Below are 56,791 nucleotides of genomic sequence, written 5' to 3' on the forward strand. Positions count from 1 at the left end.
CCCACCCCCGGCCCGTCGGCCACCTCCGGCTCCGCCTCCAGCACCTCCACCACCCGGTCGATCTGCGGGCGCGCGCCGCAGAGGGTGGGGTAGACGGCCGTGAGCTCCGTCAACGACGACTGCAGACTGGTCAGGTAGGCGAGGAAGACCAGCAGCGAGCCGACCGACATGTGTCCCGCGAGGACCTGGCGGGCTCCGACGAGGAGCACGAGCCCTTGTCCGAGGACCGTGGCACTGCCGCTGAGGAGGTCGGTCACCTTGCTGACGAGGGTGGTGCGCCACTCGGCCGTGACCACGGCACCCGAGAGCTCGACGAAGCGGGCGTGCACCCGTTTCTCCTGGCCGAACGCCTGGACGACGGGGATCCCCGTCAGGCTCTGGTGCAGGTGCGATTGCAACAGGCCAAGTACACGGCGTCGGGCTTCTCCGGCCCTCTGCGTCGGACGCCCCCTGCGACGGGCGATCCACACCATCGCGGGCGTGACGACGACGGCCAGCCCGGTGAGCGCCGGGTCCAGTCCCGCCAGCAGTGCCACCATGCCCACGGTGAGCAGGGCCTGCTGGAGGGGGGAGAAGACGAGCGAGGTGACCACGGCGTGCAGTGACCACGGATCCCCGATCACCCGCTCCATGGTGTCCCCGACGTCGTGCCGCTCGTGGAAGAGGACCGACCGGCGCTGCACCTTCGCGAAGACCTGCCGCTGCAGGCGGAACACCATTCCTTGGCCAACGCGGACCCACAGGAAGGTGAGCAGCACCTCCAGGCCGCTCGTCAGCAGGAAGACGGTGAGAGTCGCGGCGACCACCCAGGCCAGGAGGCCACCGTCGGTTGCGCCGCCCGGAAGCCACGCCGTGAGCGGCGTCCGGTCCTCATCCCCGAGCACCTGGTCGACCAGGACCTTCATCGGCCAGGGAGTCAGCAGGGTGACGCCCGTTGCCAGGAGCGTGAGGATCAAGATGGCCGACAGCCCGGGTACGTCCTGTCGCGCGTAGCGCAGCAGGAAGCGGTAGGGCGAGACCCGTCTGTGCCGCCCGCGGGCCATCGTCTAACTCCCCGGCGTCAGTGCGCTGAGGGTCGTCCGCCGCAGCGCGCGGCGCGTCGTCGGCACGAGGAAGGCCGCGTCCGCAGCGAGGAGAAGCGCTCCCAGCCCGCCCGCCCAGCCGGTCCCGGCCAGGAGCCCGACGATTGCCATCGCGGCCGTGAGCGCGAGCAGCCGCGCCGGCCGGACCACGATGCGCGTCCGCGCCTGCGGCGTCCACCCCCACTGCACCGCGGTGGACAGCCGGGCGGCGAGCACGGGGCCGCGGGAGACCTGCAGGTCCCAGGGGTCGGTCGGCCCCGCGAAGCGGACAGAGCATCCGCTCTCGGCAAGGGCACGCTCCAGCGACATCAGCCAGGCCAGGCGGTCCCCGGTCCACCCAGGAGGTGGTGGCGGGGGCAACACCGGCAGACCGGGACCCCGAAGTCGACCCCACGCCCGGACGAGGGGCTGAAGGACGTGGAGGCAGGTGACCAGCGCACGCCACGCCCACGGGTGGGCTTCGTCCCGCGCCGGTCGGACCGCCACGGCCACGGCTGCGGTGTACCCGACGAGGTATCCGAGGCCCAGCGCGCAGAGGCCGAGCCATGCGGGATGGAGGAACGCGAGGCCGAGTCCCAGGACCAGCGGCGGGACCGTCAGGGGCAGAGTCGCTGCCGCCCAGCCGAACACCCACGCCGCCCTGGGAGCGACGACCGTCTGGTAGGGCGCTCCACCGACCGGTCCGTGGTAGACGACCGGGCGCAGCACCGACGACAGCATCCGCAGGCCGCCGTAGATGGATCCCGCCCAGCGGGCCTGCCCGAGCCGGTTGAACCGGTGCGCGTGGCGGGAGGCGACCATTCGCTCGGACCGGCCGTAGTTGCGCTGCTGTCGCAGGTAGCCGCGGACAGTGTTCCTCCGGTGGTGGCGCACCTGTGCCGCCGGCGCGAAGGCGATCTGACCTCCCTGGTCGAGCAGCTTCCAGCAGACGTCGACGTCGTCGCCCGCCGACGTGAACGCCGGGTCGAAGCCACCGACCGCGAGCAGCGATTCCCGCCGGAACGCCATGTTGCATCCCGGCACGTGCTCGGCGCGGTCGTCCCTGACGAGGACCTCCACCGGTCCTCCCGGTGAGGCGGCGACCGCGCGCTCCACGAGGTCGGCGCCCGGCACCGGAAGGTTGGGTCCGCCGGCCGCGACGACGCCCTCGTCCTGCATCGACAGCACGAGGTGGTAGGGCCACGCGGGATGGCAGTGGGCGTCGGCGTCGAGGTACGCGACGTACTCCCCGCGAGCGGCCCGCGCGCCCGCGTTGCGCGCGGCGCTGAGGCCGCCATGGGGCAGGGCGAGGGTGCGGAACGGATAGCGGCGGGCGATCTCGAGCGTCCCGTCGGTCGATCCGTCGTCGCACACGACCACCTCGAGGTCGGGATAGTCGAGGCATTCGAGGGACCGGAGGCACTCGTCCAGGAGGCGCGCCTCGTTGTAGGCGCAGACGACGACCGACAGGGGCGGCCAGCGCTCCCGCAGGTCGCGCACGCTGCGACCGGCCCATCGGCGGACGACGTCGACAGCCGCCTTCGGGGTGCGGTCGGCACGGGTGATGCCGAAGCCCCACCCCTCGACGGCCTCACCGGCGACCCCCCACTCGTCGGTCCAGGCGAACACGGTCGCGCCCGCGCACCCCGTCTCGTCGACGACGCGGAGCTGCTGCTCGATCGAGGCCGCCTGTGCGGCGTCACCGTGGAGGTCGCCGGCCAGCCCGAGTTCGGTGACGAGCAGAGGGATCTCCCCCGCCACGATCTGCAGGTGACGGAGATAGGCACGCAGGCGGGCGGGATCTTCGAGGAAGACGTTGAACGACGCCAGGTCCAGGCCGTCGATCGACAGGTACTCCGTCGTCGGGAAGTTGCTGTACGTCACCAGGGCCGCCGGGTCGGCGGCGTGCACGTGTGCCGCGAGCCGGGAGAGGACCCGTTCGACCGGCCGGATGCCGTGCAACCGGACGAGGTCGCCCGGCACCTCGTTCCCGATCGACAGGGCGAGCACCTGGGGCAGCCCGACGGTGCGCTCGATCGCGTCGTCCAGCGCCCTGCGACCGGCGTCCAGAACCCTGCGGTGCACGCGGTGATCGGCCCCGTGCTGACGCCAGTCGTCGTAGTGGACGCCGACGAGCACCCGCATGCCGACCTCGGCGGCCGCGTCGAGCAGCTCCGCCGGGGGAACGGTGTAGGTGCGGACCGTATTCAGGCCTACGGCCGCCATGGCCGAGAGATCTCGTCGGATCTGCGGCGCCTCGGGGAACAGGTCACCGTCGCGGCGGGGGCGGAAGCTGCCGTACGTGACTCCCCGCACCCGGTACGGCACCCCGTCCACCGACAGGTGCCGTCCGTCCGGCCGCACCCGCGCGCCGAAACCGGTCCCTCCGGCCGGCAGGTGCAGCGTCGCCCCGGTGGCTGCACCCTCGGGCACGGGGAGGACCGGGGCGGCCTGGACTTCCTGCGTCATCGCCGATCGCCCCTCAGCGAGGTGGCGGACTGGTCCCCCTGTCGTCTGGGGCTGGGAGGCTGGCGGGCGCACGACCCTGGGCCGGCTCGTGTCTCCGCCGCAGTGCCCACGTCGCTCCTCCCCCGGGGCCCGTCCGCGCCACGTGCGCGCGCGTGAGGTGGCCGGAGTGTGCAGCAGCCGACCGCCCCGCTGAAGCGTCTGCGTCGCGAGGGCAGACAATTTCTCCTGTGTTCCCCGAGCCGTGACGTCGCTGAAACGCATTGACCTTTCAGGCACCATTGAGTTCCGTTGCACACGCCGCACGAAACCCATTCGCGGCGCTCCCCGTACGGCGGGCAGCGCCACCTTCAGCCAGGCACTCCAGCGGCAAGATCCAGTGTTTGCCGGAGGCAACCCCCAGGCGGACCATCGGGCTGCAACACACCTTGCCGCAGGTCAAGAGCGTGTACCAGGCGCGCCACTGACAGTTACTCGAATGTCGAAATACTCGTCCCACTCTGCGTACAAGATCAGGCGTACCCCGCAGCGACACGACGAAGGAAAGGGAGGGGGAAAAAGGAGCATCGGCCGATTTTCGCCGGCTGGGCCAGCATGCTCCAGCATCGGCGCGCGGCCGTCCATCCACCGATCGCAGGGAGTCGTCATGCGTGTTGTCGTTCTCGGCGGCGCCGGTTTTCTCGGTTCCCACCTGTGCGGCACGCTGCTGGCGGCCGGTGACGAGGTGGTGTGCATCGACAACCTCAGCACTGGCCGGAGGACGAACACCACACCCTTCCTGGGGCGGCCGGGCTTCGAGTTCGTGCACGCCGACATCGCCGCCGGGCCGCTGTGCGTGCGGGGGGCGGTCGATGCCGTCGCGAACCTCGCCAGCCCGGCGTCGCCACCGGACTACCACCGGATGCCCCTGGAGACACTCGCAGCCGGCAGTCGGGGCACCGAGCACGCGCTGCAGCTGGCGGCGCAGCACGGTGCCCGGTTCCTGCTCGCTTCGACCAGCGAGGTGTACGGGGACCCCGACGTCCACCCCCAGCCGGAGGACTACTGGGGCAACGTGAACTCCGTGGGCCCACGCAGCGTCTACGACGAGGCCAAGCGGTACGCCGAAGCCGTCACGATGGCCTACCGGCGGCAGTTCGGGGACGACGTCGGGATCGTCCGCATCTTCAACACCTACGGCCCCGGGATGCGGCCGGAGGACGGCCGGGTGGTCACCAGCTTCATCACCCAGGCCCTCAACGGCGATCCCCTGACGATCTACGGCGACGGCTCGCAGACCCGCAGCTTCTGCTACGTCGACGATCTCGTCCGCGGCCTGGTCGCCATGCTGACGTCGACCGAGACCGGTCCGCTCAACCTCGGCAACCCGGTCGAGTGGACCGTCCTCGAGCTGGCCCGCATCGTGCTCGAGGTCACGGGCTCGACGTCGCCGCTCGAGTTCCACCCGCTCCCCCAGGACGACCCCACCCGCCGCAGACCGGACATCGGCCGAGCTCGCCGGCTGCTGGGCTGGCAGCCCGAGATCTCCGCCCACGAGGGGCTGCGGCGGACCGTCGAGTGGTTCCGCGCGCGCCCCGCCGAGGTCGCCGCCGCCGCTCCGTCCGTGGCCGGCCCCCAGGTCGAGCCGCGACCCGGTGCACGGATCCCGTCTCCTCGGCGGTCCGCGCCGGTCCTCTCGTGATCAGCGGGCGCGACCCCGGGTCCACCGTGCTCGTGACCGGTGGCGCCGGCTTCATCGGCAGTCACACGTGCGTGGAACTGCTCGAGAACGGCCACCGCGTCGTCGTGATCGACGACCACTCCAACAGCACGCCCGCGTCCCTGGAGCGAGTGGCGAAGCTGACCGGCCGAGCGGTGACGGCCTACACGGGGGACGTCAGGGACCGCGCGCTGCTCGACCGGGTGTTCGAGGCCCAGCGGATCGACCAGGTCATCCACTTCGCGGCCAGGAAAGCCGTCGGGGAGTCGGTGGAGTTCCCACTCGAGTACTGGGACGTCAACGTCGGTGCCACCGTCGCCCTCCTGCAGGCGATGCGGGACCACGGCGTGCGCGATCTCGTCTTCTCGTCGTCCTGCTCGGTGTACGGGGTCGCACGGCGCGTACCGCTGACCGAGGAGGACCCGGTCGCCCCCGTCAACCCCTACGCGCGGACCAAATCGGCGTGCGAGCAGATCCTCGCGGACGCCTGCCGGCGCCATCCTGAGTTCCGGATCCTGGCGCTGCGCTACTTCAACCCGGCCGGCGCCCATCCGAGCGGCCTGCTGGGCGAGGACCCCCGCGGTGTTCCGAACAACCTCATGCCCTACCTCACCCAGGTGGCCATCGGCCGGCTGGACCGCCTCCCCGTCCACGGCACCGACTACCCGACGCCTGACGGCAGTTGCATCCGCGACTACATCCACGTCGTCGACGTGGCCGACGGACATCGTGTCGCCCTGGACCACCTCGCCGACGAGACCGGTGTTCGGGTGCGGAACCTGGGCACCGGCGTCGGCACGTCGGTGCTGGAGGTGGTCTCCGCGTTCGAGTCCGCCACCGGACGGCCCATCCCGGTCACCACGGTCGGACGGCGGCCCGGCGACGTGCCCGTACTCGTCGCCGACCCGTCGCGCGTGGCGCGGGAATGGGGGTGGCGGACCACACGGGACGTGGCGGACATGTGCGCCGACGCGTGGCGCTTCCAGCAGCTCAATCCGTTCGGGCACGCCTGCTGACCCGGCTCGCGGCACGGAATCGCACGGCTGCGTCAGCGCAGGTGCGAGGTGTCGTTCACCAGGCGCACCGAGGCGCGGCCGTCCGAGGACCACGCCACCGAGCACAGCGACGCCGCCTCGAGGAACACCCGGTGCACCACCTCGTCACCGACCCCCAGCCCGGCGGCCACCATCAGCTTGATGGGCGTCACGTGGCTGACGACCAGCACGGTCCGGCCCGCATGCCCGGACAGGATGCGCCGCCGGGCCCGGGCCACCCGGCTGCTCACGTCGGCGACCGACTCCCCTCCCGGAGCGGGGACGGTGACGTCGTCGAGGAAGCGCCGGGAGGCCAGCGGGTGCTTGGCGCGCGCCTCGTCGAAGGTCAGCCCCTCGAGGTCGCCGAAGTCCAGTTCGACCAGGTCCTCGTCGAGGTCGACCGGCAGGCCCAGGGCGCCCGCGACGATCTCCGCCGTCTCCCGGGTCCGCCGCAGCGGCGAGGCGACGACCACCTCGATGCCCAGAGCCTTGGCGCGCACCGCGGCGGCCTCAGCCTCGGCCCGGCCCGCCCGGGACAGCGGCAGGTCGTTGCGGCCGCTGTACCGACGCTCGGGGGTGTGCTCGGTCTGCCCGTGCCGGAGCAGATGGGTGACGGTGGTGACGACGGCAGCCGGCTCGGCGGCGGGCTGGACGTCGTCCTCCAGGACGACGGGCTCGGCGGCCGGGTCGCGGTGCACCGGCCGGCCGTCCATCGCGCTGTTGGCCAGCGCGTCGGCGGCGCTGTTCTGCGCGCGCGGCACCCACGTGTACCGGACGTCGCCCAGCTGCCGGGCGATCTTCTGCGCCTGCACGGCCAGCTGCTGCATGTCGGGGTGCTTGATCTTCCAGCGGCCCGACATCTGCTCGACGACCAGCTTGGAGTCCATGCGGACCTCGACGCTGGCGGTCGGGTCGAGGTCGAGGGCGGCCTGCAGGCCGGCGACCAGACCCCCGTACTCGGCGACGTTGTTCGTGGCGCGCCCGACCGATGCGGCCCGCTCGGCCAGCACGCGCCCGGTGTCGGCGTCGCGGACCAGCGCGCCGTAGCCGGCCGGCCCCGGGTTGCCGCGCGACCCGCCGTCCGCCTCGACGATGAGCCGGCGGCTCACAGCCCGGCCCCGGCGGCCGACGTGGCCACCATGGCCATGATCGGCGTCACAGGCCGGACTCGGCGGTGCGCACGAGGATGCGGCCGCAGTTCTCGCACCGCACGACCTCGTGCGGATCGGCGTTGCGCACCGCGGCGAGCTCGTTGCCGTACAGCTCGAGCCGGCAGCCCTGGCAGGCCCGCGCCCGCAGCATCGCGGCGCCGGTGGTGCCCGTCTGCGCGCGGATCCGGTCGTAGAGGGACAGCAGTGGCGCCGAGATGCCGGCGGCGACCTCGGCGCGGGCCGCCTCGTGCCGCTTGATGCCGTCGGCGATGTCGGCGAGGGCGTCGTCGCGGAGCTGCTCGGCCCGCTCGCGGTCGGCGCGCGCCTGGTCCAGCCCCCGCTGCGCCGCGGCCAGCGCCGACTCGGCGTCCTCGAGGCGCTGCATGAGCTCGAGCTCCTGGTCCTCGAGGTCGGACTGCCGCCGCTTCAGCGAGTCGAGCTCGTGCTGGAGGTTGGTCAACTCCTTCGGCGAGACGCTCCCGGAGTCCAGCAGCCGCTGGTCCTTGGCTTCGCGTGCCCGCACCGTCTCGACGTCGGCCTCCAGCCGCTTCACCTCGCGGCCCAGGTCGCGCACCTCCGTCTCGGCGCGGACGACGTCGGCGGAGAGCGCCCGTTCGGCCTCGGCGGCCGCCTCGACGGCGGCCCGCTCGGGCAACGTGCGCTCACGGTGGGCGAGCTGGGTGAGCGCGACGTCTTCAGCGGCGAGATCGAGCAGCTTCTGCTGCTCGAAGTGGTCGGCCTTCACCCGTCCAACCTACCCGTGCACCCACCTGCCCCGGCCCCCGTGCAGGGTCCCGCCGCCGGCCCCGTCCAGAGGCTCGTCCCGGGCCTGCGAGGGATGAGGAGGACGGGCCCTTCCACGGCGGGGGCACGGGGCTCCTTCTGCTACCTGCGCGGCGCGGCGTCCCCGACCGGTCCGTCCTCCTGGCCGGCGCGGTAGGTCCAGGGGTCGGTCCGCCGCCGTGACACGGCCACCGCCACCTGCCCCGCCAGGTCGTCGGCGAGCAGTTCCGCGGCGACCGGCAACCAGGGCCACTCGGACGCGAAGTGCGCGACGTCGCAGAGCGCGGGACCGTCCACCTCCCCCGCCTCCGAGGCCGGGTGGTGCTTGAGGTCGCTGGTCAGCAGCACGTCCGCTCCCGCGGCGGCCGCCGCTGCGAGCAGCGAGCCGCCGCTGCCGCCGCACACCGCCACCCGGCGGACGACGCGCCCGGGCTCACCGGCGGCACGGACCCCGCCGACCGTCGCGGGCAGGACCGCGGCGGCCCGTTCGGCGAACGCCCGCAGGCTCAGCGGCTCCGGGAGCTGCCCCACCCGCCCGAGCCCGGTCCGCGGGTCGGCGGCCGAGGGCTCCAGGGGCACGGTCCCGCTCAGACCCAGGACGTCGGCCAGCGCGTCGTTGACGCCGCAGCCGGGCGCCCGGTCGGCGTTGGTGTGCACGACGAACAACCCCGCGCCGGCGCGGACGAGGCGGTGGACCAGCCGGCCCTTGGGGTCGTGGGCCGGCACGCCGTGCACCGGCGTCAGCAGCAGCGGGTGGTGCGTGACGACGAGGTCGGTCCCGGTCTCGATCGCCTCGTCCACGACGGCCGTGGTCGGGTCGACGGCGAACAGCACGCGGTCCACCGGCTCGTCCGGGTCACCGCACACGAGCCCGACGGCGTCCCAGCTCTCGGCCAGCGCGGGGTCGTAGCGGGCATCGAGCGCGGCGATCACCTCGCGCAGGGGGACGGGCACGGGCGGACTCTAGGTCAGACCGTCGGCGTCAGCGGGCGCACCATGGCGATCCGGCGGCCGTGGCGGTCGAGGCCCAGCTGCCGCTCCCTGTCCCGCAGCTCGCGGAGTCCCGGGGTCAGGTCCGTGGTCTCGCGCCAGCCGTGGCGGGCGTACCAGGGACCGTTCCACGGCACGTCGGCGTAGGTGAGCAGGGTGACCCGGTCGACGCCGTGCTCCCGAGCGGTGCGGACCGTGGCGTGGAGCAGGGCCGTTCCCAGTCCGCGCCTGCCATGCGCCGGATCGACCGAGAGCTGCTCCAGGTGCACGGCGCCGTCGACCAGCTCCAGGACGGCGAAGCCACGGACGGGCCGACCGGTCACGAGCACCCGCCACGCCTCCGCCCGCGCCCCGGCGGATGCCGCGGCCGGCAGGCCGGTGATGCCGAGGGCCCGGAACGACTCGTCGGCCCGGGTCTCCACCAGCGGCACCTGCGCCAGGTCCTCCGGGCCGGCGACCCGGACCTCCGTCCCGGGCTGGTCGGTCGACATGCGGCGATCCTGGCACCGGGTCGTCACGGCCGGCCGGGAGCGGCGATGACAAGCTTCGGGACGTGACGGAGGGCGGGCCACGGGAGCGTGGGCTCAGGGCGCCCGCCTGGCTCGAGGAACTGGTGCGCACGACCCCGCCTCCCGTGCCCTGGCGCGACGTCGTCCGGTTCGCCGTCACGATCCCCGCCCCGCTGGCCGTCGCCGCCGCCGTCGGAGGGGGCCTCGAGCAGGGGCCGGTCCTCGGGGCCGGCGTCTTCGGGACCATGGGGGCCCTGGCCGCGAGCCTGGCGCCGCAGTCTGGTCCGCTGCGCGACCGGCTGCGCCGGATCGCCGCCGCCATCGGCTTCGGCGCCGTGGGACTGCTCGTAGGCCAGTACGCCACCGGGGGCGGCTGGGCACCGGTGGTCGTGATCGCGGCCATCTCGGCCGCCGCGGCCCTGATCAGCTCGGTGAACGCGGCGCTCTCGCTCGGCTCCCTGCAACTGCTGATCTACACCGCGATCTCCTCCGGCCTGACGACCCCCCTGTCGCTGCCGGCGGAGGTCGGCTTCTTCTTCGGCGGCGCCGCCTGGGCGACCCTGACCACCGTGGTCCAGGCGCGCACCGAGAGCCTCGACCCCGACCGCACCTCGGTGGCCGGCGTCTTCACCGCCATCGCCGACCTGCTCGCGGCCAGCGGCACCGAGCGCGCCGAGGACAGCCGGCGCGCGCTCACGACCGCCCTCAACGCCGCCTACGACCGTGTGATCCGCAGCCGCAGTCACTCCGCCGGCCGCAGCCGGGAACTGTCCGAGCTCGCCGGAGTGCTGAACTCCGCGGCGCCCCTGGTGGAGGGCGCCGTGGCTGCGGCACGGGCCCGCGTGGCGGCCGACCCCGACGACGTCGAGGCCGTCCGGGCGCTGGCCGCGGCGCTGCGGGACTCCGGGGAGCTGACCGGGGAGCGGCCCCCGCCACTGGACGACGGACCGCCCGCCCGCCGCGCGGTCCGCCACGGGATCCGGCTGGTCTGGAACGTCGTCGGCGACCCCGAGGAGCGCGCCGTCGCGGCCGCGCAGCAGATGGAGGTCGACCTCCGCACCCGGCTGCGGGACCTCGCCGACCGGACGCTGGCCAGCCCCGACAGCCGGGCCTTCGCCGTCCGGCTGGCGCTGTGCATGACCGTCGCCGAGATCGCCCGGCAGTTCCTGCCGATCGAGCGGCCCTACTGGGTGCTGCTGACGGTGGCCATCGTGCTCAAGCCCGACTTCGGCTCGGTCTTCACCCGGGCCGTGCAGCGCGGCGCGGGCACGGTGCTCGGGGTGCTCCTGGGCTCGGCGCTGCTGGCGGTCCTGCCCCGGAACGCGTGGGTGCTCGTCGCCATGGCCGTGGCCGCCGCGCCGCTGCCGTGGGCACGCAACGCCAACTTCGGCTTGTTCTCGGTGTTCCAGACGCCGGTGATCATCCTGCTGCTGGACCTCGCCCTGGCCGGCGGTCCCGATCTCGTGGGCGCCCGGCTCACCGACACCCTCATCGGCTGCGCGATCGTCCTCGTCTTCGGCTACCTGCTCTGGCCCCAGACCTGGCGGGCACCGCTGGACGAGGCGCTGCGGGACGCCGCGCTGGCCCTCGACGCGTTCGTCGAGGCCGCCTTCACCGGCAGCCCCACCGAACGCCGCCGCGCCCGCCGGCGCAACTACCGGGCGCTGACCGAGCTGCAGACCCAGCTCCAGCGCCGGCTGGCCGAGCCACCGCCGATCAGCAGCCGCGCGGCGGCCTGGTGGCCGGTGATCGTGCAACTGGAGCGCACCTCCGACGCCGTGACCGAGGCCGTCATCGCCCAGCGCGAGGGCGAGCCCGCCCCCGACCTCGCGCAGGTGGCGGTGCTGCGGAAGGCGATCCGCCAGCTGGAGGAGGACGTCCGGGCCCATCGGATCCCCGACGACGCCGAGATCCTCGCCGACGGCGTGCTCGCCCCCGTGGCCCGCGAGGTGGACGCGGCCCGGCGGCTGGTGCGCGAGAACGCCCCGGGACGGCACTGATCCCCGGCCCGGTGCCCGGTTGCGGCAGGACGGGCGCGCACGTGGGATGAGCGGGGTGCCGATCGATCCGCCGCTCCTCTCGCTGCCGTCCCTGTCCGCCCCTCCCCCACCGGGCTCGCGGACCGTCACCACCGACGACGGCGTGCCGCTGCACGTCGAGGTCGACGGTGTGGCCGACGCCGACCTCACCGTCCTCTTCTCCCACGGGTTCACCGCCCGCCTGGCCGAGTGGGAGCTGCAGCGGGCCGCGCTGCGGAACCGGGCGCGGCTGGTCCTCTGGGACCAGCGGGGGCACGGCCGGTCGGGCTGGACGCCGCTGACGAAGGCGACCATCGACCGCACCGGCCGCGACCTGGGGCAGGTGCTCGACGCGACCACGCCGCACGGGCCGGTCGTGCTGGCCGGCCACTCGATGGGCGGCATGAGCATCATGGCCCTCGCCCGCCGGCGACCGGACCTCTTCGGGACGCGGGTGGTCGGTGTCTTCCTGCTCGCGACCTCCGCCGGGGGGCTGGTGGAGACCGGCGTCCTCGGGCTCGCGCTCAAGGTGGTGCGCCGACTGGGACTGTTGCCGCTGTACCTGCGCGTCCTGCAACTCCTCGCACCCGTGCTCGAGCGGTTCCGCCGCCGGGGCACGGCCATCGGCCGGCGGATCACCCGCCGGCTCCTCTTCGGCGCGGACGACGCGCACCCGCACGACGTGCGACTCGTGCAGGAACTGCTCGAGGAGACCTCGCTGCCGGTGACGATGGCCTTCTACGCGACCTTCCTCGACCACGACGAGACGGCCGCGCTCGAGGTGCTGCGGCAGGTGCCCGTGACCGTCGTCGCGGCGACCCACGACCGCCTGACCCCCGCTGCGCACGGTCGCCGGATCGCCGAGATCATCGGGCCGGGCGCGGAACTGGTCGTCGTCCCCGGCGCCGGGCACAGCGTCAACCTCACCCGTTCCCAGGTCGTCGACGACGCGTTGAACGCGCTGGTGGACCGGGTGCGGGCCGGGTGGCGAAAAGCCGGTTGACCCGGTCGCCCGCGGGGCACGGCAGTGTGACGACGGTCATGAGGATCGTCGTGCAGTGACCCGGGGACACGCCTGACTTCGGCGGCCGTCCCGACGACGTGGAAGGGCCCCCGTCCGAGCAGCGCGACGGGGTCGGCGAGGAGCAGAACGTGGACCGGATGAGCGCACTCGATGCGGGTTTCTTCTACGCCGAGAGCGAGAACACCCCGATGCACGTGGGGTCGGTCGCGGTGTTCGAGGGACCAGCCCCGACCTACGGCGACGTGGTTCGGCTGATCCTGAGCAAGCTGCCCAAGGTGCCCCGGTACCGCCAGCGAGTGCGCCCGGTGCCGATGCAGCTGGGCCGGCCCCTGTGGCTCGACGACCCGCACTTCCAGATCCTCTACCACGTGCGGCACACCGCGGTGCCCAAGCCGGGCAGCGACGAGCAGCTGCGCAACCTGGCCGGCCGCGTCCTCGGCCAGCGCCTGGACATGGCGAAGCCGCTGTGGGAGCTCTGGCTGGTCGAGGGCCTGGCCGACGACCGCTGGGCGCTCATCTCCAAGGTCCACCACTGCATGGTCGACGGCATCGCCGGCAGCGACCTGATGCAGCTCATGTTCGACCTCACCCCCGACGCCACGCACGAGGCGCCGCAGGACTGGACGCCGCGGCGCAGCCCCTCCGGCCTCGAGCTCGTGGCCGGCTCGGTCACCGAGGCCATGACCCATCCCCTCCAGCAGCTGGCCGCCATGCCCAACGTGGGCAGCGCCGTCCGAGCGGCCAAGGAGCTGGCCGACTCGAGCCGGACCCTGGCCAGGACGGTGCCGTCGCTGGCCAAGCAGGCCATCAGGCCCACCGCCCGCTCCCTGAACGGGCCCATCGGCCCGCACCGTCGCTGGGCGTGGACCGAGGGCAGGTTCGAGGAGTTCAAGGCCGTCCGGTCGGCGTTCGGCGGCACGGTCAACGACGTCGTACTGACCGCGATCACCGGTGGCTTCCGCGACCTGCTCGAGGGCCGGGGCGAGCTCTCGTCGGAGAAGCTCGTCGTCCGCTCGATGGTGCCCGTCTCGGTCCGGCGCGAGAGTCAGCGGGGAACGCTGGACAACCAGATCTCCGCGGTCTTCGTGGACCTGCCGGTCGGCCTCTCCGACCCGGTGGCCCGCCTGAACTCCATCCGCGGTCAGATGGACGAGTACAAGCGGGCCATGCGCGCGGTCGACGCCAAGTCGATCATCTCGATGGGCAACTTCGTGGCGCCCACGCTGCTGTCCATGGGCGTGCGGGCCGCGCTCCAGGCGGGGCAGATGTGGTGCCAGACGGTCACGACCAACGTGCCCGGACCGCGGGTGCCGCTCTACGTGCTGGGCAAGCGCATGACCAGCGCCACCGCCTACGTGCCGATCAACGGCGGCATGCGGTGCTCGATCGGCATCTTCTCCTACCTGAACACCATGACCTTCGGGATCAACGCCGACTTCGACGGCTACCCGGACGTCGACGTCCTCTCCGGGGGCATCCGCCGCGGCATCGAGGAGCTGCTGGCACTGGCGGTCGCGAAGGCCCCCGGGGCCGAGGCGGGACCGAAGGCCGACTCCACGGCCGAGTCCACAGCGGGCCCGTCGACCGGCTCCGCGGGCGGGTCCGCCGCCGACTCCTCCGCCGGCTCCACCGCCGAGGCCGCGGGGAAGTCCACGGCGAAGCGCCAGCCCCGGTCGCGGGCAGCGAAGAAGACCAGCGCGGGAGCCGCCCGGTGAGCCCCACCGAGCGGCGCGACGCCGGTGCCCTCGGCGACGGCCCGCGCGGTGCCGCCGAGCCGCCAGGCGCCCCGGACAGTGGCCTCACCGTGGCGGTCACCGGGCCCACCGGCACGTTCGGTTCGGGCCTGGTCCCCCTGCTGCAGGACGACGACCGGATCGCCCGGGTCATCGGCATCGCCCGGCGCCCGTTCGACCCCGCCGAGCGCGGGTGGACGAAGATGGAGTACCGGCAGGGCGACGTCCGCGATCCCGAGGCCCTGCGCGCGGCGTTCGAGGGCGTCGACGTGGTGGTGCACCTGGCCTTCCTGATCACCGGCAACGCCTCCCGGGGGACCACCCGGTCGATCAACGTCGGCGGCACCCTGAACGTCTTCCGGACGGCGGCCGCGGCGGGCGCCCGCCGGTTCGTGTACGCCTCGTCGGTGGCGGCGTACGGCTTCCATGCCGACAACCCCCCGCTGATCGACGAGGAGTGGCCGACCCGGCCGGCGGACCGGCTCTTCTACGCCCAGGAGAAGGCCGAGCTCGAGGAGCTGCTCGACCGCGAGGCCCGCAAGCACCCCGAGCTCGCACTGTTCCTGCTGCGCCCACCGGTGGTCCTGGGCCCGAACGTCGTCGGCCGGAAGGACCTGCTCCCCGGCCCGCTGGCACCCCTGGGCCGGGCGCTGTTCAGCCGGCCACGGCGGTTGCCGGTGCCGGTGCCCGTCCTCGTGCCCACGTTCCCCCTGCAGTTCGTCCACGAGGAGGACGTCGGTCGCGCGCTCGTGCAGTGCATCCTCGGCGCCGGCCCTCCGGGTGCCTACAACATCGCCGGCGACGGGGTGCTCACCGCCGCCGACGTCGCCCGCGAGTTCGGCGCGCTGCCGATCCCGCTCCCCGCGGCACCGGCGCAGGCCACGGCGCGGGCGTTCTCCCGGCTGCCGTTCCTGCCGCCCGTCGCCGAATGGGTGGAGGCGGCGAGCCGGCCGGCGATCATGGACACCACGAAGGCGCGCGAGAAGCTCGGCTGGCGACCGCGCTACACCGGGCTGGAGGCCCTGCGCGACACCCTGAGCCGCGGCGGACGGCCTGGCTAGACGGAGGCGCGGGCGCCCGCCGTCGCGTCGAGCCAGGCCAGGACCTCCGTCGCGAGCTCCTCGGGCACCTGCAGCTGCGGTACGTGCCCGACGCCGGGCAGTTCCAGGTAGCGCCACCGGGGGTGCCGCCGGGCGATGTCGCGCGCGGCGGCGACCGGGACCAGCCGATCCCGGTCGCCCTGCACCAGCAGCACGGGCACACGGATCGAGGCCATCGCCGTCCGGTAGCTGCGCGGGTCGACGAGCAGCTTGAGCAGGGACCGGACCGCCGCCAGGAACGCCTTGTCCATGGCCGGCACGTCCTGCCGCTGCTCGATCAGGCCCAGCGAGCGGTCGATCACCGACGAGGGCAGGGTGTCGGGGTCGACCCCGCACAGCCGCAGCATGTCGCGGACCTGACGCAGCGGCGTCGAGCGCTTGCGGCGCAGCGCGAGGAAGCGCTCGCCCAGCATCGGGATCGCGTAGAGGGCGAAGGTCGCGGCCACCAGCGGGTCCAGCGCGCGGCGCGGCCCGGGGACCGCCGCGTCGAGGAGGACCAGGCCGTTGACCGTGTCCGGTGCCGCGGCGGTCTGGAGGATGGAGATCATCCCGCCCATCGAGTTGCCCACGAGGACGACGGGCGTGCCGGCGACCTCGGCGAGGAACCGGTCGAGGACGTCCACGTTGTCGTGCACGGCGGTGCGACGTCCGCCGGGCTCGCTCCGGCCGAACCCGGGCAGGTCGAGAGCCAGCACGCGGGCCTGCGGACGCAGCAGGGGCGCGAACAGGTCCCAGTTCAGGTGCGAGCCGCCGAGCCCGTGCACCAGCACCACCGTCGGGGCGCCGTCCGGACCTCCGAAGTCGACATAGTGCACCGGACCGCCGAGGTCCACGGTGCGGCTCTGCCCGTACGTCCCGCCCAGTTCGGTCACCCGTAGGTCCTCCTCGTCCACGTTGCGGCGTCCGTACGGTGACACGTCCGTGCCGTGCCCGTCCCACGGGGGGCACGCACCACGCCGCCATACCAGTAGAACGTGAACGTTCGATATGACCCGGGACACATTTCGGCAACATGTGGCGGCGAGGGAAGTCGACCGGGTGTGAGCCGGGCCCCATCTTGGTACAGGTCGGCACCAAGGGCGGTCGGCAGCAGGAGGGTCACGTGGCGTCACGGCTGGACGACGGTCCCGCTCTCCCCCTGTACCTCACCGAGCCCGGCCGGGCAGTCGGCGACTACGGGCTCTACCTCGCCGCCCGCCCGCTGCTGTCCCGCCTCCCGCACGGCGACGGGCATCCCGTGCTGGTTCTCCCCGGCCTGCTCGCCGACGACATCTCCACGCGGGTGCTGCGCGCCGTCCTGCGCCGGCTGGGCTACGACGCCCAGGGCTGGGGTCTGGGCCGCAACATCGGCCCCACCGCCGCGTGCGTGAAGGGCACCCGCGACCTCCTCGACCACCTCAGCGACAAGCACCAACGGACGGTCTCGCTCGTCGGCTGGAGCCTGGGCGGCATCTTCGCCCGCGACCTGGGCCGCCGGTCCCCCGAGTCGGTGCGTCAGGTGATCACCCTGGGCAGCCCCTTCCGCCTGACGCGGCACAGCCAGAGCCGGGCGTCGAAGGTGTTCGACCGCTTCTCCCACCTGCACGTGGAGCACCGCACGCTGCCGCTGGAGTCGGAGAACACCCCGCTGGCCGTACCGACCACCTCGATCTACTCCCAGTTCGACGGGATCGTGCACTGGGAGACGTGCCTGAACATCCCCGGCGAGCGCTGCGAGAACATCGCCGTCATGGCCAGCCACCTGGGCCTCGGCCACCACCCCGCCTCGATCTGGGCCGTGGCCGACCGGCTGGCCCAGCCGGAGGGCACCTGGAAGCCGTTCAGGGCGCCGCGGTTCCTGCGCCCGGCCTTCCCCACGCCCGCCCGGCCCCGCGCCGACGACCCGGTCGCCGCCCACGGCACCGCCGCCTGACGCTGCGCCTCAGGCCCGAGGCTTCCTCTGCACGGGAGTGGCAAGCCGATGCCCGGAGCACGCCCTACGTCCGATCCGTGGCACTGGATTTCGCCCACTCGACGGGAAGAGCGGCATCGCGGCCTGCTCGCGCATCCACCGCCCCGACGCGCGAGCTCCCGGACGACCGCACCTCCGATGCCGATTGCTCTGCTAGTCGGCGGGTTGGCACTGGCCGGACTGGGCGCCTTCCTGGTCACATTGGGATGCCACGACTTCGTGCTGGCCACCCGTCGTGAGGAGCGCCTGATCGGCGGAGCGCTCGCCGCGTCAGGCGCCGCCGGCTTGATCGCCGCCTACCTGGTCCTCCACCGCCGCAGCGGCTGGGCCCTGCGAGGACTCGCGACAGTGAGCGCACTCGGTGGACTGGTCCTCGTCTCGATACAGGCCAGTTTTCAGAGCAGTCCGAGGCTCTGGCTGTGGGCGGCACTCGTGGCCCTTCCCTTTCTCGCCCTGTGGCTCGGTGAAAGAGCCCTCGCCAGGGCGGAGAGAGCCGTCGGCCCCCGTGGCGTGCCCGAGCAGAGCAGAAAACCGGAGATCGCTGCGACGGTCGTCGCGGCGTCGGCCACCGTCCTCGGGTCCTTGATAGGGCTCATGGGGGGTGCATTCACGCCCCTCGTGTCCCCGAGCACGCTCGACGTCGACGTGCGTCTGTCGACGGTCGGTCATCGCGTCGACCCGGAGGGGCGCGAGTTCGCACTCGTCGACACGGCCGTGACCATGGAGAACATCGGTCGCCAGAGGCTGGTCTTCTTCGGTTCTGCATACATCGTGCAGGGCTATCGATCCGAGATCCGGAGCTCGTCCGGACAAGCGGACTGGCCCCTCGACGACGAGGTCGCTCGCGACAACTGGAGTGGCCGATATGAACGACCGGTCGTCCTCGAGCCGATAGAGCTCGGTTACGACCTCGTGAACCCCGGCGACTATCTCGAGCCAGGGCAGACGTTGACCTCCAACTGGGTCACCCCGGTGCCGAGGGACGAGGTCAACACGGTCGAGGGCTGGGTCCTCGTGGCCACCGGCTACGAGCAGCGACTGCGACTGGGCAGGCAGCTCCTATCCGCCCAGGACGACGACCTCTCATCCGAGGAGGGAGCCGTTGCCAGCTGGGAGATCCTGCCGACGAGCTGGATCGCGCAGCTGACGCGCGGTCGCCAGTCCGTGAGCGTGCAGTACGAGGTGACCCGCGCGGAGGAGACGCAGACGACCGGCGGCGTAGGTCCTGTCCGCCCGATCGACGGGATATCGATCAGCTACCGCATCGGGCCTGGTGGACCCGCCGACGCGAGTTCTTCCCGCCGGTCGCCAGGTGAGTACTCGGAGCGGATCGCCAACTTCTACGGAGCCGGCGGCACCGTGGGGACGGCTGCTGTCGTGCTCGACCAGGAGTAGCCGGGGCAGCAGGTCGTGCGCGGGCGGAGGCGTCTGACGGCTGCACGCCAGACCGGTCGAGGCGGTCAGCCTCACCGGGGCCTCGACAACGGACCGACCTCGACCCCGGTCAGCGAACGAGACACGGGGCGCTCGTCGTCATCCCGACGGCTACCGTGGGCGGATGCCGCTGATCTCGCACTGGGGTGGCCCACGACACGGTGAGGTCGACGACGTGCCCGCGGAACGGCTCGCGTCCTCGGTCCTCGTCTACGACGGACCTCGGTGGTTCGGCGTCTACGAGCGGTTCCAGCCCGTGCAGACGCACGACACACCGCAGGGCCCGGCCGAGGTCTGGGTCGTCCGGGAGTAACCGCGCCGGCCCGGCACCGGGTGCCGGCCTGCCGTCGGCCCGGCCGCCCGGGGACGACGGGACGCCCGGCGTGCCGGTGCCCGACGACGGCACCGATGTGGGCGCGGCAGGGATCGAACCTGCGACCGCTCGCTTGTAAGGCGAGAGCTCTCCCGCTGAGCTACGCGCCCCGTCGGGTCAGCCTAGTGAGGCAACCCGACGGTCCCGTCCAGAGGCTCGTCCCGAGCTTGCGAGGGATGAGGAGGACGGGGTCCTCTTTCAGGCGGCGAGCGTGCCGACGGCGTCCTTCCAGCCGGACTGCTCCCGCGCGTCACCGGGCTGGTTGACCTCGGCGAAGGCGATGGTCCCCTCGGCGTCGACGAGGAAGGTGCCCCGCAGCGCCATGCCGGCCTTCTCGTTGAAGACCCCGTAGGCCTGCGCGGTGGCGCCGTGCGGCCAGAAGTCCGACAGCAGCGGGAAGTCGAAGCCCTCCTTGTCCCGGAACGCCTTGAGGCTGAAGACCGGGTCGGTGCTGATCGCGAGCACCTTCACGCCGGCACCGGTGTACTCGGCCAGCTCGTCGCGCAACTGGCAGAGCTCGCCGGTGCAGATCCCGGAGAAGGCGAACGGGTAGAAGACCAGCAGCACCGGGGTCCCCCGCAGATCGGCCAGGGAGACGACCTGCTTGTCCTGATCCGGGAGGCTGAACTCGGGCGCGCGGTCACCGACGGAGAGCGTCATGCCCCCGATCGTGCCTCAGCGCCGGGACCGGGCCGCCTTCGGGGTCACCAGGCGGATGCCCGACCAGTCCTTGCCGGCCGAGATGCTCGACGTCTGCTGCAGCCCCGCGGTGGGTGCGACCTCGGTGACGTCGCCCGGCTCCACGTGGCCCGGGCGCCCCGACTTGGGCACCAGCAGCCACACGACGCCGTCGTCGGCCAGGGAGGTGATGGCGTCGGTCAACGCGTCGAAGAGGTCGCCGTCGTCCTCCCGCCACCACAGGATGACCACGTCGGCCACCTCGTCGGTGTCCTCGTCGACCATCTCGCTGCCGGAGACCTCGATGATCGCGTCGCGCAGGTCCTCGTCGGCGTCCTCGTCCCATCCGAGCTCCTGCACGACCATGCCCGGCTTGATGCCCAGCCGGGCCGCCATGCCGGTGCTGTCGACGCTCATCCCTGCTGATCCTCCATGGAGTGGCCTGCTGCTGACCGGTCGTGGGGTGGATGGTGCCCTGTCGGGGCGCCGAACGCGCGCGGACGCGTCACGGTCACCGGTCCACGTCGTCCGGACGGCTGATCGCGCCGCGGAGCCCGCCTCGCCGGATGGGGTCGGCGGACAGCGGGCAGGCGACGGACACGACCGGCGGGAGCTCTCCCCGCAGCCTGGTCATGTCACCCCTCTCGCTCTCGCCGACGTCCGCTGCCCGGCGACCTCCGGCGGGCATGCGGTGCGGGGCCGGTCACACCGAGCCACGCTGGCGGAAGCGTAGGGCATGGAATGGCTCGCGCAAGCCGCGCGCCACGGGGACGAGGTGGAGGACGATCTACCGGACACGCGCCACTCGGTGCCGTACCGGCCGGTAGACGTGACGGCGGGAACCTCGACGGGAGACGATGGAGACATGAGCGCACCGCAGCAGACGGACGGCGACCCCGCCCGCGACCAGGCAGCCCCCCGCGCGGTCATCACCGACGGCCTGCCCAGCCAGCTCCCCGACATCGATCCCGACGAGACGCAGGAGTGGCTGGACTCCCTCGACGCCGTCGTCCAGCACGCCGGCCGCGACCGTGCGCGCTACCTGATGCTCCGGCTGCTCGAGCGCAGCCGGGAGAGCCAGGTCGGCGTGCCCGCCCTGCGCAGCACCGACTACATCAACACGATCCCGCCGTCCCGGGAGCCGTGGTTCCCCGGCGACGAGCACGTGGAGCGGCGGATCCGCGCCTACATCCGGTGGAACGCCGCGATCATGGTGCACCGCGCGCAGCGGCCGGGCATCGCCGTCGGCGGGCACATCTCCTCCTACGCGTCGTCGGCCTCGCTGTACGAGGTGGGCTTCAACCACTTCTTCCGCGGCAAGGACCACCCGGGCGGCGGCGACCAGATCTGGTTCCAGGGCCACGCCTCCCCGGGCATCTACGCCCGCGCCTTCCTCGAGGGCCGGCTCACCGAGCAGCAGCTCGACGGCTTCCGCCAGGAGGTCAGCCACCCCGGCGGCGGGCTGTCGTCCTACCCGCACCCGCGGCTGATGCCGGACTTCTGGGAGTTCCCGACCGTCTCGATGGGCCTGGGCCCGATCAACGCGATCTACCAGGCCCGGTTCAACCGCTACCTGCACCACCGCGGCATCAAGGACACGTCCGACCAGCACGTGTGGGCCTTCCTCGGTGACGGCGAGATGGACGAGCCGGAGTCGCTGGGCGCCATCGGCCTGGCCGCCCGCGAGGAGCTGGACAACCTCACCTTCGTCGTCAACTGCAACCTGCAGCGCCTCGACGGGCCGGTGCGCGGCAACGGCAAGGTGATCCAGGAGCTGGAGTCGTTCTTCCGCGGCGCCGGCTGGAACGTGATCAAGGTGATCTGGGGCCGGGAGTGGGACCCGCTGCTGGCCGCCGACCGCGACGGCGCGCTGGTCAACCTGATGAACCAGACGCCCGACGGCGACTACCAGACCTACAAGGCCGAGGACGGCGCCTTCGTCCGCGAGCACTTCTTCGGCCGTGACCCGCGCACCCGCAAGCTCGTGGAGAACATGAGCGACAAGGAGATCTGGAACCTCTCCCGCGGCGGGCACGACTACCGCAAGGTCTACGCGGCGTTCAAGGCGGCGGTCGAGCACAAGGGCCAGCCGACGGTCATCCTCGCCAAGACCATCAAGGGCTGGACCCTGGGCAGCCACTTCGAGGGCCGCAACTCCACCCACCAGATGAAGAAGCTGACCGCGGAGGACCTGGCGCAGTTCCGCGACCGCCTCTACCTGGACATCCCGGACGAGGCGCTGGACAAGACCCTGCCGCCCTACTACAAGCCCGACCCGAACTCCGACGAGATGCAGTACATGCTCGAGCGGCGCCGGCAGCTCGGCGGATCCGTGCCGCGCCGGCGGGCGGAGTTCAAGCCGCTCAAGGCGCCCGAGGACAAGGCCCTCGACGTCCTGCGCAAGGGCTCCGGCAAGCAGGAGGTGGCGACGACGATGGCGTTCGTCCGCCTGCTCAAGGAGCTGCTCAAGGACAAGGAGCTCGGCCCGCGGTTCGTACCGGTCATCCCGGACGAGGCCCGCACGTTCGGCATGGACGCGATGTTCCCCACGCAGAAGATCTACTCGCCGCACGGACAGCGCTACACGTCGGTCGACCGCGAGCTGATCCTCGCCTACAAGGAGTCCGAGCAGGGCCAGATCCTGCACGAGGGCATCAACGAGGCCGGGTCCGCCGCGTCGTTCACCGCCGTCGGCACGTCGTACTCGACCCATGGCGAGCCGATGATCCCGATCTACATCTTCTACTCGATGTTCGGGTTCCAGCGGACCGGCGACGCCTTCTGGGCCGCCGCCGACCAGATGACCCGCGGCTTCCTGCTCGGGGCGACCGCCGGGCGGACGACGCTCAACGGCGAGGGGCTGCAGCACGAGGACGGCCACTCGTTGATGCTGGCGTTCACCAACCCCGGGGTGGTGTCCTACGACCCGGCGTTCTCCTACGAGGTCGGGCACATCACGCGCGACGCGCTGCTGCGCATGTACGGAGAGGACCCGGGTGCACCCCTGGGTGGATCCCGCTCGCCCGACGTCATGTACTACCTGACCGTCTACAACGAGCCGTTCAACCAGCCGGCCGAGCCGGAGGGCCTCGACGTCCAGGGCCTGCTGGCGGGCATGTACCGGTACGCCGAGGGGCCGCAGACGGACGGCCCGAAGGCGCAGATCCTCGCCTCCGGCGTCGCCGTGCCGTGGGCGCTGCGGGCGCAGGAGCTGCTGGCGAACGACTGGGGCGTGTCGGCCGACGTCTGGTCGGTGACGTCCTGGACCGAGCTGCGCCGCCAGGCCGAGGCGGTCACCGAGCACAACCTGCTGCACCCGGAGGAGGACCCGAAGGTTCCCTACGTCACCTCCCGGCTGCAGGAGACCGTCGGCCCGGTCGTCGCGGTGTCGGACTGGATGCGCGCCGTTCCGGACCTGATCGCGCCCTACGTCCCCGGCGGCATGGCCAGCCTGGGCACGGACGGGTTCGGGCTCTCCGACACCCGCCCGGCGCTGCGGCGGCACTTCCACGTGGACGCCGAGTCGGTCGTCGTCCGGACGCTCGCGTCGCTGGCCGACGAGGGCCAGGTGGACCGGGCCCGGGTCCGCGAGGCGGTGGAGAAGTACCAGGTCCGCGACGTGCAGGCCGCGCCGGCGGACGAGCGGTCGGACCCCAGCCCGGCGACCTGAGGGAGGACCCCTCTGCCCCCACCCCTCGCGAGCTCGCGACGGACCCTGCAGAGGGGCCTGACCGGAACGGCCCGTCTTCCCTCCCGGGGAGGCGGGCCGTTCCGCGTTCAGGCGGCGAGCGCCTGCAGCGCCATCGCCGCGTACAGGGCGGCACCTGCCGGCAGCACGTCCTCGTCGAACACGACGAGGTTGGAGTGGTTCCCGGCGGCCGACGACAGGTCGGTCCCGGCCGGGCAGGCGCCGAGGAAGGCCATGGCGCCGGGTACCCGCTGCAGCACGTAGGCGAAGTCCTCGGCACCCATGAGCGGCTCGCGCGCGGCCACGCTCCGGTCGGCGCCGAACAGCTCCCGGGCCACCGCGCGCACGCGGTCGGCGGCACCCGGGTCGTTGACCGTCACTGGGTACCCCTCGCGGTGCTCGAACTCGACGGTCAGCTCGTGCGCCGCGGCCACGTGCTCGGCCACCCGGCGCACCGACGCCACCAGGTCGGCCCGCCGCTCCGCGGACAGCGTGCGGATCGTGCCCTCGAGGAACGCGGTGTCGGGGATGACGTTGTCGGTCGAGCCGGCCGTGAGGTGGGCGACCGTGAGCACGGCCGGGTCGAAGACCGGCGCCCGCCGGGTCACCAGCGACTGCAGCGCCAGCACGATCTCCGCCGCGACCGGGACCGGGTCGGCGGCCGCGTGCGGCATGGAGGCGTGCCCGCCCCGGCCCCGGACGGTGACCAGCCAGTGGTCGGCGGCGGCCATCATCGGGCCGGGCCGCACGCTGACCGTCCCGCTCGACTGGTTGGCGAAGACGTGCAGCGCGAACGCACCGGAGACCGGCGCCCCCGGGACGGCGTCGAGCAGCCCCTCCTCGAGCATGTACCGCGCCCCGTGGAAGCCCTCCTCCCCCGGCTGCAGCATGAGCACGACCTGACCGGCGAACTCGTCGCGACGCTCCGCCAGCAACCGCGCCGCGCCCAGCAGCATCGCCGTGTGCAGGTCGTGCCCGCAGGCGTGCATGGCGCCGGGGTTCCGCGAGGCGAACGGCAGCCCGGTGTCCTCCTGCACCGGCAGCCCGTCCATGTCCGCGCGCAGCAGGTGGGTCGGCCCGGGCCGGGCGCCGCGGAGGACCGCGACCACCGAGCTGGTCGACCCGCCGGTGGTGATGTCGACCGGGAGCTCGGCGAGGGCCTCCAGCACCAGCTCCTGCGTGCGGGGCAGGTGGAGGCCGATCTCCGGCTCCCGGTGCAGCCGACGGCGCAGGTCGATGGTGCGGTCGGCGTCGTCGTGGGCGGCGGAGAGGAGGTCCTCGGAACTCGTCGGCATGCGCCCCACTCTCCCGCACCACCCCTCTTCCGCGATCATGGCGCCCGGACCACCGTCGGGCGCCCGGACGTGGTCACCGCGCCATGGTCGTCGCGACGCGAGCCGCTCAGCCGCTCGCCCAGGCGGGTCGAGCGCTGTCCAGCTGCCACACCAGGACCGCACCCGGGCCCTCGACCGGGCGGCCGGCCTGCCGCTCGACCAGCACGCCGTCCACGCCGCGCAGCACCAGCAGGCCGGCGGGGACGTCGACGGACTCGCCGGGTGCCGGCCGCGCCACCCACAGCCGGGCGTCCTCCCGGCCCAGGTCCAGCCACCCCGAGGCGGCACGGTGCACCTCGTGCGACGGTGGCGCGGCCGGGTCGGTGCTGCGCAGGTAGCACTGCAGCACCCGCGCCCCGTCGTCCCCGGCCACCTCGTCGTGCTCCAGTCCCGCGCCGGCGCGCAGCACCGCGACGTCGCCGGCCGCGAGCTCCGCGCCGTTCCGCCACCGGTGCCGCAGCGCCCCGGAGAGGACGACGGCGACGACGTCGACCGCCCGGTGCCCGTGCCGGCCGTAGCCCGCGCCGGGATCGAGCCGGTCGTCGGCGATCCTCAGCAGCGGGCCCAGGGAGCCGTCCTCCGGCGCGAGCACCACCCGCTGGTCGAGCCCGCTCACCGCAGGGCCGCCCGTCCCCCGGACAGCGCACCGAACAGCAGCGCCGTGACCAGCGTCCAGGCCAGCCCGAGCGCCCACCCACCGATCACGTCGGACAGGTAGTGGACACCCAGCCACATGCGGGTCAGCCCGACGAGCACGACCAGCGCGATCCCGACCGCCAGGGCCCGATGCCGGGCACGGGGGCCCAGCAGCGGCCAGGCCAGGACCAGCGCGACGGTGACGAGGGTGGCGATGCCCGATGCGTGTCCGCTCGGATAGCTGAGCGACTCGTAACGCGCCCCGCCCTCCTCGAAGGCCGGCCGGATGCGGCCGAAGTACTCCTTCAGCGCGGTCGTCAGCGGGGTCACGAGGACGACCGCCGTCACCACCCAGCCCGCCGTCCACCACAGCTGGCGCACCAGCAGCGAGATCAGCACGGGCAGGAAGACCAGGAACCGCAGCCACGACGACCCAGGGGCGGTGAGCACCTCCAGCAGCGCGTCCAGGGCCGTCGCCCGGTCGTCGCCGGCGTAGAGCGCCTCGCTGACCGCGGCGTCCAGCCGGAGCTGCGGCCGGAATTCGCTCCGGACGCCGACCCCGAGGAGGGCCAGCACGACCAGGCAGACGACGCTCGAGACGACAGCGGCCCGGGCCGTGCGTGCGACACGCGTGCGCGCGACGGTCGCGCCGCCGTCCGGGGGAAGCTCCACCGCCCCACTCTCCCCGACGCCGTCGCGCGTGACACGCTGGCGGCGTGAGGACCCGGGTGAGCCACCGCCCGCCGACCGAGGAGACGATCCGGCGGCTGGAGCGCTCCTCGGGCGCGCTCGCCACCCGCGCCGTGGCCCGGATGGACGACCAGCTCCCCTGGTTCCGCGCCATGCCGGCCGACCGGCGCTCGTGGGTGACCCTCGTGGCGCAGGCCGGGATCGCCTCTCTCGTGGAGTGGTGCCGCAATCCCGACCGGCCGCCGCGGCTGACCGGCGAGGTGTTCGGCGCGGCACCGCGCGAACTGGTCCGCGTGGTGGCGCTGAAGCAGACCGTGGACCTGATCCAGGTCACCGTGGACGTGCTCGAGGACCACGTCCCGTCGGTCGCCGCGCCCGGCGACGAGGACGCCCTGCACCTGGCCGTGCTGCAGTTCAGTCGCGAGGTCGCCTTCGCCACCGCGCAGGTCTACGCCAGCTTCGCCGAGAACCGCGGCGCCTGGGACGCGCGGCTGGAGGCGCTGGTCGTCGACGCGCTGGTGCGGGGCGAGCGGTCGGAGGAGCTGTCGGGGCGCGCCGCAGCTCTGGGCTGGGCGACCAGCACGCCCGTCGTCGTCCTCGTGGGCGCCACCCCCGCCGGTGTGGACGACCCGCACGCCGCCGTCCGCCGTGCCGCCCGGTCCCTCGGCAGCGAGGTGCTCGTCGGGGTCCACGCCGAGCAGCTGGTCGTCGTGCTCGGGCGGGCGGAGGACCTGGACGAGGTCGTCGAGCGGGTGAGCGACGAGTTCGGGGACGGCCCCGTGGTGACCGGGCCGGTCGTCGACGGGCTCGGCCGCGCCGGCGAGTCCGCCGCGGCAGCGCTCGCAGGCCTCCGGGCCGCCCGCGCCTGGCCGGAGGCACCGCGCCCCGTGGCCGCCGACGCCCTGCTGGCCGAGCGCGCCCTCGACGGCGACCCGCTCGCCCGGGCCGCCCTGCTAGAGCGCGTCACCGGTCCGCTGCAGGCCGCCGGCGGCGAGGTGCTGGAGACGGTGCGGGCGGTGCTCAACAGCGGCGGGAACCTCGAGGCCAGCGCCCGGGCGATCTTCGTGCACCCGAACACCGTCCGGTACCGGCTCAAGCGGGCCGCAGAGCTGACCGGGATCTCGGTCACCGACCCCCGCGGCAGCTGGACCCTGCAGGTGGCGCTCGCCCTCGCCGCGCTCGACCGCGACCGCTCCCTCTGGCACTGATCGGGTGATCTCCACGACTGGAGAGGGAGAACGGGCCGTTACCGGCCGGAGGTTTTGGAGGTTCCCTACAAAGATCACCCGTGTGCTTTCGTGCCCGGCGGAGCCGCGCGCCGAGATGATCACTGGCACGGTGAGGGAGTGCTGGCCGTCCTCGCCCCCGGACAGGGTGCGCAGAAACCCGGAATGCTCACCGACTGGCTCGATCTCCCCGGCGCGGAATCGTTCTTCCGCTGGGCCGGCGCGATCGCCGACGCCGACCTGCTGACCCTCGGCACCACCGGCGACGCCGAGGCGATCAAGGACACCGCCGTCACCCAGCCCCTCGTCGTCGCGATGAGCCTGTTCGTCGCCCGGGAGCTCGGCGGCCTGCCCGGCCCGGTGACCCACACCCCCCACGCCGGCCGCGACGTCGTCATCACCGGGCACAGCGTCGGTGAGCTGACCGCGGCCGCGCTGGCCGGCGTCCTCTCCGTGGAGGCGGCCATCGCCCTCACCGCCGTCCGCGGGCGGGCCATGGCCGCGGCGTGCGCCCGGACGCCGACCGGCATGTCGGCGGTCCTCGGCGGCGACCCCGACGAGGTGCTGGCCGCGATCGACAAGCACGGCCTGACCCAGGCGAACATGAACGGTGCCGGGCAGGTCGTCGCCGCCGGCGCCCTCGACGGGCTGGCGGCTCTCAAGGACGACCCGCCGGCGAAGGCCAGGATCATGCCGCTGTCGGTCGCCGGCGCCTTCCACACCGACTACATGGCTCCCGCCCGCGCCGAGCTGGAGGGCCTCATCGGCGGGCTGCGCCCGGCCGAGCCCAGCCGCCTCCTGCTCTCCAACGCCGACGGCCACGCGGTCTCCAGCGGCGCGGAGGTGCTGGCGCGGCTGGTCAGCCAGGTCACCAGCCCGGTCCGCTTCGACGCGTGCCTGGCGACCATGCGCGAGCTCGGCGTCGCCGCCGTCATCGAGCTGCCGCCGGCCGGCGCGCTCGCCGGGCTGGCCAAGCGTGAGTGGAAGGGCCACCAGGTGGACGGCCAGGGCATCGAGATCCTCGCGTTGACCGGCCCGGCCGACCTCGACCGGGCCCGCGAGCTCATCGACGCCGAGCGCGGCCGCCCCGAGCCCGACCACCTGCCCGACTGGCGGGTCGTCGTCGCCCCCGCCCGCGGCACCGTCAGCCCGGCCGAGGTGGCCGAGGGCAGTCGGCTGCCCGCCGGCACGCCGCTCGGGGTGATCCGCGGCCGGCGCGAGGACGTCCATGTCTCCGCGGGCTACGACGGGGTACTGGCCGAGTGGCTGGTCCACGAGGGCGATCTCGTCGACGCCGGTGACCCGATCGCCCGTCTCTACCCGGAGGTGTCGGCATGACCACCATCCAGCTGCCTGCAGGGGCGAGGGGCGCTCGGATCCTCGGCCTGGGTGCCTACCGGCCGCGCCGCCGGGTGACCAACGACGAGCTCGCCCAGGTGATGGACACCAACGACGAGTGGATCCAGACCCGCGTGGGCATCGCCGAGCGCCGCTGGGCGTCGGAGGACGAGACGCTGGTCGACATGGCCGTGGCGGCCGGCGGCAAGGCCATCGCCGCCAGCGGCCTGGCCCCCGACGACATCGACCTGGTGATCGTGGCCAGTGCCAGCCTCCGGGTGCCCATTCCGGGCATCGGCCCCCAGGTCGCCCACCGACTCGGTGTGCTCCGCCCCGGCTCCTTCGATCTCAACGCCGGGTGCGCCGGCTTCTGCTACGCCCTGGGCGTGGCGAACGACGCGATCCGCGCCGGGTCGGCCACCAACGCCGTGGTCATCGGAGTGGAGCGGCTGACCGACGTCACCGACCTGACCGACCGGTCGACGGCGGTGATCTTCGCCGACGGCGCGGGCGCGATGGTGATCGGACCGTCCGACGAGCCCGGGATCGGGCCGGTCGCGTGGGGCAGCGACGGCGACCAGCACACGGCGATCGCCATCCCCGAGGGCCGGCCCACCATGACGATGGCCGGGCAGGCCGTCTACCGCTGGGCGACGACGAAGCTCACCCAGGCGCTCGAAGACGCGATGGAGAGGGCGGGCGTGACCGCCGCGGACATCGACGTGTTCGCTCCCCACCAGGCCAACCTGCGGATCGTCGAGTCGATGGCCAAGAAGCTGGGGCTGCCCGAGTCCACGGTCATCGCCCGTGACATCGTCCAGTCCGGGAACACCTCGGCGGCCTCCGTCCCGCTGGCGCTCACCGCGCTCATGGAGTCCGGCGAGGCGAAGTCCGGTGACCTGGCCCTGGTGCTGGGCTACGGCGCCGGGCTCACCTTCGCCGGCCAGGTGCTCGTCCTGCCGTGAGCCCCACCCCAGAGCCCCGGGACACCGTGTCCCGGACGTCGGCGGGCATCGCCCGCCCCATCCGAGAGAGAGGCCCCGCGTGAGCAGCACCCAGGAGATCCAGTCCGGTCTGGCCGAGATCCTGGAGGAGGTCGCCGGTGTGACCCCCGCCGACGCCACCCCCGAGAAGTCGTTCACCGACGACCTCGACGTCGACTCGCTGTCGATGGTCGAGATCGCCACCGCCGTCGAGGACAAGTTCGGCGTGGCCATCCCCGACGACGAGCTCGGCAACATCAGGACCGTCGGCGACGCGATCAGCTACATCGAGAAGAACCAGGGCTGACAAGGGACCCCCCTGCCCCCCTCCGCTCGCACGCTCGCGGCGGGACCCCGCAGGGGGGCCTCACCCCGGCCGCCCGGCCACCATTCCAGGAGGAATCGTCATGAGCACGCCCGTCACCGACATCGTCGTCACCGGACTGGGCGCAACCACGCCGCTCGGTGGCGACGTCGCCAGCACCTGGGACGCGCTGCTCGCCGGGCGGTCGGGGATCAGCCGGATCACCGACGACTGGATCAAGGACTACCCCGCCCAGCTCGTCGCCCGCCTCGCCATCGAGCCGGCCGAGCAGATCGACCGGGTCCGCGCCCGGCGCCTCGACCGCAGCCAGCAGGTCGCGGTGATCGCCGCCGAGGAGGCCTGGCGCGAGTCGGGTGCGGCCGACGCCGGGGTGGCCCCGGAGCGGATCGCCGTCGTGTTCGGCACGGGCATCGGCGGCGCCCTGACCCTGCTCGGCCAGGACGACGTCCTGGAGCAGAAGGGGCCCAAGCGGGTCTCCCCGTTCACGATCCCGATGCTCATGCCCAACGGCCCGGCCGCCGCGGTCGGTCTGGCCGTCGGCGCCAAGGGCGGGGTGCACGCGCCGGTCAGCGCTTGCGCCTCGGGCGCCGAGGCGATCCGGTGGGGCCTGGACCTGCTGCGGTTCGACCGGGCGGACGTCGTCCTGGTCGGTGGGGCCGAGGCCTGCGTGCACCCGCTGCCCATGGCCGGCTTCGCCGCGATGCGGGCGATGTCGACCCGCAACGACGAGCCCGAGCGCGCCTCCCGGCCGTTCGACAAGGCCCGGGACGGGTTCGTGCTCGCGGAGGGCGCGGCGGCGATCGTGCTGGAGCGGGCGGACGCCGCCCAGGCCCGTGGGGCCCGCGTCCACGCCCGCCTCGCCGGCGCCGGCGCGACGGCGGACGGCTACGACCTCGTGGCCCCGCACCCCGAGGGTGAGGGTGCCGCGCGCGCCATCGGTGCCGCCCTCCGCGACGCCGGGCTCTCCGCGACCGATGTCGGCCACGTCAACGCGCACGCCACCTCCACCCCGGTCGGCGACACCGCCGAGGCGGGCGCCATCCGCTCCGCCCTGGGCGACCACGTGCTGGTGAGCGCGACGAAGAGCCAGACCGGGCACCTGCTGGGCGCGGCCGGCGCGCTGGAGTCGGTGTTCACCATCCTCGCGCTGCGCGACCAGGTCGTGCCGGCGACGGCCAACCTGGAGGACCCGGACGACGACGCGGCCGTCCAGGCGCTCGACATCGTCCGCCACGAGCCCCGGCGCGCCTCGCTCCACGCCGCCGTCAACGACTCGTTCGGCTTCGGCGGCCACAACATCGCGCTGGTCTTCACGACGGCCTGAGCCATCCCCGCGAGCGAGGAGACCCCTTGACCACACTCCAGGCCGCCCCGACTCCGACCGCCCGCGACCCGCGCGATCCCGAGGACCGCCTGGAGCGCTTCTTCGACCCGGGATCGATGCATCCGCTGGCTGCCCGCGACGCCTCCGGGGTGCTCGCCGCCCGCGGCGCCGTGAACCGGTCGGCCGCCGTCGCGTACTGCACCGACGCCACCGTCATGGGCGGGGCGATGGGGGTCGACGGCTGCCGGCACATCGTCGACGCGATCGACACCGCCGTCCGCGAGCGGGTGCCGGTGGTCGGGATCTGGCACTCCGGCGGTGCGCGCCTCGCCGAGGGGGTCACCGCGCTGCACGCGGTGGGCGAGGTCTTCGCGGCGATGGTGCGGGCGTCCGGGCGGGTCCCCCAGATCTCGGTGGTGCTCGGTCCGGCCGCCGGGGGCGCCGCCTACGGCCCGGCGCTCACCGACCTGGTCATCATGGGCCCGGCCGGCCGCGTCTTCGTCACCGGGCCCGACGTCGTCCGCTCGGTCACCGGCGAGGACGTCGACCAGGAGAAGCTCGGCGGGCCCGACACGCACGGCCGGCGCAGCGGCGTCGTCCACGTGGTCACCGACTCCGAGCAGAACGCCCTGGAGACCGGGCGCTCGGCGGTCGACCTCCTGGCCGCGCAGGGCACGTTCGCGCCGGCCCAGGACGAGCCCGACGTCGACCTGCGGGCCCTGCTGCCGGAGCAGACCAACCGGGCGTACGACGTGAAGCCGCTGATCGCCAACGTGCTCGACGGGCCGGGGCTCGAGCTGCATCCGCGGTTCGCGCCCAACGTCGTCACGACCCTGGGCCGGTTGGCCGGGCGGACGGTAGGGGTGATCGCCAACAACCCCCTGCGGCTGGGCGGGTGCCTCGACTCGGCGTCGGCCGAGAAGGCGGCGCGGTTCGTGCGGATGTGCGACGCCTTCGGGGTGCCGCTGGTCGTGCTCGTCGACGTGCCGGGCTACCTCCCGGGCGTCGGCCAGGAGTGGGACGGCGTCGTGCGACGGGGGGCCAAGCTCCTGCACGCCTTCGCCGAGGCCGTCGTCCCCCGCGTGACGCTGGTGACCCGCAAGTCCTACGGCGGCGCCTACATCGCGATGAACGCCCGCTCGCTGGGCGCGACGTCGGTGTTCGCCTGGCCCGGGGCGGAGGTGGCCGTCATGGGGGCGAAGGCCGCAGTGGGCATCCTGCACCGCAAGAAGCTGGCCGCCGTCCCGCCCGGCGAGCGGGAGGCGCTGCACGCGCGACTCGCCGAGGAGCACGAGCGGATCGCCGGTGGCGTGAACCGGGCACTGCAGATCGGCGTCGTCGACGAGGTCGTGGAGCCCTCGCAGACCAGGCGCCGGCTGGTCGAGGCCCTCGCGGCCGCCCCGCCCGGACGTGGGGCTCACGGCAACATCCCGCTGTGACCTGACGGAGGCCCGGCACCTGGCTCAGGTGCCGGGCCTCGCTGCTGATGCCGGCCCGCGCTCGGTGCCGGCCGTCCTCACCGCGTGGTCGCCGTCCTCGCGCTGCACCGTGCGGACGGCGCGCGCACGGTGAGTCTCGCGATCTCGGGCCGCCGCCGACCCGAGGTGGCCACCGATGAGAAGGTCGCCCGGACGCCGCTTCCCCGACGGCGCCCGGACGACCGGTCTCAGGCTACGACGACCTCCCGGGTGGCCTCGGAGTGTCGTAGCGGATCCGTGACCTGACGGCCCGCTGCAGGCCCCACTGCTCGCGCGCTCGCGGCGGGATCCTGCGGAGGGGCCCTAGACCACCTGGTGCAGCCAGGTCACCGGGCTGCCGTCGCCGGCGTGCCGGTAGACCTCGAGGTCGGAGTCCCACGCGGCACCGAGCAGCTCGTCGACGCCGTGGCGGAAGGCCTCGGCCGATCCCGCGGTGGCGGCCAGGTGCCGCAGCTGCTGCTCGCTGATCATGATGTCGCCGTTGGCACTGGTGGGCGCACGGAAGACACCGTGGCCGGGCACGTAGGACATGCGCTCGCCGTCGTTGCCGTGGCTGGCCTCTTCGGTGACCTCGAAACGCAGCATCGGCCACGCCCGGAGGGCGGCCACCAGCCGGGCGCCGGTACCGGGCGATCCGGTCCAGGCGACCTCGGCACGGTAGGAACCGTGCGCCGCGGGCTGCTCAGCCCACGACAGGGAGACCGGCGCGCCGACGACGCGTTCCAGCGCCCACTCGACGTGCTGGCAGAGCGCCTTCGGGCACGCGTGCACGAAGACGACACCCTGGGTAGACCGTCGCTGCACGGGGCACCTCCATCGACTCGATTGGTCTCGTCTTCCCCTACGGACCTATCGCTTCGGTGACGGGCTGTATTCGACAGTGACGGAGCAGGGCTCCCGAGAACAGTTTGCACGATGGAGGGCACATCGCGCCAGCCCGGCCGGGACAGTTGAGGCGGATGTGACGGATGGTCACGCGTGACGCCTCTTACCGCTGGTCAAACGCCCATATCACGACCATCGGCACGGCGTCCAGCCTGCCTGGCGCGTCTCCCGGTGGCACGCGAGAGCGGCATCACCGCAGGTGGGGCGACCACCAGGGCCGCGTGAGCGACCCGGCCGCCGCGATGACTCAGCGTAATGGTCGACGTCACATCGGCGGTGGGCGACGCGCGGCGCGACCAGGCCGGATCAGGACGAGAGCGCTGTCACACGGTCGCCGCCGGAGCTCTTGGACCGGTACATGGCGGCGTCGGCGCGGTGCATCAGGTCCTCGACGACGTCGCCCGGCTCCACCTCGGCGACGCCCACGCTCGCCGTCACGCCGTGAGAGGCGCCCACGCGGGCGACGGCGGCGCGGAGCCGCTCGGCGACGGCCTCGCCACGGAATCCGGCCGACACGTCGGCCAGGACGGCGAACTCGTCGCCGCCCAGCCTGGCCACCGTGTCGGTCTCGCGGACGGCCGCACCGAGCGCGGCACCCACGGCCGTGAGCAGGGCGTCACCCGCGGCGTGACCGTCCGCGTCGTTGACGGCCTTGAACCCGTCGAGGTCGACCAGGCACACGACGCTCGGGTGGCCCCAGGCCGCGTCGGCCACCGCGGCGGTCAACCGCTCGGTGAACGCCCGCCGGTTCGGGATGCCGGTCAGCGGATCGGTCGCGGCGAGGATCTCCTGCGCGCGGATCAGCTCCACCTGGCGGTCGTAGGCGGCCCACGAGTTGGCCGACGCCATCGCGCAGATCATCGTGAGCGACGCCAGGATCGCGAGGAAGAAGAGGCCCGAGGTGCTGACGCCCGGGAGCTCCACGAGCAGCAGGTAGCTGCCGGTCATGACGGTCCCCATGGCCACCACGCCGCACGGCGAGTAGGCGACCGCCATGTAGGTCAGCGTGAGGAACAGCAAGCCGTCGAGCGGGCTGGTCGAACCGCCGTCCAGGCGGGTGCCGACGATGACCAGCACCGCCGTCGCGACGTTCCAGGCGTAGAACAGGGTCGGCCCACGGGAGTCGCGCATCATTGCCGCCAGCGGCAGCAGCAGGAGCGCCGGGACGGCCACGATGGCCAGACCGGCCAGGGCGAGGATCACCGTGTGGTGGCGCCCGGGGGTGTGGGTCACGACGGTGTAGCCGACGACCGTCCAGGCGGCGACCTCGGTGAGCACCACCCCGTAGCGCACGTGGCGTACCCAGTACGCCGCCCGCGCGTCGTCCTCCGCCAGCGGCCGGTACAGCCCGGCGCGGAGCGCGGTCGCCGACCGGCGCACCCACCCCGGCCGCACGGCGGCGCCCGCGGGCGCGCGCGGGGCGCGGCGGTCGCCGGCCAGGGGTTCGGTCACGGTCGTGCGATCGGCCGGCGGGATGACCCGCTTGATCCCGACGCCACCCATCGTGGGGAGTTCTGTTGCCGCGGGCGTGGCGCGTGCCACGCCGGGAGCGATGCCTGCCGCCGGGCCCGCGGGGTAGGGCGGCTCCGTGGGACGACACCAGGGCATGGCCGACGCCGGGCGCGACGAGGTCGCCGGCAGGGTGCTGCGCGCGTGGGACGTGTTCATCGAGCGCGCGGAGACGGTGGACCTGACCCGCCCGTCGCGGCTGAGCGGCTGGCGGGCGCAGGAGATCTGCGTCCACCTGGGGTGCTGGGAGGACCACGCCGCGATGGCCGACCTGATCGCCTCGGCCCGGGCGGGCGGCGTCGGCACTCCCCCGGACGTCGACGCCGTCAACGCGCGGGTGACCGCGGCCCACCGGGACGCGCCGCGGGAGGAAGTCCTCGCGGCCCTGCGGCGCAACCGCGAGGCGACGGCGCGCTACCTCGCCGAGGAGCCGGAGGACCTCGACACCGCGCTCACGGTGTCCGTCGTCGGCCGGATCCCCCTGCTCAGCGTCGTCCTCGGGCAGGCCTACGAGCTCGCCGTCCACGCGCTGGACCTGGTGTCCTGCGGGGCCGCTCCCCCGCCGGCCGACGTGCTGCAGTCGGGCCTGGCGGCCCTCGCCGACGTCACCGGCGCGCTGGCCGCGTCGATGGACATCTCCGGCCGGGTGACCCTGGCGACGCCCGACGGCGGCTGGGCCCTCGCCTCCGACGGCGGCGGATGGACCGTGCAGCGGGTGGCTCCCGGGCGGCTCGACGGCCCGGCGGTGGAGGCTCCGGCCGAGCTGCTGCTGGACGCGGCCTCCGGCCGGGTCAACCCCGTCCTGGCGGTCGCGCTGCGCCGGCTGAAGGTCCACGACGTCGCCGGGCTGCTCCAGCTGGCGCCGATCGTGCAGGCCGCGCCGGGCATCCCCGGCGGGCCGATCCTGCAGCTGGCCGCACGGACCGTCGGCGGCGCCGGGGGCGTGCTCGGCCGGCTCTTCCGGAAGGGCTAGGAGGTCGGTGCACAGGTGCGGTGACGGCGCGGGGCGTCAGAGGGGCATCTGCACGGCCTCAGCGCCCCTGCCCGGGGCCGGGCAGGGGCGCTGGTGCCTGCTCGCGGGTTCAGCGGCCCCGGGCGAGCACTCGGGTCATCCGGCGGGGAGGAACGCCACGTGCGGATGGTCCATGTGGTTGGCCGTCGGCGATCCGCGGTCTTCCATGGCTCGCCACGAGCCCGTGGAGACGAGGTAGATCCGCTGCTGCCAGATCACGTACTCGACGCGGAACCGGGCCGCGTTGTCGATCACGTACTGGGTGAGGGCGTCCCCCTTGGCCCGGTCCTCGTAGACCATGAAGTCAGCGGCGCGGCCCTGGGTGGGACGGTGATCGGCGCGGGTGTACACCGTCGAGACGTCGAACCGCTCCGTGACCTCCTTCACGACGGGTCGGACGTGCGGGTCCCACATGCTGTAGGGGCTGGAGGTCGGGGTCGGCCTCTCCGAGGGGGCCGGCGCTTCGACGGCCGGGGCTGAGCCTGTCTGGTTGGCCTGGGCGGGCACGGACGTGAGGGCTACCCCGGCGCCCGCGAGAAGTGCCACCACGGCACGCCGACCGCGAGGAAGGGACCGGCGGGGAGTGGGCATGCGACCAGCCGTCATGACGACGTGTCTCCTGTTCTCCGTGGCCGCCTACCGGGTTAGCTGACGGGTTCGGGCGGGGAACTCGCCCGGCACGCCCCGGACGCGTCCGGGCGTGCTTCACCCCACTGCTGCAGTGGGTCCCCGGCCCGGGCGCCGGCCTTCTGCCCGCGCCCGGCTGGGCGGCGTCCGACGGGTGTCACCGCGGTTCGGTGACGGATGTAGGCCCGTGCGGACCGCGACGACGCTAGGTCCGTGGCCGGAACGGGACAAAGGGACGCAGTGGGCCGGAAAGACGCCGATCGCCGGCGAGCGGCCCCCGTACTCGCAGGGTGTCGGCCCCATGGCTCGCCGTGGTGCTCGTGGCGTCGCTGCACCGATGCGCAGAGTAGTTGGAGCCGTGTCGGCCGACGGCAGCGCGGCAGCACACAGCGAGACGGCCGGATGACGTTCAGCACGCGGCTCCGGCACGGCGCCCGTGCGGGTCGGAGGGCGGGACGGGGGCTCGTGTCACCGCACGGAGGCGGCCGCCCGCGGGCACCGTCCTCTTGATCTAGGCGACAGGCACCGGCCCGGAGCCGGCGATCCGGCGCCGGCGCCGCCATGCGAGGGCCACCAGCCCGACCGCCACGAGCGCGACCACGGCGACCGGGACGACGGTGACCGTGGTCGCCCAGGCCGCGAGGAGCCCCGCCGAGGCCCCGACGCCCACCTGCACGACGGTGCTGGGCACCAGCCCGATCGCGGTCGACAGCGCGTACGGGCCGAGCCGGACGGCGGTGAGGCCCGCGCCGTAGCTCAGCACCACGAACGGGACGACGGGCATGAGCCGTCCGACCAGCAGGGGCCAGAACCCCCGGTCGACCATCAGCCGGTCGACGCGCGCGAGCCGCCGGCCGGCCAGCCGGGTGACGGCCGGCCGGCCCAGCGCCCGGCTCAGCCCGAAGGCGGCCAGCCCGCCCAGCAGCCCGCCGGCGAGGGCCACGGCGAGCCCGGGGCCGAACCCGGCGACGACCCCGAGCAGGACCGACAGTGCCGAGCGCGGGACCGGCGCAAGGAGGACCAGCGCCAGGCCGAGGACCATGGCGGCCCAGGCCCACGGCCCCGCGCCGTCGACCCACGCGCGGACGGCGCCGACGGCGGGCAGGTCGACGATGAGCGCGAGGACTCCGCCGACCGCCACCACGAGCCCGAGGACGGCGGCACGCAGCCAGGTGCTGTCCACCGCCGTCCTCACGCGCCCATCCTGCCCCGCGAGGTGAGCAGTGCTCAGCAGCCCCCGCCGAGGGAGATGCCGCGAGCGGTCAGCCACGGCACCGGGTTGACCCGGTCCGCGTACAGGCCGCCGGTGTGCACCTCGAAGTGCAGGTGCGGCCCGGTGGACTGACCGCGGTTGCCGACCTCGGCGATCCGCTGGCCCGCCGTGACCACCTCGCCCGCGGACACGAACATCTGGTTGACGTGCCCGTACAGGGTGATCGTCCCGTCGCCGTGCTCGACGGCGACGGCGAGGCCGAAGCCGCTGGCCGGGCCGGCCTCCAGGACGACGCCGTCCTCCGGCGTGTGGACCGGGGTGCCGATGGGTGCGGCGATGTCGATGCCGGCGTGCAGGGTGCCCCAGCGGGAGCCGTAGCAGGAGGTGACGCGCCCGATGGTCGGGGGCACGGCGCCGCCGGCCGCGGTCAGCGTGCTGGCGGTGGCCGACGCCTGCCGCGCGGCCCAGGCCGCCTCCGCGTCGGCGGCGCCCTGGAGGGTGAGCAGCCGGATCTCGGCCTCGCGCAGCTGCGCGTCGAGCGCCGCCTTCTCGGCGGCCACGGCGTCGTAGGTGCCCTGCGCGGCGGCCAGCTGCCGGTTGGCGGCGGCCTCGGCGTCCGCAGCGGTGCGGGCGAGCTGGTCGCGCTCGGCCACGGCCGTGCGCGCCGCACGGTCCGCGCGGGCCTCCTGGACCTCGGCCCGCTCCATCTCCTCGAGGACCTTCGTCCGCTCCTCGCCGAGGACCTCCAGGGTGGCGGCCTGCTGCAGGACCTCGGTGGGGCTGTCGGCGTCGAGGAGGATCGCGACGTCGCCGAAGGCGTCGTCGCTGCCCATGTAGGCCTCCCGGCCGATTGCCGACACGTCGTCCTCGGTCGACTCGACGGCGGCTCGGGCATCAGCCAGCTGCGCGGCCGTGGCCGTGGCCTCCGCCTGGGCGGCGGCGAGCGCCGCCCGCGCGGCGAGGGCCTCGCCGCTGGCGGCCTCGGCCTCCACGGTCATCCGCTGCAGGGTCTGCTCGGCCTCGGTGACACGGGCCGCGATCGCAGCCACCTCTGCGGCCGCCGCCTCGTGGGCCGTGCGCGCGTCGGACACCGGACCGCTGCCGCCGGGCGCGGCGTGGGCCACCGACGTGCCCAGCAGAGCGGCGGCGAGGACGCCGGCGACCAGGCCGGCGCGCCGGGCGCGCTGTCGGGGACGGCGAGAGGGAACGGGGTGGGATTCGGTGCTGGGGGAAACGGTGTGGTGCAGGGTCGCCAAGGCGACGCTTCTCCTGTTCTTCGCGACCGCCTACCGAGTTAGCTGACGGATTCGGGCCGGAAGACGCCCTACCTCCCCGCGTCCCCGAACGCGGGCAGGATTCACCCCAGTACTGCGGTGGTTCCCCGGTCCGCGCGGCCGTCGGGCCGGCGCGGTTCGGCGGGGCCCGTCCGATGCCCTCGGTGCGAGGGACGGTGCTCGTCCGGGCCGCGGACGACGGTACGTGTGGCAGGAGTGAATGTCACGGGAAGATAACGAGACGCAGGTGAGGCGCGCCTCGCACGACGCCGGCCGGCCGGTCAGCCCCGGCGGCCGCGTCTGGCAGGCTGTCTCCCGTCGGGGCGGTAGCTCAGCCGGTCAGAGCAAGGGACTCATAATCCCTGGGTCGTGGGTTCGAGCCCCACCCGCCCCACCGATATAGGTGCAGGTCAGAGGGTCGGTGCTTGATCGTCGATCTTGACGACGGGGCCCCGTGCCCACACGGTGCCCACACTACGCACCGTGACTTCTCGTGACTGACGCCTGGTGGGCCGCGTCCATGCGATCGGCAAGCGCGCCGAGGTCGTCGTCGAAGACGGAGTAGACGGAGTAGACGTCGAGGGTCATCGCCGCCGAGGCGTGACCAAGCATCCGCTGGACCGTCTTGACGTTCGCGCCGCTGGCTACCGGCAGGCTCGCCGCCGTGTGCCGGAGGTCGTGGGGGCTGAGATCCTCCAGTTCCGCTGCAGCAACGGCCGCATCGAAGACCGGGCGCCGGAAGTTGCCAGACCGCAGGACGCCACCCTCGGGCGAGGTCATCACCAGGTCGTCGGCGCGCTAGGAGTCAACCGACCGCGGGCAGCCCCCGGGGTGAGCGGTTCGTTTGCTCGTGGCAACTAGGAGGGCGGTTCGACCTCTGCGGCCGAATCGGCATCCTGCATGACCGAAGCCCCTTTAAGGTATGCGCGTCCCGCTACGAGATAGGCATGGATCTGTGCCGCCGACGTGGTGATACTCCCCTCGCCACGTCGACGCACGACGCTGATGAAGCTTCCCTCAACTTTGTCCCCCGCTATTGCACCCTGGACGAGATACGGCTGCATCTCCTTGGGTTGCCGCGGAATGCTGATCAGCAACAGGCCCTCTTCGTTAGCCACGCACACCCGCTCAATTCCAAGACCATCGATTGGAGGCACCAACCTCGCGTCAATAACGGCGCGATACTGATCCACGTCTATTTCAGAGAGTGGGACCGGAGTCACCGAACCCACGACCGACATCGAAGCCCTTCTTGCTTCCTTAAGGCCGATAACGATCACGGCATCGGAATCACCGTTGGCGAAGCGCGCCACATCCTGCGCCAGTTCGATTTTCTGTCGCTCACCGGGCGCGCCAGCGAGCCTGAGTGCGTACGCGCGGCTCTTGATCTCCAGCCACTCGTTCTCAGGAAGCCCGATCAGCAACGACGCGCGGCCTCCCCGTAGCAAATTTCGCGCGGAAGCTACCGTAATCGAACCCCCTTGATAGGCGTCGAGCAGGGCGGCCACATCGCGTCCAGCCGCAATAAGTTGCTTGCAAGTCATGGGGCCGTTCGGTTGTACGCGCACATGGATTTCGTGTGGATCGTCGAGAGCTGTTCGTCGCAGTGCCTCCGCCTCTGCCGGAGGGAGGACGTACCCCCAGTTGGTCGGGTCGCCACCACGGCTTTCGTAGTACACCTCAGAGACGAAGCAGTCGTGGCCCCTTGCTGCGGGAGCGAGCAATCGGCCCAGCTCTAACTCGCTCCACGGCGGCACGCGACGGGTGCGCGTCTCAGTCACTGCAAAGACGCGATCTGCTTCGACCCACAGTTGAACGGAGTCTGTGTCGGCCGAGTGGGCGTGGAAATCCGCACCCGTCTCAAGGGCAATGTTGACGTATTCGGTTGAACCCGGCAGCTGTTGGCAGCATCGGTGGTTGTCCAGCATTCCCAGTCGCAGGCTGTCGACGTCCGCGGCCGAGATAACGTCTTCCGGGACGATGAAGGCTCCATGCTTCGGTTGGACGATCCATCCGTGTCCGAGGACGTGAAGCTGGTGGCCGCCAAAGCCGCCGACACTCTCGACGTACCCCTCATCTTCTTCATCGAAGATGACAGCTGCTCCGCCCGATTTGGTCTGGATCTCGCTACCGCCGTCCATGAGCCCCACCTTGCCAGTTACCTTGCCGGCGTTGAACTGGCTGACCGCCCGCTCGGTCTGTGCTGCAGCTTCGCGTTCAGCGCCATAGCGCCAGAGCCCTGGCAGTGGACCCGCACCCCGCTCACAACGTTGCCTAGCTCAACGCGCGGTCGGTGAGCGCGGCCCGCTCCCACGGAGCGACCGGCAGGCGGCGTATTGCTCGACGATGAACGCCTCGACCCGAGCCTGCACCGCCAGTGTCCGGCCTGGGGTGCGCAGTGTGAACTCAGGCAGCGGTACAGCTGAGGGCGGGTGGGGCAGGGCACTGGCGCACGGCAGCGCGCTTTCGCTGATCGCCTTCTCGCGAGTGAGCGTTGCTCTACCCGACGGTACGAAAGCACCTTCGACCCGGCTCAAGGGAGCACGGCTCAGCGCAGCCAGCCTCCGAGGCTGTGGAAGTACCGCCCCGTCAGGCGCTCCAAGAGGTGCGCGGCCTCTCGGTCCGTGAGCATGGCTATGTAATCAATCAACGCTCTAGCTTTGACGAGTTTCGCGGAGTAGGCCCGCTGCTCAGATTCACTCGCCTCGAACATCTCCTGCAACAAGGGCGGATAGTTCGATACCGTATGCTTGCTCGACCACTCCTGCAGGGCTGCGTAGAGTTCGATGAGCGTCCGTCGCTGACCCTCTTGGTTGAGCGTGAGCTGGGGCCGTTGGATTACCTGGGTAATCGTCACGGCCTTCAACAAAGCAACCGCGGACGCGACCTCGGCTGACACATCAAGTTGGCCGTCCCCGCTTACCGCGACAGCTTCCATGAACGTACTGGTGAGCCGGCTCAGCAATTGATGTAGTGCTTGCCGCTCGGTTGGACGGCCCTCATATCTGCCAGGAAAACCGTAGAAAAACGTCTCCAGAAAGCTCTCTAGCCAGCCCTCCTCTGGCACTTTATCCAGCTTCTTCGAAGCCGCTTCCAATAATTCCAATAGCGCTCGCCTATTCCCGCCGGATAACGCCGACGCATCCAGCATGCCCGCTCGGTAGAAGTCAAAGAAGTCATGACTGGAGTATGCAATATCGTCGGCCCAGTCCATTATCTGAGCCTCCACAGATGGGAGGTCGTCTTCATAACCAAGCCGTGCAAACTCGAAGTAGGCGCTCTCTGACTGATAGGAGCTCCACTTTCTCGCAGCCAAGCCGTCCGCCCGCCTGAACCATGGGTACTTCAAAACCGCGTTGAGCGTCGCCCTCGTCAAGTTCAGTCCATGCGAGCCCTGGGTGTTAGTTGCAAGCTTCGTCACTATTCGAAAGGTCTGGGCATTTCCCTCGTACCCGTCCAGGTTTTCTTCCAGGGCTAGCTGATCAAGAGCTTGCTCGCCGATGTGACCGAAAGGAGGATGTCCTAAGTCGTGAGCGAGCCCAGCGGCTTCTACGACGTCGGCGTTTGGGGGCGCCAGATTCTCGTGCGGCCAGTTGCGGACCAGTCCCTCCGTGATCATCCGGCCAATCTGGCCAACCCGCAGACTGTGGGTCAGTCGGTTATAGAGGAGTTGACTCTCGCCCAAATCGGTGGTGACCTGCGTTACTCCCCCTAATCTCCGAAAGACGTCCGACGCAAGTATCCGCTGCCTATCTCGACTGAACGCCGGGATCGGATCATTAGGAGTGGCCGCTTCGAGTCGCGCCTTACGCTCAGCGTCCGTCAGCATCTGATCTCCTGCAACTGGGAGGTGTCCATGGCTAAGCGTGAAGCGGCGGAGAACCCAAGACAGTCGCCTTAGCCCGTGGGTCTGAGAAGCCTCTCCTACTTCCTGTGTGGTCGCTACACGGTCGTTAGCGGACGCCTGGTCACCGGTGGCGACGCCTTCGCCGCGAGCGCGGGGCCCCTGGGGAGGAGACGTCCATGCCCCATCGCGGAGCGCGCTGGGTGTAGCACCGCTTCTCTCCCCCGACCCCACGCGGCGCGCGTTCGCCTTCGCGGCCCAGGGCTTACGTGCCTGTCAGTGTGTGCCCCATGACGGTGCGAAGGGAGTGCACAGTCGCCGGCTGCTCAAGCCCAACGCGGGCTCGGGGCATGTGCAGCCGGCACTACCAGCGCACCGTCAAACACGGGACGCCGAACCCCAAGGATGTGCAGGAGCGCGTTCACCGGAACGGGTCATGCCAGGTGGAGCACTGCGCGCTGAAGATCAAGGCTCACGGTTACTGCCAGAAGCACTACCAGCGGTGGCAGAAGTACGGCGACCCTGGTGCGGAGCGCGACCCGAGCCAGCCTCGCCTCTGCGTGGTGTGCAGCGTTGACATCTCGCACCGAAAGTCAAACGCCCTCACCTGCTCACTGCCGTGCAAGGCGACGGCGGCCGACCGTCGTCGTAACGGGCGCCCGAGCGCAACCCTGCGCAAGGAGAACAGACGGGCCCGGATGCTTGGGAATCCGGGTTACGTCGAGGTCACCGACTGGGAGTGGCTCCGGGTCAAGAACCGGTACCGAGGGTGTTGCGCCTACTGCGGCAAGCGGACCCCGCGTCCCCACATGGATCACGTTGTCCCGCTGGCCCGAGGTGGACGGCACGCCCCAGCGAACGTCGTGCCGGCGTGCGCGGCTTGCAACGTCAGCAAGTTCAAGTTCTTCCTCGTCGAGTGGAGGTTGCGGCAGCGGAGAACGACGGTTGAGGTGGCGGAGCTCGGCGTGTAGGGCAGGCTCGAGAACGCAATACCTATGCCGGAGTACGCGCATGACGACTACACGACGCCGGCCTGGGGCGGACCGTCAGCGGCGTTTCCCAGGGAAAGGCCTTCTTCCAGCTCAACTGCTTCGCCGTACGCCGCAGGTGGTCGTTGACGCACACGACGTCGCACTTCTCGATCTCGCGCACGATCGCCGCCCATCCATGCGAGTGGATCATCTGGCTGACGTTCATCTCCTTGGACTCGCGGTCACGGTGGTCGAACTGCAGGACGACGATGTCGGGCTCGCCGCAGTCCACGCAGGGGTGCGCGCGGAGGTACTGCCACAAGTTCTCGCGGTTCCGTGCCACGAACGCGTTGTGCAGCCCAGTACGGTAGGCGCGCCAGGCCTCACTACCGATGGTCTCCCTCTTGCGGGCGTCGCGGGCGTACTGCCTCTTGTTGTCGGCGGCCCGCTCCGCCGGCGTCATCTGCGCTCGGCGGAGCCTCCGACGCTCGGCCTTCCCGGCGTTCTCGCAAGGCCTGCACCACGCCCGCCACCGTTGCCGTGCCTTGTCCCAGGCGAAGTTGTCCACGGTCTTCCACTCCAGGCAGCGCAGGCACTGCTTCGTCTCCATGGTCGCGTCCTCGTCCGGCGGTTTCAGCCTGCCTCAGCCTGCCTCCCCTGAGGTTGCGCCTTTCTCCACCCCATCTGTGTCGCGGTACGGCGGGCGTGGCAGTTGCCGCAGACGACGTCGCACTTCTCGATCTCCTTCAGGACGACCGGCCAACGGCGGCCTGAGGCGATCATCCGGCTGACGATCATCTCTTTGGACTCGCGATCACGGTGGTCGAACTGCAGGACGACGATGTCGGGCTCGCCGCAGTCGACGCACGGGTGCGCGCGGAGGTACTGCCACAGGTTCTGACGGGCCTCCGCGACGTAGGCGTCGAACAGAGCGAGGCGGTAGGCGCGCCAGGCCTCGTCACCCATCTCTCGCCTGCGCTCGGCATCGCGGTCGTACTGCTTGTGGTTCTCGGCCGCGCGCTCGTCCAGCGTCAGCTGCGCCCTGCGCTCCCTGCGGAGTTCGTTCGCCCGCTCCCGGTGGCAGGGCTTGCATTTGCCCACCCACCGCTGATGCGTCTTGCTCCAGTAGAACTGGTCGACGGGCTTCCACTCCCGGCACATCGAGCACTGCTTGGTCTGCACGACGACTGTGGTACCAGGCACGTACGACGGAACCGATGGGCCTCCACCGACCGAGGTCAACCGCCATCCGCTCGGGCCAGGTCAGCACCACGCCCGCCGCAGCGCAAGACGTTGGACCCAGTGCGGGTCACGAGGAGCTTCCTCGGTGAGCAGCACCGCCGTCACCGGGGTCGGCGGCTGGGCGTCGGAAAAGGTCCACCGGTAATCCAGCACCTGCCCCAGTCCCAGCCAGATCTGGTCGACCCCAATCCCGGCCGCGAGGCTCTGACCTCGACGATGTAGGTGCTCCGGGCCCAGCCCCTCTGCAGGCAGGTCGATAGAGCCGACCGGTGCGCTGTTGGTGACCTGCGGCCTCTAATGCGAGGACATGTACCGATCTTGGCGCACGGGGGCGGGACAGTCACGGCTAGCGGCTAGACGGACCCGCGGGGAGACGGTGGACTAGTAGGCGCTGGTCGATGCCGGGGTCGGCACTCCGGGCGTGCCGTGAAGGCACCCTCCATCGCCGATCTTGACGACGGGAGCCCGTGCCCACACTACGCACCGTGACGTCTTGTTACGGACGCCTCGTGGGCGAGATCCATGCGGTCAGCGAGGGCGCCGAGGTCGTCATCGAAGAGCCCGGAGTAGACGTCGAGGGTCATCGCTGCGGAGGCGTGACCGAGCATCCGTTGGACCGCCTTGACGTTCGCGCCGCTGGCCACCAGCAGGCTGGCGGCGGTGTGCCGGAGGTCGTGCGGGCTGAGGTCCTCGAGCCCGGCGGCTATGGCCGCCGGGTCAAAGAACCGCCGCCGGAAGTTGCCCGAGCGCAGCACCGCGCCGCCCGGCGAAGTCAGGACGAGGTCGTCCGGGCCCTTGCCCTGACAGCGGCGCGACAGGGGCTCGACGAGGATGCTCGGGATCGGCACGGTGCGCTGCTGGTGCGTCTTGGGCGCTCCGTACTCGACGGTGCCGCCGACCTCCGTGGCGCTCTCGGCGACGGTGAGCCGCTTGCGGAGGAAATCGATCCGGCGGACCCGTAGGGCGGCCATCTCGCCGAACCGGAGGCCGGTGTACGCCAGCAGACGGACGACGTCGCCGTACTCCCCCGCTGCGTCCGCCAGCCGCTCCAGCTCCGTGCGGGTGAGGAACCGGGGATCGGCGCGCCGGGCCCTGGGCAGCGGCACGCCGGATGCCGGGTTGCGCGGGATGCGCCCGTCGCGGACGGCGAGGGCCAGGATGAGTGCGAGGACGCGGTGCGCCTGCCGCACCGTCGCCGGCGCGAGGCCGCCGTCGACGAGTTGGGCCACCCACGCGGCGACCTCGGCATGGGTGACGTCGGCCAGCCGGTGCCGACCCCAGCGCGGCAGGATCTGGACGCGCAGCAGCGACCGGTAGCGGTAGAGCGTGCTGGGCTTCAGCCCGGTCTGCGCGGCGAGCCACTGCTCCGCCCAGACATCCACGGTGACCCGGCCACGCTCCGGCGCCGTCCAGGTCTGCGTGACGATCGCCGACGTCTGCTCGTCAAGCCATCGTTGGGCGTCGACCTTGCGCGTGAACCGCTTCTCGTGCTGCCGCCCGCGAGCATCGCGGTACCGCGACCGGTACCGTTTGCTGCCGTCGCTGAGCACGTCCACCGTGATGCTGCCGGCCATCAGTCGACCGTGCCCACGACGGCTCCCCGGGTCAACGCCGTCTCGAGTCTCTGGGGAGGCCCGTACGCCTGTGGACGACGCCCGCTCATCGACGGTCGAGGGCCTGGGCGTGCTGTTGCGCGATCCAGGCGTGGAGGTCGTCGGTGCGGTACAGGACGCGGCGGCCGAGGCGGAAGCTGCGCGGGCCGGTGCCCAGGTGGCGCCAGTAGCGCAAGGTGGCGACCGGCGCGCGGAGGAGGTCGGCCGCCTCGGTGATGGTGAGCAGTTCGGGGTCGTTGCCGGCGGTGTGGTCCGTCATGGTCGGCTCCGGTCCTGGTCGGATGGGCTGGGCCCCATCGCCTGTAGAAGGCGCCAAACGGGGCCCGTTGGTGACAGCCGACCGCAAGATCCTGCCGGGATTCTCCAGTTGTTCTGCAGTCGCCGGTGCGGCTCATCGCCCGATGCCGGGTGCCGCGCTGCCCCGGCTGAGGGAGGGCCAGCGGCGCTCGGACTCCGGCCGCGGTACGCCGGGGTCGACGGCGGTCGGTCGCAGGGCTGCCGGGAACCGGGATCGATCGGCGTCTTGGGCGCGCCACGCGTTGCGTTCTGCGATGAGCCGATCGGCGGGCTGGTCGAGCAGGGTCGGGTCGGCCAACAGTGCGGCGATGCGTTCCCGCGCGCCGGCCAGCTCCTGTCCAGCGGCCGCGATGCCCCGGTCGACTTCGCTCAGCCGCTCGGCAGGGCCAGGAGTGCGGCCGAGCACACCGACCTGCGTGAGCTTCTGGGCGGCCTGAAGGGCGACGACAGCGCGCAGCGTGTCGTGCTGCGGCTGACGGCTTTCCAGCCGATCCAGGCAGCGCTGCTCAACCGTCCACGCCTCGCGCAGCTCGGCGAGCACCTGGTCGAGTGGGCGGGGCTGGGCGTAGCGGGCGGCTTCGGTGGCGACGAGCTGCGCGGCGTGGCCGGGGCCCAGGTCGGCGCGGTCGCGGCCGAACACCGCTATCCACTGCTGCCGCGCCTCGGCCAGGTCGGCGGCCACCAGGTGCGCGGTATTCGCGGTGCGGCCTCGGGTAATGCCGACGTAGGCCGACGCGGCGCCGGTGTGCTCGCCGATAACCACATGCGCCGAGGTGACGGTGTCGCCCTGCACCCCGTGCGCGGTGCTGGCGTAGGCAAGCTCGACGTGGGCGGTGACGTAGCCGGCGGGCAGCACCCGCTCCCCCGCTCCGGCCGGGGTGACACCCGGAGTGACACCGGCCGAGACGGCGCCGGTCGGGGTGACATCGTCCGGTACGACGGCCAGCGCCCCCGAAGGACCGACGGCGGTGACGGTCCAGATATCCCGGTTGGCCACACCCAGGCAGCGGTCGTTGCGGCGGGTAGCGATCCGGTCCCCGGCGCCGATCCGCTGCCCCGCCCCGGTGACCGCGACCCGGACGTCATCGACGAGCCCGTCGGCGACTCGCCTCTCCCGGACCGCTGCGCCCAGTTCGGCGGCCTGCTCGCGGGTGTCCACCACGATCGCTGTCTGCTCGCCCCGGCGGTGAAGCTCTGCGGCCAGGGCGGCCAGCGCCTCCCGCAGCGCAGCGGCGTCGGCGTGCAGACGGACCTGGCCGCGGCCGGCCAGCGCGTCGAACACCCGGCCGACATCCGCGCCGTCGCGCATGGCCAGGGTCAGGTCGGCGTACTCCGTGTCGGGCACCGTCTGCCCGGCATCGTCGATGCGGGTGAAGCGGTGCACCCGGTCGAGGGTCACGTGAGCGGCCGGGTCGACCCGGCGCACGGCAAGGTCCAGTACCCCGCCGCGGCCCACCGCGGCCAACTGGTGCCGGTCGCCGAGGAGCGCCACCCGGACGTCGTGCTCGTCGGCGACGACCAGCAGGGCTCGGGCGGTGTCCTGGTCGAGCATCCCGGCCTCGTCGACGACCAGGATGTCCCCCGGCCGCAACCGCGCGTTCTCCCCGGGTCCGGCATAGAGCCGGCCGGTGGCCGGGTCGGCCTCACCGGGGGTCAACCGGGTCCAGGCGCCGTCGTCGGTCCAGCGCCAGCCGTGCTGGAAGGCCAGCCAGGCCGCCGAGCCGGCGGTGGCGCCGACCTCGGCGGAGGCGACCCCGGCCGCCTTCAGGGTGGGGGTGACCACCACCAGCCGCCGCCCCTGTTCCCCCAGCAGTCGACCAGCTGCGGCCAGGGTGGTGGTCTTGCCCGCGCCGGCCGCGCCCTCCACCACCACCAGCGGCCGGTTCCCGGCGAGCGCGGCCGCGGTAGCGGCCTGACCGGGGTCCAACAGTTCCAGGCCGGCCACCCGGACCGGTCGGAGGTCGGCATCCGCACCGTGGTGGGTGCCGCGGGCGGCGAGGCGGGCGGCCAGGTCGGCCTCGACCTCGAGCACCGCCGGGGAGGTCCAGGTCCGGATGTGCTCGGGCACTCCGTCGCGGTTTAGCAGCGGAAGGCAGCGGGCCAGGGCGCGGGCGGTGAGGTCCTCGGCCAGTTCGCCGCGCACCGCTGCCTCGGTGACGACGCCCGCAGCCGAGAGCAGCCGTTCGGCCTCGCCGCGCAGGTCGGCGGCGTTCCAGGCGGAGCGGCCGGCGGCCAGCCGGGTGAGCATCTGGTCGGCAGCGCGGTCGCGGTCCAGCGCGCCGATCGGGCTGGATCGCAGCTGGACCGGTCGGTCGGGGTCGTGGTAGCCGAGGGCGGCCAGCTCGGTCCGCCACCGCGCGGTGAGGTCGGCGCCCGAGCGGGGAGTGACCTTGTCCGGGCGGCCGTCGGCCCATGCGCGGGCGTCCCACGCCCGCCGCAGCGCCGGCCCCGGGCATTCGCCGGGGTGCGCGGCGGTCCAGTCGCGTTCGTAGCGATCCAGGTTGCGCCCGATCTGCGCCGCCCGCGCGCTGAACGGACCGATGTACTCGGCGAGCTCCAGTATTTCTCCAGTCGCATCGAGGGTGTAGCCGTGGGCGGCCAGCGCGGTGCGGAACTGCGGGTCGCAGGCGACCGCGGCGTGCCCGATTCCGTTGATGGCGGCGAGGAAGTCGCGCACGCCGACGGTGTGCAGCCCGCGCCACTTTCCGGCGGCGAACACCCGGGCGTTGAGTTGCAGGTGCAGATGCCGGTGCGGATCTCCGGCGCGGGAGGTGTAGTGCCGCACCGTCACGGCCTCCAGCACCTCGAGCGGCACCTGCAACTGCCCGCCGCGCGGGCCGACCCGGGTGGTCGCGTGTCCGGCGAGCCAGCCGATGATCTCGACCGCGGCGCGGTCCTGGGCGGCGTCGTAGGCGGCGGCGATGTCCGGGTGCACCGCGGCGGCCAACGACCAGGACTTCGGGCCGTTGACCACCACCTCGACGAACCGCACCGCACGCTCGTCGATACGCAGCCGCCCCCGCGGCTGCCCGGTATCTGGGTCCCGGCCGGCCACCCAGCTTTCGTAGGTCTCCCCCGTCAACGGCGCACGCTCCTCCACCCGCCCGGCGGTGGCCGTGAAGCGGCGGGCCAGGCCGGTGCCCTCGGCCAGGTAGTAGTCATCAGCGCGGCCGCGGTCGGCCTCCAGATACGCCCGGGCAGCCGCTGGCGGACCGGCGTAGACCTTCATTCCGCCGTGCAATTTCCACGCCACCCAACAATGACCAACATGTCACCCCAAGAGACGACGATGGGCCCCGCGAAGCGGGGCCCGAGCTACCTCTATTGGTAGCATGCGTGCCGTTCTGCAGTAAGGGCTTGACGCGTCACGAAAGCGAATGCCCGTTACAGATCGTTTGCGCCAAAGGGATCGGAATCTAGAGCGCTGTTGATGATGTATGGCTATTCTCGGCTGGCAGTCGGGCCTATGTAGTCCGCCTCCTTCGAAGGACGGTGACCTTCAGCGCAGCGAACCTCGCCGGCCCGTGCGGCTAGGTCGTCTCGTCCACATCGCCGCGCGGCGGGCGACCAGCCGCCCTGGCCGCGATCACCGCGCATCAGCGAGGAGCCGGTCCGCGGGGGCGGCGCCTCAGGCTGAGAAAGGGGCCCCGCCAGACGGGCAACGAGCTTTCCGACCGACGGCTGGCCGGGCTCCGGCTCGTATCACCGTCTACAGCTTCGGTGGTAACCCGGCGCTCAGGCGGTCGTAGATGCCGACGCGTGCAGGGAACGAAGCAGGCGCTCCAGTGCGCCGGTGAGCTGCTCAACCGTCGCATCCGCCAGACCGAGAGTCTCGAGGTCCTCCCAGGGCGTGTGGTCGGGAAGGTAGCGCTGGCGGTCGGACCAGACGCGAACGTGCAGCTCTCGCGCTGCCCAGCCGGTCGCTCCGATGGGCAGCGGCCATGCCCATCCCTGCTCAACGGCGATCTTGAACTCCTCGAGTACCCCAGCCGCGACCTCGGGATTGCCCTGCCCGTCGTCCCGACATCCGGCGATGAAGATTGCGATCCCCGCGTTGCGCGCCATGTCCTCGCGCCAACGGGTCCACAGCTCGGCTCGCTCCGCTGGCGTCGCCGCCGCAGGTCGTGGGAACGGCCGCAGCACGAGGCGACGCGCGGGATCGGCGTGACCGCGGTACACCTGCTCGGCGGCGCCAGCCAGGACCGCGGCGCCGGCGCCCAGGCCAACGCCGGAGACCAGGTTGTGGCCGGTGGTGATAATCGCTCGCCCGGCCATCTCGGCGATGGTCTCGATGCGCTGGCGCTCGCTGCCGGGCAGCAAGGTGGCGTCGCCGGAGGAGGCAGAGACCAGGACATTTCGCCGGGCCAGGCGGTCGGCGAGCTCCTCGAGCAACACGGGGACGTCGCTATAGTCGTCCACCAGCACCGTCTCGATGCCATAGCGCTTCAAGCTGCGGATGCGCAACCCTTGACGCACCGCCTCGCGCCCAGCGGCCTCGCGCTTGAAGACCGCCCAGTGTTGCCGCTGGTTAGCACCGAAGGCGGCACGCTGCTGCGCGAGAACGTGATCGATGTTGGGGTCGGTCAGGCTGAAGCCGACGATCAAGAAGGTCTTCTGGGTCAGGTGCGCCTGCAACACCCGCGGCACATGCGGGTATTTGGCCTCGTAGGTGTCGTAGTCCTCCCGAGATAGGACGACCGAGCCAACGTCATCGGTGTCCCCATGCATCTTGTAGACGGTTGCGTCGCTGCCCGGCCGGTCCGAGGTCCACGACGCCTGAGCGCTGAGCCGTTTGACATCGACGACGCGATCGGCTGCCTCGTAGGTCCGCTCAAGGGTGTCCTCGTAGTTCGTGGTCCACACGTCCCGGACCGGGAGGCGGGCCAAGGCTTCATGGGCCCTGGTACTCACCGGCTGCGCATGCTGGAAGTGCTCCCGCAGCATCCGGTTCAGACGACTGCGGTCCTGGTTGTTGGCATCCAGGTGGTACTGGGCCACGCCCGGCAGGTCGTACTCCTCGTCGATGTCCAGGCCGAGGTCCGACGCAAGGTCGCGCAGCAAACCCCGCCAGTCGACGAACCCGGCCGCGCGGGACAGCCCGGCCCCGACCAGCAGGGCCGCCCGCCCCTGTTCGACGTCGTCGGCGTACTCGCGCAGGAACCGCGCCCTGGTAGCCGGGAACTCGCCCGGCACGTCAGCCGCAGACTGCGCAGTAGAGCAGCCGGTGCTTCAGGCACTTCTTGCCGGCAGCGACGGCCGCCTTCTCAACCCAGGCGCCGAACCGATTGCGGTCGTAGGTGTAAACCTTGTGCCCGATCAGCCCGGTCGGGACCGCGCCTTGGACGTCGGTAAGCCCCTTGGCGTTCTCCAGCCGGTGGATGTGCACGCCTAGCAGGCCGTTGCCCCGCTCGATGCTCTTCTTGATCTCGTACTTCACCCACCGTCGCTGTGCGGTCTTCGCGCCGATGAGGACCGCGGTGACGCTGGTGCCCACCAGCGCGTCATCGATCATTTTCTGGATCACGGCATCGCCCTTCTTCTGTGCCTCCTCCCATAGCGAACTGTCCGTCCAGCCGGCGGCGGCCCGGGCGTCGACCTGGCCGGCTTTGCGCACGATGCTCGCGCGCCACACGTCCCGCTCGTAGTGGAAGCTGAAGAAGGTGCTGCGGCCGGCCATCGAGCGGGGATCCTCCCGGGTGGAGCTGCGTCTCCTACATCGCCTGGCCGATGCTACGTGCGAGCACCGACACCCCATCCTCCGCCGGACGCCGGACACGTCGCACGGAAGCGCGAGCCCGCCGCACCGGGGGCGGGACCGGAGACCGAAGTACCTGGACGGGTTGCGGCTTGAGGCAGCAGAGGCGCTCCCGGCTCTCACGTGTCCATGCGTCTGGCCATCAGCCCCGTCTTGGAGCTTCATCGGTCTGCCGCTGAGAAGCACTCCACCGGACGGCCGATGGCCTGCCCGGCTTCGCCGCAGTCGTTGAGGTCCTACTCCTCCAGACGACACTTGCGCAGAAGCCGGCGGTCGCCCTTCCGAACAACCAGTGCCTGACCATCTGGCCTCAGCCCTACGAGCACCGGATGCAGAGCGAGAGTGTCAGACCGTCCTCGTAACCTGCGTCCATGCGCTCGCCCGAACCGCACCGGTCCCGCGATGAGGAGGTCGACGTCAGTGCGGAAGGTGAGTCCGACACTAGGTCTTCCATCCCCGTGGACCCGCGCGATCAACTCGTGCTCGACGAGGCTCGCCGGAGCATCGACCAGCAAAAGAAGGACCTAGAGGGTCTGCGGACCAGAGCCACGGCCACCATCGGCTTTAGCACGATCGCCGCGTCCGTCATCGGCGGTTTGTCCCTCCGGGGCGCCAGCAATCTGACCGCGTGGACGTGGGGTGCATTCGCTTGTCTCGTAATGGTCGCGCTCTTGTCCGTCTACATACTTCTGCCGCGGACCCTAACTCTGGTTATGGACGGCAAGGTCATGGACAGCTGGATTGACAAGGGGGACGACATCAGCCACATGATGCGAAGCACCTCGCTCGGATACGACGCGGAGTACACCAAGAACGACGTTCTCCTGCGCCGAATGCACAGCACCTACGCAGCAAGCATCCTCGTCGTACTCGTCGAGGTGACCCTTCTCTTTATCGATCTAGCCCGAAGGTGACCTGTGCCCAAGTCCCAGAAACCCCCGCAACCCCGGCCTGCTCCTAACCCGAGCCCCGGAAGGCCCGGCAAGCATAATCAGCAGCCGCCAAGTCCACGCCCCGCCGGACCGAAACCCGAGAAGCGCTAAGAACAACGCCACTCTGTCGGCTCATGGCTGGTTGAAGGGAAGCAGCATGTCTCGATCGTCATTCGTCAGTTTCCACTATCAGAACGACCACTGGCGAGTTCAGCAGATCCTGCGCATGGGCGCTATCGATGGGCAGGAGATCATGCCTGCTCAGAAGTGGGAGACTGTCAAGGCCCGCGGCGACAACGCGGTACAGCATTGGATCGACACAGAGATGGCCTACAAGGGGGCCGTGGTGGTCCTTATCGGTTCTCAGACCGCCTCTCGCAGGTGGGTGAAGTACGAGATTCAGAAGGCCTGGATGTCCAGAAAGCCACTCCTCGGTATCCGTATTCACGCGCTCAAGGACGAGCACCAGCGCACCGCAACCGCCGGAAGCAACCCCTTTGCACAGTTTGGCTTTTCCGACAGCCGCCTCACCTATGCCGATTTCGTCCCGGTCTTCGACCCTCCGGGGTACGACAGCACCCAGGTGTACGCCAGCATCAAGAACAACATCGAGTCGTGGATTGCCAGCGGCTACAGGCGGTCCTAGCCCATGTCCGCGGATCCTGACTGTGACTTCTGCCAGATCGTCGCCGGTGACAAACCGGCGCGAGTGGTCCTCCGGACAGAGAAGGTCGTCGCACTCTTTCCGCTGGAGCCTGCGACTATCGGGCACACGCTCGTGATCCCGCGGCCACACATCCCGAACATCTGGGCACTGGATGACGGGACCGCGCAATACCTGACCGAAGCCACCCTAAGAATCGCGCGAGCCGTCCGGGAGGCCCTCAACCCCCAGGGGCTCAACATCATCCAGTCGAATGGAACTGCCGCTACCCAGACAGTCATGCACCTACACGTCCACGTTGTCCCACGCTGGGATCACGACGGCATGGGTCCCTTCTGGCCAGAGCGCACTAACTGGACGGACGAGGACAAGGACGCCGCGCTCACCGCTATCCGCAACAGCCTCGGCTCCCCTGATGCATCGCTTCACGGGCCTCCCCATTAGGTGAACCGCGCTGAGAGCGCGCCTCGTAGGTCGAGCCCTCAAGATGCGCCCCCGCCTATCAGGGACGTTGAGGGTTGCCCGAGACCGCGGAAGTGCAGGACTACCGAGGACCGGCTGACCCGCCGAGAGTTTCGCTGCCGGTCAGGTAGGCAGGGGCCGCGTCACCTGTTCTTGGCGACCTTCACCCCACCCATCGCGAGGGCCAGGAATCGGTTGTAGGTCGGATCGCCCGAGTCGATCATCCGGACCGACCGGTTGACCGAGTCACGCGCGAGGTCGGCTAAAGAGAGCACCACGGCAGCGGAGACGTCGAACGTGTCGTCGTAGTCGGCCCGCTCTCGAGCGTCGTGCAGGTCCAAGAAGGCCTCGGCGATACGGATGACCTCCTCGTTCATCCACCCGAGCGCCACTCGGAGCGCCGGACTCCCGCCACCGGTGGCCGCCCGCGCGAGGGTGGCGAGGTCGGTGTGCGTGACCCAGCGGGCGACCGCGGCCTCCGTGGCGCCCCAGCTTGCTGAACCCAGCAGCCGCTGCGTGGCGCGAAACGAGAGCTCATGAAACAGGGCGTAATAGGCGCTGCTGATGGACCGGCGCAGCTTGATCGCCGTCGGCGGCCCTGTCCCGCCGCGCCCCGCCAACTCGTCGGCGAGGTCGAGCAGCTCCGCGACGGAAATGGGACGGGCTGTGGTCACTCCCTGTTCCGAGCGGGCGTGCCTCGCGGGTCGAGCGGCGTATGACTGCTACCGCCGGAGGTTGTGCCGCTGGCTGCGGCGACGTAGGAGATTTGGAAGGCCAAATCCTCGCCCAGACGTTGGGCGACGACCTCGCGCACGCGCCGGCGAAACTCGTAGAACGCATCCGCCGGCCAGGTGTCGCCCTTGGGTGGCGCAAGCTTCACCTCGACCAGTAAGTACCGCCCGCCGGGATCCTCGCGCTCTTCGATGCCTACGCTGCGGACCTCGACGTCGTGGGTTGCCAGGCCCCGGACAGTCCCGTCAATGGCTTCCTGCTGCTCAGCAGTGAGGGCGGGCACGACTGCTCCTTCCAGCATGGCGCGATGTGGACGAAGTCTCGACAGCCATTTCGACTACACCTCGAAGACCTTCATGACCTCGTCGCCGTAGTCGTTGATGACTTTGACGGCGATCCGGCCGGTCTCTGGCTTGTCGAACGGCCGGGACTCGGTGCGGTAGAGCGACTCCCACGCATCCGGCTCGATCTCAGCCTTCAGCGCGGCCTTGAGGCGCTTGTACGGGTCGTTGCCGCCGGTGAAGTAGCAGTGGCGGACGAAGAACGACTCCTCGTTGTAGTTGGTGTCGATCATCCAGAGGGCGATCTGGCTGGTGTCGTCGCTGCGGATCTCACCGGTGGTGGGGTCGAAGACGTCCACGCCCTTCAGGTCGATGACGACCTGGCCACCGTCCGTGGAGCGCAGCTCGATGTCGGGCTCACCGAAGACGGTGAAGAGGTTGCCGGCACCGGT

At 71.8% G+C, this 56,791-nt stretch carries 51 protein-coding genes, 2 tRNA genes, 1 pseudogene and 2 riboswitches (1 of these 56 cut by a window edge); of the genes and pseudogenes, 22 read left to right on the forward strand and 32 right to left on the reverse strand.

Annotation, left to right across the window (positions count from 1 at the left end):
• Nucleotides 1-1,043, reverse strand: a 1,043-nt coding sequence (locus ACFSHS_RS17560; RefSeq protein ID WP_376878849.1) for an ABC transporter transmembrane domain-containing protein, incomplete at its 3' end; no start/stop codon positions are given.
• A 3-nt stretch (nt 1,044-1,046) separates the two neighbouring features.
• Nucleotides 1,047-3,530: a glycosyltransferase gene (locus tag ACFSHS_RS17565; protein ID WP_376878851.1), complete on the reverse strand. Its 2,484-nt coding sequence runs from the start codon at nt 3,528-3,530 to the stop codon at nt 1,047-1,049.
• Nucleotides 3,531-4,173: 643 nt separating this feature from the next.
• On the opposite strand from ACFSHS_RS17565, the gene ACFSHS_RS17570 reads away from it, so the two are divergent.
• Both ACFSHS_RS17570 and galE read left to right on the forward strand, forming a co-directional pair.
• Complete coding sequence (locus ACFSHS_RS17570; RefSeq protein WP_376878853.1) at nt 4,174-5,208, forward strand: UDP-glucuronic acid decarboxylase family protein; 1,035 nt, start codon at nt 4,174-4,176, stop codon at nt 5,206-5,208.
• Nucleotides 5,205-6,242: a UDP-glucose 4-epimerase GalE gene (galE, locus tag ACFSHS_RS17575; protein WP_376878855.1), complete on the forward strand. Its 1,038-nt coding sequence runs from the start codon at nt 5,205-5,207 to the stop codon at nt 6,240-6,242. Before ACFSHS_RS17570 ends, galE begins: the two co-directional genes overlap by 4 nt.
• A 32-nt stretch (nt 6,243-6,274) precedes the next feature.
• Here the strand turns inward: galE and ACFSHS_RS17580 are convergent, their stop codons facing one another.
• From ACFSHS_RS17580 to ACFSHS_RS17595, 4 genes are all read right to left on the reverse strand, one after another.
• Complete coding sequence (locus ACFSHS_RS17580) at nt 6,275-7,369, reverse strand: bifunctional RNase H/acid phosphatase (protein ID WP_376878857.1); 1,095 nt, start codon at nt 7,367-7,369, stop codon at nt 6,275-6,277.
• Nucleotides 7,370-7,415: 46 nt separating this feature from the next.
• Nucleotides 7,416-8,156, reverse strand: coding sequence for a zinc ribbon domain-containing protein (locus ACFSHS_RS17585; protein ID WP_376878859.1), 741 nt, complete (start codon nt 8,154-8,156; stop codon nt 7,416-7,418).
• A gap of 140 nt (nt 8,157-8,296) precedes the next feature.
• The gene (locus ACFSHS_RS17590) at nt 8,297-9,148 is read right to left on the reverse strand and encodes a Nif3-like dinuclear metal center hexameric protein (RefSeq protein WP_376878861.1); all 852 of its coding nucleotides are present in this window, start codon (nt 9,146-9,148) and stop codon (nt 8,297-8,299) included.
• A 14-nt stretch (nt 9,149-9,162) separates the two neighbouring features.
• Complete coding sequence (locus ACFSHS_RS17595) at nt 9,163-9,675, reverse strand: GNAT family N-acetyltransferase (protein WP_376878863.1); 513 nt, start codon at nt 9,673-9,675, stop codon at nt 9,163-9,165.
• Between the two features lie 62 nt (nt 9,676-9,737).
• Here ACFSHS_RS17595 and ACFSHS_RS17600 point away from each other — a divergent pair, with 62 nt between their 5' ends.
• The 4 genes from ACFSHS_RS17600 (at nt 9,738) to ACFSHS_RS17615 (ending at nt 15,529) form a co-directional block, all read left to right on the forward strand.
• On the forward strand, nt 9,738-11,693 hold the full coding sequence (locus tag ACFSHS_RS17600) for an FUSC family protein (RefSeq protein WP_376878865.1): 1,956 nt from the start codon (nt 9,738-9,740) through the stop codon (nt 11,691-11,693).
• A 55-nt stretch (nt 11,694-11,748) separates the two neighbouring features.
• Nucleotides 11,749-12,714: an alpha/beta fold hydrolase gene (locus tag ACFSHS_RS17605; RefSeq protein ID WP_376878867.1), complete on the forward strand. Its 966-nt coding sequence runs from the start codon at nt 11,749-11,751 to the stop codon at nt 12,712-12,714.
• 158 nt (nt 12,715-12,872) lie between these two features.
• Nucleotides 12,873-14,450 (forward strand): WS/DGAT/MGAT family O-acyltransferase, encoded by a 1,578-nt coding sequence (locus tag ACFSHS_RS17610; protein ID WP_376878869.1) that lies wholly within the window; start codon nt 12,873-12,875, stop codon nt 14,448-14,450.
• Nucleotides 14,447-15,529 carry an NAD-dependent epimerase/dehydratase family protein gene (locus ACFSHS_RS17615; RefSeq protein ID WP_376878872.1) on the forward strand — a complete coding sequence of 361 codons (1,083 nt, stop codon included), beginning with the start codon at nt 14,447-14,449 and terminating at the stop codon, nt 15,527-15,529. Before ACFSHS_RS17610 ends, ACFSHS_RS17615 begins: the two co-directional genes overlap by 4 nt.
• Here ACFSHS_RS17615 and ACFSHS_RS17620 read toward each other — a convergent pair.
• Nucleotides 15,526-16,440, reverse strand: coding sequence for an alpha/beta fold hydrolase (locus ACFSHS_RS17620; RefSeq protein WP_376878874.1), 915 nt, complete (start codon nt 16,438-16,440; stop codon nt 15,526-15,528). The two genes, ACFSHS_RS17615 and ACFSHS_RS17620, sit on opposite strands and share 4 nt — an antisense overlap.
• A gap of 230 nt (nt 16,441-16,670) precedes the next feature.
• On the opposite strand from ACFSHS_RS17620, the gene ACFSHS_RS17625 reads away from it, so the two are divergent.
• The 3 genes from ACFSHS_RS17625 to ACFSHS_RS17635 all read left to right on the forward strand — a co-directional run bounded on the left by ACFSHS_RS17625 (nt 16,671) and on the right by ACFSHS_RS17635 (nt 19,266).
• A complete protein-coding gene (locus tag ACFSHS_RS17625; protein ID WP_376878876.1) occupies nt 16,671-17,480 on the forward strand; it encodes an esterase/lipase family protein in 810 nt (269 codons plus the stop codon).
• 177 nt (nt 17,481-17,657) lie between these two features.
• Nucleotides 17,658-18,914, forward strand: coding sequence for a hypothetical protein (locus ACFSHS_RS17630; protein ID WP_376878878.1), 1,257 nt, complete (start codon nt 17,658-17,660; stop codon nt 18,912-18,914).
• A 163-nt stretch (nt 18,915-19,077) separates the two neighbouring features.
• Nucleotides 19,078-19,266, forward strand: a complete 189-nt coding sequence (locus ACFSHS_RS17635; RefSeq protein ID WP_376878880.1) for a hypothetical protein — start codon at nt 19,078-19,080, stop codon at nt 19,264-19,266.
• 98 nt (nt 19,267-19,364) lie between these two features.
• Here ACFSHS_RS17635 and ACFSHS_RS17640 read toward each other — a convergent pair.
• The 4 genes from ACFSHS_RS17640 to ACFSHS_RS17655 form a co-directional block, all read right to left on the reverse strand.
• Nucleotides 19,365-19,436: transfer RNA gene (locus ACFSHS_RS17640), tRNA-Val, on the reverse strand.
• Nucleotides 19,437-19,524: 88 nt separating this feature from the next.
• Nucleotides 19,525-19,986 carry a peroxiredoxin gene (locus ACFSHS_RS17645; protein WP_376878882.1) on the reverse strand — a complete coding sequence of 154 codons (462 nt, stop codon included), beginning with the start codon at nt 19,984-19,986 and terminating at the stop codon, nt 19,525-19,527.
• Between the two features lie 15 nt (nt 19,987-20,001).
• On the reverse strand, nt 20,002-20,421 hold the full coding sequence (locus ACFSHS_RS17650; RefSeq protein ID WP_376878884.1) for a DUF3052 domain-containing protein: 420 nt from the start codon (nt 20,419-20,421) through the stop codon (nt 20,002-20,004).
• Nucleotides 20,422-20,515: 94 nt separating this feature from the next.
• Entirely contained in the window at nt 20,516-20,638 is a 123-nt protein-coding gene (locus ACFSHS_RS17655; RefSeq protein WP_376878886.1) for a hypothetical protein, read from the reverse strand.
• A gap of 231 nt (nt 20,639-20,869) precedes the next feature.
• Here ACFSHS_RS17655 and aceE point away from each other — a divergent pair, with 231 nt between their 5' ends.
• Nucleotides 20,870-23,674, forward strand: a complete 2,805-nt coding sequence (gene aceE, locus ACFSHS_RS17660) for a pyruvate dehydrogenase (acetyl-transferring), homodimeric type (protein ID WP_376878888.1) — start codon at nt 20,870-20,872, stop codon at nt 23,672-23,674.
• Nucleotides 23,675-23,781: 107 nt separating this feature from the next.
• On the opposite strand, the gene ACFSHS_RS17665 is transcribed toward aceE, so the two are convergent.
• From ACFSHS_RS17665 to ACFSHS_RS17675, 3 genes are all read right to left on the reverse strand, one after another.
• Nucleotides 23,782-24,987 carry a M20 metallopeptidase family protein gene (locus ACFSHS_RS17665; protein ID WP_376878890.1) on the reverse strand — a complete coding sequence of 402 codons (1,206 nt, stop codon included), beginning with the start codon at nt 24,985-24,987 and terminating at the stop codon, nt 23,782-23,784.
• A gap of 106 nt (nt 24,988-25,093) precedes the next feature.
• On the reverse strand, nt 25,094-25,642 hold the full coding sequence (locus ACFSHS_RS17670) for a pirin family protein (protein ID WP_376878892.1): 549 nt from the start codon (nt 25,640-25,642) through the stop codon (nt 25,094-25,096).
• A complete protein-coding gene (locus ACFSHS_RS17675) occupies nt 25,639-26,334 on the reverse strand; it encodes a phosphatase PAP2 family protein (protein WP_376878894.1) in 696 nt (231 codons plus the stop codon). Before ACFSHS_RS17675 ends, ACFSHS_RS17670 begins: the two co-directional genes overlap by 4 nt.
• Nucleotides 26,335-26,378: 44 nt before the next feature.
• Between ACFSHS_RS17675 and ACFSHS_RS17680 the strand changes: the two genes are divergently transcribed.
• The 6 genes from ACFSHS_RS17680 (at nt 26,379) to ACFSHS_RS17705 (ending at nt 32,987) form a co-directional block, all read left to right on the forward strand.
• On the forward strand, nt 26,379-27,560 hold the full coding sequence (locus tag ACFSHS_RS17680) for a PucR family transcriptional regulator (RefSeq protein WP_376878896.1): 1,182 nt from the start codon (nt 26,379-26,381) through the stop codon (nt 27,558-27,560).
• A 138-nt stretch (nt 27,561-27,698) separates the two neighbouring features.
• Complete coding sequence (locus tag ACFSHS_RS17685; RefSeq protein ID WP_376878898.1) at nt 27,699-28,916, forward strand: acyltransferase domain-containing protein; 1,218 nt, start codon at nt 27,699-27,701, stop codon at nt 28,914-28,916.
• Complete coding sequence (locus ACFSHS_RS17690; RefSeq protein ID WP_376878900.1) at nt 28,913-29,881, forward strand: beta-ketoacyl-ACP synthase III; 969 nt, start codon at nt 28,913-28,915, stop codon at nt 29,879-29,881. Before ACFSHS_RS17685 ends, ACFSHS_RS17690 begins: the two co-directional genes overlap by 4 nt.
• 79 nt (nt 29,882-29,960) lie before the next feature.
• Nucleotides 29,961-30,206, forward strand: coding sequence for an acyl carrier protein (locus ACFSHS_RS17695; RefSeq protein ID WP_376878902.1), 246 nt, complete (start codon nt 29,961-29,963; stop codon nt 30,204-30,206).
• A 100-nt stretch (nt 30,207-30,306) separates the two neighbouring features.
• Complete coding sequence (locus tag ACFSHS_RS17700) at nt 30,307-31,548, forward strand: beta-ketoacyl-[acyl-carrier-protein] synthase family protein (RefSeq protein WP_376878904.1); 1,242 nt, start codon at nt 30,307-30,309, stop codon at nt 31,546-31,548.
• 26 nt (nt 31,549-31,574) lie between these two features.
• Nucleotides 31,575-32,987 carry an acyl-CoA carboxylase subunit beta gene (locus ACFSHS_RS17705; RefSeq protein ID WP_376878906.1) on the forward strand — a complete coding sequence of 471 codons (1,413 nt, stop codon included), beginning with the start codon at nt 31,575-31,577 and terminating at the stop codon, nt 32,985-32,987.
• Between the two features lie 342 nt (nt 32,988-33,329).
• Here the strand turns inward: ACFSHS_RS17705 and ACFSHS_RS17710 are convergent, their stop codons facing one another.
• Nucleotides 33,330-33,830 (reverse strand): DUF3145 domain-containing protein, encoded by a 501-nt coding sequence (locus tag ACFSHS_RS17710; RefSeq protein ID WP_376878908.1) that lies wholly within the window; start codon nt 33,828-33,830, stop codon nt 33,330-33,332.
• A 387-nt stretch (nt 33,831-34,217) separates the two neighbouring features.
• Complete coding sequence (locus ACFSHS_RS17715; protein ID WP_376878910.1) at nt 34,218-35,414, reverse strand: GGDEF domain-containing protein; 1,197 nt, start codon at nt 35,412-35,414, stop codon at nt 34,218-34,220.
• A gap of 85 nt (nt 35,415-35,499) precedes the next feature.
• Here ACFSHS_RS17715 and ACFSHS_RS17720 point away from each other — a divergent pair, with 85 nt between their 5' ends.
• Entirely contained in the window at nt 35,500-36,393 is an 894-nt protein-coding gene (locus ACFSHS_RS17720) for a maleylpyruvate isomerase family mycothiol-dependent enzyme (protein ID WP_376878912.1), read from the forward strand.
• Nucleotides 36,394-36,528: 135 nt separating this feature from the next.
• Here the strand turns inward: ACFSHS_RS17720 and ACFSHS_RS22590 are convergent, their stop codons facing one another.
• The 3 genes from ACFSHS_RS22590 to ACFSHS_RS17735 form a co-directional block, all read right to left on the reverse strand.
• Nucleotides 36,529-37,038 carry a VldE C-terminal domain-containing protein gene (locus ACFSHS_RS22590; RefSeq protein ID WP_465252832.1) on the reverse strand — a complete coding sequence of 170 codons (510 nt, stop codon included), beginning with the start codon at nt 37,036-37,038 and terminating at the stop codon, nt 36,529-36,531.
• A gap of 32 nt (nt 37,039-37,070) precedes the next feature.
• A riboswitch (cyclic di-AMP (ydaO/yuaA leader) is annotated at nt 37,071-37,166 on the reverse strand.
• Between the two features lie 404 nt (nt 37,167-37,570).
• Complete coding sequence (locus ACFSHS_RS17730; protein WP_376878916.1) at nt 37,571-38,254, reverse strand: TVP38/TMEM64 family protein; 684 nt, start codon at nt 38,252-38,254, stop codon at nt 37,571-37,573.
• A 32-nt stretch (nt 38,255-38,286) separates the two neighbouring features.
• A complete protein-coding gene (locus ACFSHS_RS17735) occupies nt 38,287-39,528 on the reverse strand; it encodes a M23 family metallopeptidase (protein WP_376878917.1) in 1,242 nt (413 codons plus the stop codon).
• Between the two features lie 12 nt (nt 39,529-39,540).
• A riboswitch (cyclic di-AMP (ydaO/yuaA leader) is annotated at nt 39,541-39,690 on the reverse strand.
• 176 nt (nt 39,691-39,866) lie between these two features.
• Here ACFSHS_RS17735 and ACFSHS_RS17740 point away from each other — a divergent pair.
• A tRNA-Ile gene (locus ACFSHS_RS17740) sits at nt 39,867-39,940 on the forward strand.
• An 80-nt stretch (nt 39,941-40,020) separates the two neighbouring features.
• On the opposite strand, the pseudogene ACFSHS_RS17745 reads toward ACFSHS_RS17740, so the two are convergent.
• From ACFSHS_RS17745 to ACFSHS_RS17755, 3 genes and pseudogenes are all read right to left on the reverse strand, one after another.
• Nucleotides 40,021-40,338, reverse strand: a pseudogene (locus ACFSHS_RS17745) (tyrosine-type recombinase/integrase); the annotation flags it as partial.
• 65 nt (nt 40,339-40,403) lie between these two features.
• A complete protein-coding gene (locus tag ACFSHS_RS17750; protein WP_376878920.1) occupies nt 40,404-41,687 on the reverse strand; it encodes an AlbA family DNA-binding domain-containing protein in 1,284 nt (427 codons plus the stop codon).
• A gap of 407 nt (nt 41,688-42,094) precedes the next feature.
• A complete protein-coding gene (locus ACFSHS_RS17755; RefSeq protein ID WP_376878922.1) occupies nt 42,095-43,375 on the reverse strand; it encodes a deoxyguanosinetriphosphate triphosphohydrolase family protein in 1,281 nt (426 codons plus the stop codon).
• Between the two features lie 713 nt (nt 43,376-44,088).
• Here ACFSHS_RS17755 and ACFSHS_RS17760 point away from each other — a divergent pair.
• Nucleotides 44,089-44,361 carry an HNH endonuclease gene (locus tag ACFSHS_RS17760; protein WP_376879215.1) on the forward strand — a complete coding sequence of 91 codons (273 nt, stop codon included), beginning with the start codon at nt 44,089-44,091 and terminating at the stop codon, nt 44,359-44,361.
• Nucleotides 44,362-44,383: 22 nt separating this feature from the next.
• On the opposite strand, the gene ACFSHS_RS17765 is transcribed toward ACFSHS_RS17760, so the two are convergent.
• The 7 genes from ACFSHS_RS17765 to ACFSHS_RS17795 all read right to left on the reverse strand — a co-directional run bounded on the left by ACFSHS_RS17765 (nt 44,384) and on the right by ACFSHS_RS17795 (nt 53,190).
• Entirely contained in the window at nt 44,384-44,971 is a 588-nt protein-coding gene (locus ACFSHS_RS17765; RefSeq protein WP_376878924.1) for a hypothetical protein, read from the reverse strand.
• Nucleotides 44,972-44,994: 23 nt separating this feature from the next.
• Nucleotides 44,995-45,543, reverse strand: coding sequence for a hypothetical protein (locus tag ACFSHS_RS17770; RefSeq protein WP_376878926.1), 549 nt, complete (start codon nt 45,541-45,543; stop codon nt 44,995-44,997).
• Between the two features lie 536 nt (nt 45,544-46,079).
• Nucleotides 46,080-47,177, reverse strand: coding sequence for a tyrosine-type recombinase/integrase (locus ACFSHS_RS17775; protein ID WP_376878928.1), 1,098 nt, complete (start codon nt 47,175-47,177; stop codon nt 46,080-46,082).
• A gap of 85 nt (nt 47,178-47,262) precedes the next feature.
• Entirely contained in the window at nt 47,263-47,475 is a 213-nt protein-coding gene (locus ACFSHS_RS17780; protein WP_376878930.1) for a helix-turn-helix transcriptional regulator, read from the reverse strand.
• Between the two features lie 132 nt (nt 47,476-47,607).
• Complete coding sequence (gene mobF / locus ACFSHS_RS17785) at nt 47,608-50,742, reverse strand: MobF family relaxase (RefSeq protein WP_376878932.1); 3,135 nt, start codon at nt 50,740-50,742, stop codon at nt 47,608-47,610.
• A 506-nt stretch (nt 50,743-51,248) separates the two neighbouring features.
• Nucleotides 51,249-52,706, reverse strand: coding sequence for an SIR2 family protein (locus ACFSHS_RS17790; RefSeq protein ID WP_376878934.1), 1,458 nt, complete (start codon nt 52,704-52,706; stop codon nt 51,249-51,251).
• A gap of 1 nt (nt 52,707) precedes the next feature.
• Nucleotides 52,708-53,190, reverse strand: coding sequence for a TIR domain-containing protein (locus tag ACFSHS_RS17795; RefSeq protein WP_376878936.1), 483 nt, complete (start codon nt 53,188-53,190; stop codon nt 52,708-52,710).
• A gap of 449 nt (nt 53,191-53,639) precedes the next feature.
• Here ACFSHS_RS17795 and ACFSHS_RS17800 point away from each other — a divergent pair, with 449 nt between their 5' ends.
• The 3 genes from ACFSHS_RS17800 (at nt 53,640) to ACFSHS_RS17810 (ending at nt 55,308) form a co-directional block, all read left to right on the forward strand.
• Nucleotides 53,640-54,182 carry a hypothetical protein gene (locus tag ACFSHS_RS17800; protein ID WP_376878938.1) on the forward strand — a complete coding sequence of 181 codons (543 nt, stop codon included), beginning with the start codon at nt 53,640-53,642 and terminating at the stop codon, nt 54,180-54,182.
• A gap of 175 nt (nt 54,183-54,357) precedes the next feature.
• Entirely contained in the window at nt 54,358-54,846 is a 489-nt protein-coding gene (locus tag ACFSHS_RS17805; protein ID WP_376878940.1) for a TIR domain-containing protein, read from the forward strand.
• Between the two features lie 3 nt (nt 54,847-54,849).
• A complete protein-coding gene (locus ACFSHS_RS17810; RefSeq protein WP_376878942.1) occupies nt 54,850-55,308 on the forward strand; it encodes an HIT family protein in 459 nt (152 codons plus the stop codon).
• 161 nt (nt 55,309-55,469) lie between these two features.
• On the opposite strand, the gene ACFSHS_RS17815 is transcribed toward ACFSHS_RS17810, so the two are convergent.
• The 3 genes in view from ACFSHS_RS17815 to ACFSHS_RS17825 are tightly spaced (at most 54 nt apart) and all read right to left on the reverse strand, a layout consistent with a single transcriptional unit that may run on beyond the window.
• Entirely contained in the window at nt 55,470-56,000 is a 531-nt protein-coding gene (locus ACFSHS_RS17815) for a hypothetical protein (protein WP_376878944.1), read from the reverse strand.
• Nucleotides 55,997-56,341, reverse strand: a complete 345-nt coding sequence (locus ACFSHS_RS17820) for a hypothetical protein (protein WP_376878946.1) — start codon at nt 56,339-56,341, stop codon at nt 55,997-55,999. The genes ACFSHS_RS17815 and ACFSHS_RS17820 overlap by 4 nt, the downstream gene beginning before the upstream one ends.
• Before the next feature lie 54 nt (nt 56,342-56,395).
• A protein-coding gene (locus tag ACFSHS_RS17825) for a site-specific DNA-methyltransferase (RefSeq protein ID WP_376878948.1) crosses the window boundary here: on the reverse strand, nt 56,396-56,791 show its final stretch. The gene runs 2,295 nt beyond the window's last position; 396 of the gene's 2,691 nt are visible here — the last part of the coding sequence; its start codon lies off the right edge, out of view; its stop codon occupies nt 56,396-56,398.

Source organism: Blastococcus deserti (genome assembly GCF_042682525.1).
Lineage (GTDB): Bacteria > Actinomycetota > Actinomycetes > Mycobacteriales > Geodermatophilaceae > Blastococcus_B > Blastococcus_B deserti.

Coding starts and splice junctions, on each gene's coding strand:
- ACFSHS_RS17565 (WP_376878851.1), bottom strand. CDS start 3,530: ATGACGCAGGAAGTCCAGGCCGCCCCGGTCCTCCCCGTGCCCGAGGGT.
- ACFSHS_RS17570 (WP_376878853.1), top strand. CDS start 4,174: ATGCGTGTTGTCGTTCTCGGCGGCGCCGGTTTTCTCGGTTCCCACCTG.
- ACFSHS_RS17595 (WP_376878863.1), bottom strand. CDS start 9,675: ATGTCGACCGACCAGCCCGGGACGGAGGTCCGGGTCGCCGGCCCGGAG.
- ACFSHS_RS17610 (WP_376878869.1), top strand. CDS start 12,873: ATGAGCGCACTCGATGCGGGTTTCTTCTACGCCGAGAGCGAGAACACC.
- ACFSHS_RS17630 (WP_376878878.1), top strand. CDS start 17,658: ATGCCGATTGCTCTGCTAGTCGGCGGGTTGGCACTGGCCGGACTGGGC.
- ACFSHS_RS17635 (WP_376878880.1), top strand. CDS start 19,078: ATGCCGCTGATCTCGCACTGGGGTGGCCCACGACACGGTGAGGTCGAC.
- ACFSHS_RS17645 (WP_376878882.1), bottom strand. CDS start 19,986: ATGACGCTCTCCGTCGGTGACCGCGCGCCCGAGTTCAGCCTCCCGGAT.
- ACFSHS_RS17650 (WP_376878884.1), bottom strand. CDS start 20,421: ATGAGCGTCGACAGCACCGGCATGGCGGCCCGGCTGGGCATCAAGCCG.
- ACFSHS_RS17655 (WP_376878886.1), bottom strand. CDS start 20,638: ATGACCAGGCTGCGGGGAGAGCTCCCGCCGGTCGTGTCCGTCGCCTGC.
- aceE (WP_376878888.1), top strand. CDS start 20,870: ATGAGCGCACCGCAGCAGACGGACGGCGACCCCGCCCGCGACCAGGCA.
- ACFSHS_RS17665 (WP_376878890.1), bottom strand. CDS start 24,987: ATGCCGACGAGTTCCGAGGACCTCCTCTCCGCCGCCCACGACGACGCC.
- ACFSHS_RS17690 (WP_376878900.1), top strand. CDS start 28,913: ATGACCACCATCCAGCTGCCTGCAGGGGCGAGGGGCGCTCGGATCCTC.
- ACFSHS_RS17700 (WP_376878904.1), top strand. CDS start 30,307: ATGAGCACGCCCGTCACCGACATCGTCGTCACCGGACTGGGCGCAACC.
- ACFSHS_RS17715 (WP_376878910.1), bottom strand. CDS start 35,414: ATGGGTGGCGTCGGGATCAAGCGGGTCATCCCGCCGGCCGATCGCACG.
- ACFSHS_RS22590 (WP_465252832.1), bottom strand. CDS start 37,038: ATGACGGCTGGTCGCATGCCCACTCCCCGCCGGTCCCTTCCTCGCGGT.
- ACFSHS_RS17750 (WP_376878920.1), bottom strand. CDS start 41,687: ATGGACGGCGGTAGCGAGATCCAGACCAAATCGGGCGGAGCAGCTGTC.
- ACFSHS_RS17755 (WP_376878922.1), bottom strand. CDS start 43,375: ATGCTGACGGACGCTGAGCGTAAGGCGCGACTCGAAGCGGCCACTCCT.
- ACFSHS_RS17760 (WP_376879215.1), top strand. CDS start 44,089: ATGCTTGGGAATCCGGGTTACGTCGAGGTCACCGACTGGGAGTGGCTC.
- ACFSHS_RS17765 (WP_376878924.1), bottom strand. CDS start 44,971: ATGGAGACGAAGCAGTGCCTGCGCTGCCTGGAGTGGAAGACCGTGGAC.
- ACFSHS_RS17775 (WP_376878928.1), bottom strand. CDS start 47,177: ATGGCCGGCAGCATCACGGTGGACGTGCTCAGCGACGGCAGCAAACGG.
- ACFSHS_RS17780 (WP_376878930.1), bottom strand. CDS start 47,475: ATGACGGACCACACCGCCGGCAACGACCCCGAACTGCTCACCATCACC.
- mobF (WP_376878932.1), bottom strand. CDS start 50,742: ATGAAGGTCTACGCCGGTCCGCCAGCGGCTGCCCGGGCGTATCTGGAG.
- ACFSHS_RS17795 (WP_376878936.1), bottom strand. CDS start 53,190: ATGGCCGGCCGCAGCACCTTCTTCAGCTTCCACTACGAGCGGGACGTG.
- ACFSHS_RS17800 (WP_376878938.1), top strand. CDS start 53,640: ATGCGCTCGCCCGAACCGCACCGGTCCCGCGATGAGGAGGTCGACGTC.
- ACFSHS_RS17805 (WP_376878940.1), top strand. CDS start 54,358: ATGTCTCGATCGTCATTCGTCAGTTTCCACTATCAGAACGACCACTGG.
- ACFSHS_RS17810 (WP_376878942.1), top strand. CDS start 54,850: ATGTCCGCGGATCCTGACTGTGACTTCTGCCAGATCGTCGCCGGTGAC.